At 69.8% G+C, this 57,671-nt stretch carries 39 protein-coding genes and 3 pseudogenes (1 of these 42 running past the window's edge); 24 read left to right on the forward strand and 18 right to left on the reverse strand.

Annotated elements, in window-relative coordinates; genetic code table 11:
• The first annotated feature begins 8 nt into the window (after positions 1-8).
• From AB0N06_RS24545 to AB0N06_RS24565, 5 genes are all read left to right on the forward strand, one after another.
• On the forward strand, positions 9-5,459 hold the full coding sequence (locus AB0N06_RS24545; RefSeq protein ID WP_366136857.1) for an MFS transporter: 5,451 nt from the start codon (positions 9-11) through the stop codon (positions 5,457-5,459).
• A 112-nt stretch (positions 5,460-5,571) separates the two neighbouring features.
• Positions 5,572-7,353, forward strand: coding sequence for a glycoside hydrolase family 3 N-terminal domain-containing protein (locus tag AB0N06_RS24550; protein WP_366136820.1), 1,782 nt, complete (start codon positions 5,572-5,574; stop codon positions 7,351-7,353).
• A 34-nt stretch (positions 7,354-7,387) separates the two neighbouring features.
• Positions 7,388-7,756 carry a hypothetical protein gene (locus tag AB0N06_RS24555; RefSeq protein ID WP_366136821.1) on the forward strand — a complete coding sequence of 123 codons (369 nt, stop codon included), beginning with the start codon at positions 7,388-7,390 and terminating at the stop codon, positions 7,754-7,756.
• 50 nt (positions 7,757-7,806) lie between these two features.
• Complete coding sequence (locus AB0N06_RS24560; RefSeq protein ID WP_366136822.1) at positions 7,807-9,294, forward strand: carboxylesterase family protein; 1,488 nt, start codon at positions 7,807-7,809, stop codon at positions 9,292-9,294.
• 423 nt (positions 9,295-9,717) lie between these two features.
• Complete coding sequence (locus AB0N06_RS24565) at positions 9,718-10,941, forward strand: hypothetical protein (RefSeq protein ID WP_366136823.1); 1,224 nt, start codon at positions 9,718-9,720, stop codon at positions 10,939-10,941.
• 271 nt (positions 10,942-11,212) lie between these two features.
• Here the strand turns inward: AB0N06_RS24565 and AB0N06_RS24570 are convergent, their stop codons facing one another.
• Positions 11,213-11,875: a response regulator transcription factor gene (locus AB0N06_RS24570; protein ID WP_366136824.1), complete on the reverse strand. Its 663-nt coding sequence runs from the start codon at positions 11,873-11,875 to the stop codon at positions 11,213-11,215.
• Complete coding sequence (locus AB0N06_RS24575; protein ID WP_366136825.1) at positions 11,872-13,047, reverse strand: sensor histidine kinase; 1,176 nt, start codon at positions 13,045-13,047, stop codon at positions 11,872-11,874. The genes AB0N06_RS24570 and AB0N06_RS24575 overlap by 4 nt, the downstream gene beginning before the upstream one ends.
• Before the next feature lie 207 nt (positions 13,048-13,254).
• Here AB0N06_RS24575 and AB0N06_RS24580 point away from each other — a divergent pair, with 207 nt between their 5' ends.
• The 4 genes from AB0N06_RS24580 (at position 13,255) to AB0N06_RS24595 (ending at position 17,982) form a co-directional block, all read left to right on the forward strand.
• Positions 13,255-14,175: an ATP-binding cassette domain-containing protein gene (locus AB0N06_RS24580; RefSeq protein ID WP_366136826.1), complete on the forward strand. Its 921-nt coding sequence runs from the start codon at positions 13,255-13,257 to the stop codon at positions 14,173-14,175.
• Positions 14,172-15,026, forward strand: coding sequence for an ABC transporter permease (locus tag AB0N06_RS24585; RefSeq protein ID WP_366136827.1), 855 nt, complete (start codon positions 14,172-14,174; stop codon positions 15,024-15,026). Before AB0N06_RS24580 ends, AB0N06_RS24585 begins: the two co-directional genes overlap by 4 nt.
• Positions 15,027-15,463: 437 nt before the next feature.
• Positions 15,464-17,278, forward strand: a complete 1,815-nt coding sequence (locus AB0N06_RS24590; protein ID WP_366136828.1) for an ABC transporter ATP-binding protein — start codon at positions 15,464-15,466, stop codon at positions 17,276-17,278.
• 152 nt (positions 17,279-17,430) lie between these two features.
• Entirely contained in the window at positions 17,431-17,982 is a 552-nt protein-coding gene (locus tag AB0N06_RS24595; protein ID WP_366136829.1) for a DUF1697 domain-containing protein, read from the forward strand.
• Between the two features lie 403 nt (positions 17,983-18,385).
• Here the strand turns inward: AB0N06_RS24595 and AB0N06_RS24600 are convergent, their stop codons facing one another.
• The 4 genes from AB0N06_RS24600 to AB0N06_RS24615 form a co-directional block, all read right to left on the reverse strand.
• Positions 18,386-18,841 (reverse strand): MarR family transcriptional regulator, encoded by a 456-nt coding sequence (locus tag AB0N06_RS24600; RefSeq protein WP_366136830.1) that lies wholly within the window; start codon positions 18,839-18,841, stop codon positions 18,386-18,388.
• A gap of 140 nt (positions 18,842-18,981) precedes the next feature.
• Positions 18,982-19,773, reverse strand: coding sequence for a polysaccharide deacetylase family protein (locus AB0N06_RS24605; RefSeq protein ID WP_366136831.1), 792 nt, complete (start codon positions 19,771-19,773; stop codon positions 18,982-18,984).
• On the reverse strand, positions 19,767-19,901 hold the full coding sequence (locus AB0N06_RS24610) for a hypothetical protein (RefSeq protein WP_366136832.1): 135 nt from the start codon (positions 19,899-19,901) through the stop codon (positions 19,767-19,769). Before AB0N06_RS24610 ends, AB0N06_RS24605 begins: the two co-directional genes overlap by 7 nt.
• A 352-nt stretch (positions 19,902-20,253) precedes the next feature.
• Positions 20,254-21,087 (reverse strand): SDR family NAD(P)-dependent oxidoreductase, encoded by an 834-nt coding sequence (locus tag AB0N06_RS24615; RefSeq protein ID WP_366136833.1) that lies wholly within the window; start codon positions 21,085-21,087, stop codon positions 20,254-20,256.
• Positions 21,088-21,345: 258 nt separating this feature from the next.
• On the opposite strand from AB0N06_RS24615, the gene AB0N06_RS24620 reads away from it, so the two are divergent.
• Positions 21,346-22,455 (forward strand): galactosyldiacylglycerol synthase, encoded by a 1,110-nt coding sequence (locus AB0N06_RS24620; RefSeq protein WP_366136834.1) that lies wholly within the window; start codon positions 21,346-21,348, stop codon positions 22,453-22,455.
• A 185-nt stretch (positions 22,456-22,640) separates the two neighbouring features.
• Here the strand turns inward: AB0N06_RS24620 and AB0N06_RS24625 are convergent, their stop codons facing one another.
• Entirely contained in the window at positions 22,641-23,540 is a 900-nt protein-coding gene (locus AB0N06_RS24625) for a YihY/virulence factor BrkB family protein (protein ID WP_366136835.1), read from the reverse strand.
• A 391-nt stretch (positions 23,541-23,931) separates the two neighbouring features.
• Here AB0N06_RS24625 and AB0N06_RS24630 point away from each other — a divergent pair, with 391 nt between their 5' ends.
• Entirely contained in the window at positions 23,932-24,351 is a 420-nt protein-coding gene (locus tag AB0N06_RS24630; protein ID WP_366136836.1) for a PPOX class F420-dependent oxidoreductase, read from the forward strand.
• A gap of 496 nt (positions 24,352-24,847) precedes the next feature.
• Here AB0N06_RS24630 and AB0N06_RS24635 read toward each other — a convergent pair whose 3' ends face one another.
• Positions 24,848-26,293: a glyceraldehyde-3-phosphate dehydrogenase gene (locus AB0N06_RS24635; protein WP_366136837.1), complete on the reverse strand. Its 1,446-nt coding sequence runs from the start codon at positions 26,291-26,293 to the stop codon at positions 24,848-24,850.
• Between the two features lie 514 nt (positions 26,294-26,807).
• Here AB0N06_RS24635 and nhaA point away from each other — a divergent pair.
• Positions 26,808-28,757 carry a Na+/H+ antiporter NhaA gene (gene nhaA, locus AB0N06_RS24640; protein ID WP_366136838.1) on the forward strand — a complete coding sequence of 650 codons (1,950 nt, stop codon included), beginning with the start codon at positions 26,808-26,810 and terminating at the stop codon, positions 28,755-28,757.
• 355 nt (positions 28,758-29,112) lie between these two features.
• On the opposite strand, the gene AB0N06_RS24645 is transcribed toward nhaA, so the two are convergent.
• A complete protein-coding gene (locus AB0N06_RS24645) occupies positions 29,113-30,138 on the reverse strand; it encodes a zinc-binding alcohol dehydrogenase family protein (protein ID WP_366136839.1) in 1,026 nt (341 codons plus the stop codon).
• A gap of 212 nt (positions 30,139-30,350) precedes the next feature.
• Between AB0N06_RS24645 and AB0N06_RS24650 the strand changes: the two genes are divergently transcribed.
• The 3 genes from AB0N06_RS24650 (at position 30,351) to AB0N06_RS24660 (ending at position 34,232) form a co-directional block, all read left to right on the forward strand.
• Positions 30,351-31,424: a zinc-dependent alcohol dehydrogenase family protein gene (locus tag AB0N06_RS24650; protein WP_366136840.1), complete on the forward strand. Its 1,074-nt coding sequence runs from the start codon at positions 30,351-30,353 to the stop codon at positions 31,422-31,424.
• A gap of 19 nt (positions 31,425-31,443) precedes the next feature.
• Positions 31,444-32,124: a pyridoxamine 5'-phosphate oxidase family protein gene (locus AB0N06_RS24655; RefSeq protein WP_366136841.1), complete on the forward strand. Its 681-nt coding sequence runs from the start codon at positions 31,444-31,446 to the stop codon at positions 32,122-32,124.
• A gap of 392 nt (positions 32,125-32,516) precedes the next feature.
• Positions 32,517-34,232 carry a GAF domain-containing protein gene (locus AB0N06_RS24660; protein WP_366136842.1) on the forward strand — a complete coding sequence of 572 codons (1,716 nt, stop codon included), beginning with the start codon at positions 32,517-32,519 and terminating at the stop codon, positions 34,230-34,232.
• Positions 34,233-34,266: 34 nt separating this feature from the next.
• Here the strand turns inward: AB0N06_RS24660 and AB0N06_RS24665 are convergent, their stop codons facing one another.
• Both AB0N06_RS24665 and AB0N06_RS24670 read right to left on the reverse strand, forming a co-directional pair.
• The gene (locus AB0N06_RS24665; protein WP_366136843.1) at positions 34,267-34,980 is read right to left on the reverse strand and encodes a response regulator transcription factor; all 714 of its coding nucleotides are present in this window, start codon (positions 34,978-34,980) and stop codon (positions 34,267-34,269) included.
• A 107-nt stretch (positions 34,981-35,087) separates the two neighbouring features.
• Entirely contained in the window at positions 35,088-35,546 is a 459-nt protein-coding gene (locus AB0N06_RS24670) for a cyclic nucleotide-binding domain-containing protein (protein WP_358859486.1), read from the reverse strand.
• Between the two features lie 500 nt (positions 35,547-36,046).
• On the opposite strand from AB0N06_RS24670, the pseudogene AB0N06_RS24675 reads away from it, so the two are divergent.
• From AB0N06_RS24675 to AB0N06_RS24690, 4 genes and pseudogenes are all read left to right on the forward strand, one after another.
• Positions 36,047-36,370: pseudogene (locus AB0N06_RS24675) on the forward strand (hydrolase); the annotation flags it as partial.
• 17 nt (positions 36,371-36,387) lie between these two features.
• Positions 36,388-38,850: a glycosyl hydrolase family 65 protein gene (locus AB0N06_RS24680; protein ID WP_366136844.1), complete on the forward strand. Its 2,463-nt coding sequence runs from the start codon at positions 36,388-36,390 to the stop codon at positions 38,848-38,850.
• A gap of 271 nt (positions 38,851-39,121) precedes the next feature.
• A complete protein-coding gene (locus tag AB0N06_RS24685; protein WP_366136845.1) occupies positions 39,122-39,445 on the forward strand; it encodes an Hsp20/alpha crystallin family protein in 324 nt (107 codons plus the stop codon).
• Positions 39,446-39,611: 166 nt separating this feature from the next.
• Positions 39,612-40,205, forward strand: a complete 594-nt coding sequence (locus tag AB0N06_RS24690) for a hypothetical protein (protein ID WP_366136846.1) — start codon at positions 39,612-39,614, stop codon at positions 40,203-40,205.
• A 140-nt stretch (positions 40,206-40,345) separates the two neighbouring features.
• Here the strand turns inward: AB0N06_RS24690 and AB0N06_RS24695 are convergent, their stop codons facing one another.
• Together AB0N06_RS24695 and AB0N06_RS24700 are read right to left on the reverse strand one after the other, a co-directional pair.
• Positions 40,346-40,984 carry a CBS domain-containing protein gene (locus AB0N06_RS24695; RefSeq protein ID WP_366136847.1) on the reverse strand — a complete coding sequence of 213 codons (639 nt, stop codon included), beginning with the start codon at positions 40,982-40,984 and terminating at the stop codon, positions 40,346-40,348.
• A 76-nt stretch (positions 40,985-41,060) separates the two neighbouring features.
• A pseudogene (locus AB0N06_RS24700) lies at positions 41,061-41,177 on the reverse strand (CBS domain-containing protein); the annotation flags it as partial.
• Positions 41,178-41,705: 528 nt separating this feature from the next.
• Here AB0N06_RS24700 and AB0N06_RS24705 point away from each other — a divergent pair.
• Positions 41,706-42,614: a universal stress protein gene (locus AB0N06_RS24705; RefSeq protein WP_366136848.1), complete on the forward strand. Its 909-nt coding sequence runs from the start codon at positions 41,706-41,708 to the stop codon at positions 42,612-42,614.
• 212 nt (positions 42,615-42,826) lie between these two features.
• Positions 42,827-44,446 carry an MFS transporter gene (locus tag AB0N06_RS24710; RefSeq protein WP_366136849.1) on the forward strand — a complete coding sequence of 540 codons (1,620 nt, stop codon included), beginning with the start codon at positions 42,827-42,829 and terminating at the stop codon, positions 44,444-44,446.
• Positions 44,447-44,589: 143 nt separating this feature from the next.
• Here the strand turns inward: AB0N06_RS24710 and AB0N06_RS24715 are convergent, their stop codons facing one another.
• Positions 44,590-45,228, reverse strand: a complete 639-nt coding sequence (locus AB0N06_RS24715) for a CBS domain-containing protein (RefSeq protein WP_366136850.1) — start codon at positions 45,226-45,228, stop codon at positions 44,590-44,592.
• A gap of 65 nt (positions 45,229-45,293) precedes the next feature.
• On the reverse strand, positions 45,294-45,728 hold the full coding sequence (locus AB0N06_RS24720) for a cyclic nucleotide-binding domain-containing protein (protein ID WP_366136851.1): 435 nt from the start codon (positions 45,726-45,728) through the stop codon (positions 45,294-45,296).
• Positions 45,729-46,554: 826 nt separating this feature from the next.
• Here AB0N06_RS24720 and AB0N06_RS24725 point away from each other — a divergent pair.
• A complete protein-coding gene (locus AB0N06_RS24725) occupies positions 46,555-47,433 on the forward strand; it encodes a universal stress protein (RefSeq protein WP_366136852.1) in 879 nt (292 codons plus the stop codon).
• Positions 47,434-47,719: 286 nt separating this feature from the next.
• Here AB0N06_RS24725 and AB0N06_RS24730 read toward each other — a convergent pair whose 3' ends face one another.
• The 3 genes from AB0N06_RS24730 to AB0N06_RS24740 all read right to left on the reverse strand — a co-directional run bounded on the left by AB0N06_RS24730 (position 47,720) and on the right by AB0N06_RS24740 (position 52,608).
• Complete coding sequence (locus AB0N06_RS24730) at positions 47,720-48,595, reverse strand: universal stress protein (RefSeq protein WP_366136853.1); 876 nt, start codon at positions 48,593-48,595, stop codon at positions 47,720-47,722.
• A 159-nt stretch (positions 48,596-48,754) separates the two neighbouring features.
• A complete protein-coding gene (locus tag AB0N06_RS24735; protein WP_366136854.1) occupies positions 48,755-49,411 on the reverse strand; it encodes a CBS domain-containing protein in 657 nt (218 codons plus the stop codon).
• Positions 49,412-49,887: 476 nt separating this feature from the next.
• Positions 49,888-52,608: a SpoIIE family protein phosphatase gene (locus AB0N06_RS24740; RefSeq protein WP_366136855.1), complete on the reverse strand. Its 2,721-nt coding sequence runs from the start codon at positions 52,606-52,608 to the stop codon at positions 49,888-49,890.
• A 446-nt stretch (positions 52,609-53,054) separates the two neighbouring features.
• Here AB0N06_RS24740 and AB0N06_RS24745 point away from each other — a divergent pair, with 446 nt between their 5' ends.
• Entirely contained in the window at positions 53,055-55,142 is a 2,088-nt protein-coding gene (locus tag AB0N06_RS24745) for a S8 family serine peptidase (RefSeq protein ID WP_366136856.1), read from the forward strand.
• A 199-nt stretch (positions 55,143-55,341) separates the two neighbouring features.
• Positions 55,342-57,671, forward strand: a pseudogene (locus AB0N06_RS24750) (S8 family serine peptidase) (it continues 1,358 nt past the right edge of the window).

Here is a 57,671-nt window from a genome sequence, read left to right on the forward strand (position 1 = left end):
TCCGGTTGGTGGAGTCGTGGGGTGTGCGTCCGGATTTCCTGGTGGGTCATTCGGTCGGTGAGATTGCTGCCGCGCATGTTTCGGGTGCGCTGTCGTTGCCGGACGCGGCCGAACTGGTCGTCACCCGGGGCCGGTTGATGCAGGCGCTGCCCGCCGGTGGGTCGATGGTGGCGGTGGAGGCGGCGGAGGCCGAGGTGCTTTCGCTGCTGAACGCCGAGGTGGGGATCGCGGCGGTCAACGGGCCGCGTTCGGTGGTGGTCTCGGGTGTGGAGGCGGCGGTTGCCGAGCTGGTCGCCACGTTCGAGGCGCAGGACCGCAGGACGAGTGTCCTGCGGGTGTCGCACGCGTTCCATTCGCCGTTGATGGAGCCGATGCTGGCGGAGTTCGGTGCGGTGGTGGCCGGGCTGTCGTTCGGCGCCCCGTCGATTCCTGTCGTGTCGGGGGTGTCCGGGGATCTGGCGGCGGACTGGGGCTCGGCCGACTACTGGGTGCGGCACGTCCGCGAGGCGGTGCGGTTCGCGGATGCGGTGTCGTACGTCGTGTCGCGTGGTGTGACGTCGTTCGTCGAGGTTGGTCCGGATGGTGTGCTGAGCGCGATGGCGCGGCAGTCGGTGGAGTCGGAGACGTCTGTCTTCGTGCCTTTCGTGCGCAAGGGCCGTCCCGAGGTGTCCACGGTGGTCTCCGCTCTCGGTCAGCTGCACGTGGCCGGGGTGGGAGTCGACTGGGCCCGGTACTTCGAGGGTTCGGGTGCTCGGCGGATTGACCTGCCGACGTACGCCTTCCAGCGCGAGCGGTACTGGCTGGAAGCGGAACTGGGCGGCCTCGACGCCGGCTCCTTGGGTCTGGACCACCCGGGCCACCCGCTGCTCCCGGCCGCCGTCGCGCTCCCCGGCACCGACGGGCCCGTGCTGACGGGACGGCTGTCCCTCGGCACCCATCCGTGGCTTGCCGACCACCGTGTGGGGGAGTCGGTGCTGTTCCCCGGGGCGGGGCTGGTGGAGCTGGCGCTCTGTGCCGGGGCCCAGGTCGGGTGCGACGCGCTCGACGAACTCACCCTCCAGGCGCCCTTGGTGCTGCCGCCCCACGGTGGTGTCCAGGTCCGTGTCCAGGTGGGTGCCGACGACGGTTCCGGCTCCCGGAGCGTCACCGTTCACGCACGGGACGAAGCCGACGACACAGCCGACGCCCGCTGGACGCTGCACGCCGAGGGCGTCCTGCTCCCGGACACCCCGGTGCCGGTCTTCGATGCCGCCGTATGGCCCCCGGAAGGTGCCGTCGCCGTCGAACTGGACGGCGTGTACGAACAGTTGCTGGCCCAGGGCTATGCCTACGGGCCCGTTTTCCAGGGCCTGTGCGCCGCCTGGCGGCGGGACGGCGAGATCTACGCGGACGTCGCGCTGCCGGAGGCCTCGGGTGCCGACGCCGAACACTACGGCGTGCACCCCGCCCTGCTCGACGCCGCGTTGCACGCCTCGCTCCTCGACGACCCCGACGCGACCCCCGGCGAACGAGGTGTGGCCCACCTCCCGTTCGCCTGGAGGAACGTGCGCTTCCACGCCACGGGCGCGGCCCGGCTCCGGGTGCGAATCACCCCGTCCGGTACCGACAGCATCACCGTGGACGGCGCCGACACCGACGGGCGGCCCGTGTTCTCCGTGGGCGCTCTCGTCACCCGGCCGGTGGCCGTCGCACCCACGGCCGGGACGCAGCGCGGCTCCCTGTACTCCGTCCGGTGGACGCAGGTCGCACCTCCCATCCCCGCCGCACCCGCGGCCACCGCCGTGACCTGGGGAGACCACCACAACGGCGTCCTTCCCGAGGCGGCCGTGCTGGTCTGGGAGTGCCCGGCATCCGACGGCGACATGGTGTCCGGGGCTCACGAGCTGACCGCGCGTGTCCTCGGCGTCGTCCAGGAATGGCTGACGGACGAGCGGTTCGCGTCGAGCAGGCTGCTCGTCGTCACCCGGGGCGCCGCCGCCCTGCCCGGCGAGACGGTCACCGATCCGGCGGCCGCGGCCGTCGCCGGTCTGGTGCGGTCCGCCCAGGCCGAGAACCCCGGCCGGATCCTGCTCGGCGACACCGACACCGACACCGACGCCGACACCGACACCGATGTCCCTCTCGACCTCGCCGCACTCCTCGCCTCCGGCGAACCCGAGACGGCGCTGCGGGACAGCGGTGTGTGGGCGCCCCGACTGGTGCGCGCCCGGCCCGCACCGGACACGGCGGACTGGCCTTCACTTGTCGACGCCGACGCGGTCATCCTGGTCACCGGCGGCACCGGCACCCTCGGCGCCCTCGTCGCCCGCCATCTGGTCACCGCCCACGGGGTACGCCGCCTGGTGCTGACCAGCCGCCGGGGTCCCGACGCGCCGGGAGCCGACGCACTGCGCGCCGAACTGGCCGGTCTGGGCGCCGAGGTGACCGTCGTCGCGTGCGACCTCGCCGACCGGGACGCCGCCCGTGCCCTGCTGACCCTGCACCCGCCGACCGCCGTCGTCCACTGCGCGGGCGTACTCGACGACGCCACCCTCGGATCGCTCACCGCCGCCCAACTGGCCCGGGTCCTGCGGCCGAAGATCGACGCGGCCTGGAACCTGCACGAGCTCACGGCCCCCTTGAACCTCTCCGCGTTCGTCCTCTTCTCCTCCGTCGCCGGTGTCCTCGGCAACCCCGGCCAGGCCAACTACGCCGCCGGCAACGCCTTCCTGGACGCCCTCGCCTCCCTACGCCAGGGACAGGGCCTGCCCGCGCAGTCGCTCGCCTGGGGGTTGTGGTCCGACGACGACGGCATGGCGAGCGGCCTGGACGCCACCGACCTGCGGCGCATGAACCGGTCCGGTGTGCAGCCGCTCGCCGCCGCCCACGGCCTGTCGCTGCTGGACGAGGCCGGGCGGCTGGACGACGCGCTCCTGCTGCCGATCCGCCTCGACCTCAAGACCCTGCGGGCGACGGAACCGCTGGCGCCGATCCTGTCGGGCCTGGTCCGCCGCAAGGCCCGCGCCGCGTCCGCCGCACCGGGCGATCAGCCGCGTGACGGACTCGCCGCCCTGGCCCCGAAGGAGCGCTCTCGCACCCTGCTCGATCTCGTACGGGCGCAGGTGGCCTCCGTGCTCGGCCACGGATCGGCCGCCGACGTCGAGCCCGACCGCGCCTTCACCGAGATCGGCTTCGACTCGCTGACCGCGATGGAGTTGCGTAACCAGCTCACCATCGCGACCGGACTGCGCCTGCCCGCCACCCTGGTCTTCGACCACCCCAGCGCCCGCGCCGTCGCCGCACACCTGGACTCCCTGCTCGCGGGCGACAGCACCGCCGCCGCCGCGACGGTCGCCGCGCCGTCCACCGATGACGACCGCGTGGTCATCGTCTCCATGGCCTGCCGCTACCCCGGAGGTGTGCGCTCGCCCGAGGACCTCTGGCAGCTCGTCGACGACGGTGTCGACGCCATCACCGAGTTCCCCCGCAACCGGGGCTGGGACCTGGAGCGGCTCTACGACCCCGAGTCCACCCGCCCCGGCACCTGCTACGCACGCCACGGCGGATTCCTGCACGACGCCGCCGACTTCGACCCCGGGTTCTTCGGCATCAGCCCGAACGACGCGCTGACCACCGACCCGCAGCACCGGCTGCTGCTGGAGGTCGCCTGGGAGGCCATGGAACGCGCGGCGATCGACCCGTCGTCGCTCAAGGGCACGTCGACCGGCGTCTTCACCGGCACGATGTACCACGACTACGCGGGCAACAACGCCGCCGGATCGCTGGGTCCCGGCCGTGTCTCGTACACCTTCGGCCTCGAAGGGCCCTCGCTCGCCGTCGACACCGCGTGCTCGTCGTCCCTGGTGGCGCTGCACCTGGCCGCCCAGGCCGTACGGTCCGGCGAATGCGGGCTCGCCCTGGTCGGCGGGGTGACCGTCATGTCCACCCCCGAGACGTTCATCGAGTTCGCCCGTCAGCGCGGACTCTCCCGCGACGGCCGGTGCCGCTCGTTCTCCTCGGCCGCCGACGGCGCCGCCTGGTCCGAGGGCGCGGGCATGCTCGTCATCGAGCGGCTCTCCGACGCCCGCCGGAACGGCCATCCGGTGCTGGCCGTCCTGCGCGGCAGCGCCGTCAACCAGGACGGTGCCAGCAACGGCCTCATGGCCCCCAACGGCCCGTCCCAGCAGCGCGTCATCCGCCAGGCCCTCGCGAACGCGCGCCTCGCCCCGGCCGACGTGGACGCCGTCGAGGCGCACGGCACCGGCACCACCCTGGGCGACCCCATCGAGGCCCAGGCGCTCCTCGCCACCTACGGCCAGGACCGCGCGGAGGGCAGGCCGCTGTACCTCGGCTCGATCAAGTCCAACATCGGCCACGCCCAGGCCGCCGCAGGCATCGCCGGAGTCATCAAGATGGTCGAGGCGATGCGCCACGGCGTCCTGCCGAGGTCGCTCCACCTGGACGAGCCCTCACCGAAGGTCGACTGGGAGACGGGTGACGTCGTCCTGCTGACGGCCGCGCGCCCGTGGCCGGAAGGGGATCGGCCGCGTCGCGCGGGGGTGTCGTCGTTCGGCATCAGCGGCACCAACGCCCACGTCATCATCGAAGCGCCCCCGGCCGCCCCCGAGATCTCCGCCGACGCGCACGCGGACACCGCGCCCGTCCCCTGGCTGCTGTCTGCCCGTGACCCGGAGGGCATCGCCCGCCAGGCCGAACGCCTCCTCGCCCACCTGGAAGCGCGGCCCGGTGCGAGCGCGCTCGACGTCGCCCACTCCCTGGCCACCACCCGCACCCCCCTGGAGACGCGCGCCGCCCTACTGGTCACCGACCGGGCACAGGCCCTGCGCGACCTGGCGGTCCTCGCCGGCGGCGCCCCGCCCGCTTCCCTCGTCGACGGCGCGGACACCGTCCCGTCCGGCGGCGGCTCCACCGCCTTCGTCTTCTCCGGCCAGGGCGCGCAGCGTCTCGGTATGGGCGCACAGCTGCACCGCGCCCACCCCGTGTTCGCGCACGCCTTCGACGAGGCGGTCGCCGCGCTCGACGCCCATCTCGACCGGCCGCTGGCCGCCGTGATCCGCGAGGACGAGGCCGCGCGCCTCGGCGGGCTGCTCTCCGACCGGCTCGGGCGGCGCAAGCCGCTGATCGCAGCCTCCTGCTTGCTGAGCGCCGTCACCATGATGATCCCGGTGGTCAAGCCCGACTGGACCGGCATGCTGCTCTTCACCGCGCTCACCGGGGTCTCCTTCGGCTGCTTCATGGCCGTGGACACCGCCCTGGTCACGCTCGTGCTGCCGAGCGCCGCCGACGCCGCCCGCGACCTGGGCGTCCTGAACATGGCCAACGCCGGTCCGCAGATCGTCGCCCCCTTCGTTGCGGCCCTCGTCGTCGGCTCGCTCGGTTACAACGGCCTGTACGCGGTGGGTGCCCTCATCATCGCGCTCGGGGCGCTCGCGGTGGCCCCGATCAAGGGCGTCCGCTGATGAGGGCGCCCGCAGACGGCCGCGTCCGCGGCTTGTCGCCGAAGTCCCGTGCCCGCGGCCGCCACCGGGCGGCCGGCTCCGTACCGACCCGCTCTACCCTGGAGATCTGCCCGTGCACACCACCCCCGCCCCCCGTCCGGACGGCCACCCGTACCAGGACCCGGCCCGGTCCGTCGACGAGCGAGTCGCCGACCTGCTCGCCCGGATGACCTTGGAGGAGAAGGCCGGCCTGCTCTTCCACACCATCCTGCCGATGCACCCCGACGGGCGCCCGGTCGAGGACGGCGACGAGTCGGTGATCCCCAGTGACACCACGGGGATGATCCGCGACCAGGCAATGAACCACTTCAATCTCGTCGGGACCGCCGGCCCCCGGCAGCTCGCCGAGTGGCACAACGCCGTCCAGGAGATCGCGGCCGGTACCCGGCTGGGCATCCCGGTCACCGTCTCCACCGACCCCCGCCACTCCTTCACCCTCAACATCGGCGCCTCCATCCACGCCGGGGACTTCTCCGCCTGGCCCGAGGCGATCGGCCTGGCCGCCGTCCGCGACCCCGAACTGGTCCACCGCTTCGCCGACATCGCCCGCCGCGAATACCTGGCGGTCGGCCTGCGGGTCGCCCTCCACCCCCAGATCGACCTCGCCACGGAGCCCCGCTGGGCCCGCCAGGTCGGTACGTTCGGAGCCGACGCCGGGCTCACCTCGGAACTCGTCCAGGCGTACGTCCGCGGCTTCCAGGGCGAGAGCCTCGGGCCGCGGAGCGTGGCCACGATGGTCAAGCACTTCCCCGGCGGCGGCCCGCAGAAGGACGGCGAGGACCCGCACTTTCCACACGGCAAGGAGCAGGTCTACCCGGGCGGGATGCGCGACTACCACCTGGCGCCGTTCCGGGCGGCGATCGAGGTCGGCGCCGCGCAGATGATGCCCTACTACGGCCAGCCGATCGGCACCGACTGGGAGGAGGTCGGCTTCGGTTTCAACAAGGGCGTCGTCACCGGCCTGCTCCGCGAGGAGCTCGACTTCCGAGGCATCGTCTGCACCGACTGGGGCCTGCTCACCGATGCCCCGATCTTCGGAGAGCTGCACCAGGCCCGGGCCTGGGGCGTCGAGCACCTCACTGTGCCGGAACGCGCGGCCAAGTCGCTCGACGCCGGCGTGGACCAGTTCGGCGGCGAGGAGTGCCCCGAGGTGGTCGTCGAACTGGTCCGCTCCGGCCGCGTCGACGAGCGGCGGCTTGACGACTCGGTGCGCCGCCTGTTGCGCGAGAAGTTCGTCCTCGGGCTCTTCGACCACCGCTACGTCGACCCGGACGCCGCCGAGGAGATAGTCGGCAACAGCGAGTTCCGTGGCGCCGGCGCCGAGGCCCAGCGCCGTTCGCTCACCGTTCTCGTCAACCACGAGCGCACTCTTCCGGTCACCCACCCCCGACCTAGGCTCTACACCGAGGGCCTCGACCGCGCGGTTGTCGCCCGGTACGGAGAGCCGGTCACCACCCCGGCTGAGGCCGACCTCGCGGTGCTCCGCCTGTTCACCCCGTACGAGTACCGGGCGAATCGCTTCGAGTCGATGTTCCACTCCGGCCGCCTGGACTTCACCGAGAGCGAGCTGGCACCGATTCTGCGGGTGCTCGACGCGGTGCCGACGATCGTTCTGCTCAATCTCGAACGGCCCGCCGTCGTCCCGGAGATCGCCGAGCGCGCGGCCGCTCTGGTCGCCGACTACGGTGCGAGCGACGAGGCGATGCTCGATGTCGCCTTCGGTCGCGCCCGGGCCGAGGGGCGGCTGCCGTTCGAACTCCCGCGCTCGATGGCCGCCGTCGAGTCCTCCCGGCCAGACGTGCCCCACGACACGGCCGACCCGGTCTTCCCGTTCGGCGCCGGCCTGGAGGTGTGAGTGCGCCGATTTCGCCGCCCGGCTGCTCGCCGGGATGCGCGACTGCGGCCTGTTCACCGACCGCTTCGCCGTCCAGGTCGACTACCCCGACATCACCGCCGGCCGCCCCGCCAAGGCCGCACGACTCACGTGCGTCGGTCACGGCCGAGCCGTCCGGCACGAGTACGAGGCCCGTGCGGGCGGCGGCGACAGCTTCGACATCACGCTCGGCTTCTGCGAGGAGAACCCCGGCGACGACCGCACAGAGACCGTCCCGGATGTCGACTCCACGGCCCTGCTGCGCGACGGCCACATCTCGGTCACCCCCGTGACGGCCGACCGCACCTTCGGTGCCCAGACGGGCATCGGCAAGGAACTGAACCGGCTCCGCCACTTTGCCGAGCACGAGGCTCCCCGCCCGTGAGCACCCGGCGGCCCGTCAACCCCCAGCGGAAAGAAGAGAACGAGCACACCATGACCTCCTCAGCATCTCAGGACCGCCCCGTCGTCCCGACCCGCCGGGGCCCAGTGCGCGGCGAGCGCCGCGATGGAAGCATCCGCTTCCTCGGCATCCCCTACGCCCAGCCGCCGGTCGGCGACCTCCGCTTCGCCGCGCCGGTGCCGCCTCGGCCGTGGACCGAGGTTCTCGACGCGACCGCGTACGGGCCGACCGCCCAGCGCCGCCCGTTCGCGGACGTCACCGTCATCCCCGAGCCGGTCATCCCAGGCGATTCCACCCTCAACCTCAACGTCTTCACCCCGGACCTCGCCCCGCCGGCGGGCCTGCCGGTCCTGGTCTGGATCCACGGGGGCGGCTTCGTCGCCGGTTGCTCCGCCAGTCCCTGGTACGACGGCGCGGCCTTCAACCGGGACGGCGTGGTCGTGGTCTCGGTCGGCTACCGGCTCGGGGTGGAGGGCTTCCTGCATCTCCCGGACGCTCCCGACAACCGCGGCGTCCGGGACTGGATCGCCGCCCTGGAATGGGTGCGCGACAACATCCGCGCGTTCGGCGGCGACCCGGCCAAGGTGACCGTCGCCGGCCAGTCGGCGGGTGGCGGCGCCGTCCAGACCCTGCTCGCCACCCCGGCCGCACAGGGGCTGTTCCGCGCGGCAGTCTCGGTCTCCGGCGCGGTGATGCGGCCGCAGGAACCGGTGAACGCGCGTACGGTGACCGCCCTGTTCGCCGAACGGACCGGCGTGCCCGCCACTGCGGCCGCACTGCGCCACGCCACCGACGAGGAGTTGCTCGCCTTCCAGGACGCCCTGGACACACCGGGTCCCGGCCGCGACGAACTCCCGCAGCTGCTCCTTGCCCCCTTCGCCGACGGCGAGCTCATCCCCGTCCCGGTCCAGGAAGCACTTGCCGGCGGGCACGCGGGCGCGAACGTGCCGCTGATGCTCGGCTTCACCGCGCACGAGTTCGCCGCGCCGGTCGGCGAGGCGGACGCAGGTGAGGACGCCGGGGACACCACTGGGGAGTCCGACGGCGGTGAGGCGCTGCGGGGCCTGCTGGCCGCACTGGGGCTGGACGAGGCCCGCACCGCCCGCTTCCTCGACCACCACCCGGCGACCGACGGACAGGCGATCACCGACTGGCTCTTCCGCGCGCCCGGCGTGGCGCTCGCCGAGGCCCGCGCCGCCCGCGGACTGCCCACCTGGCTCTACCAGTTCGAATGGTCCGGCACCGCTCCCGGCCGCGCCGGGCACGCCTACCACTGCATCGACCTCCCGTTCGCCTTCGACCTGCTGGACGCCGACGGCGCGACCGCTGCCCTCGGCGACCACCCACCACAGGCGCTCGCCGACACCCTGCACGCTGCCTGGGTCGCCTTCGTCCGAGACCTCGACCCGGGAGCCTCCTGGCCGCCCTACGACGCCCGGCGCACCACGATGCTCTGGGACAGCGAACCCCGGGCGGAGCGCGACCCGCTGCGCACCGTCCGGGACATCTGGCTCACCTGACCATCCCAAGCCTGGCCAGAGGTGACGGCGAACGCCAGAGGTCGGCACCGGCCAGGTTGACGCAGGTCTGAATCGCCTCCCGGCGTACCGGGTCACGCAGTGCCCGGGCGCCGTGGACCACTGAGTACGCGACGCCACGCGCGAGCGCCTCCAGACAGCCGGGGGCCACCTTCGGGGGCCGGTGACTACCGCCGGGCAGGACGATGCGCGGGATGGCGCTTCGTCAGGTGAGGGATGGTCACCCCGAGCGTTCACATGAGTGCATGGCGTCTGTCACTTTCCTGCCATGCCGGCTTCCGACAGCGCCGACGGCTTCTCCAGAGGGTGCTTTATTTGCAGACTCGTGGCCACGGCATAGCCAACCGCCGGACCCGTCCCACAAGGACGGCCGACGCGTCGGCTCCGCAGACCAAGGAGATTCCTGTGAAGAAGACCCTCGCCTGGGCCGTCACTCTCGTGACCGCCGCCACCTGCACCCTCGGCGCAGCCCTGCCGGCGACGGCCGCGGACGACACGACGGCCACCGCCGCCACCGCGGCGTCCCTCAGCTCGGTGATCGACACCTCCAAGCTCGACCCGAAGGCGAAGGCCCTCGTCGACGAGATCCTGGCCAAGCTGCCGGCCGATTGGCAGTCGCGCCGCGCGGCCGCCGCCGCCAAGTACGGCATAGCCGACACCCAGTGGGCGGACATCCGCAACAGCGCCATCAACCCGGGCGACTACCAGTGCCAGGACACGGAGCTGTCGGCCTACGCGGACAGCTTGCTGGCAGGCGCTGACCAGCCCATGCTGGTCTTCTTCCTCTACCTCCTGGGCGGGTTCGACATGCCCACCTATGACGCGCTGCTGTTCGGCACCGAGTCCAAGTCCAACACCTTCGGCGTCAATGGTGAGTACACCAACGAGCTGACGTCCGAGGGCAAGGACCTCAAGAAGTTCTGGGACATCTACTCCGGCGACATCCAGCTCATGCCGATGCACGGCACCGATGTCTTCTCCTCCCCGGAGCGGCTTTCCCGCACCCTGTCCGTGCTGTACGGCGGCACGCCCGAGGACAACATGGGCCTGGCGTGGCTGATCATCGCGCTGGTCCAGTACGAGCCTGTGCTGCAGGACGGCGCCAACCCGATGTTCACCTTCAACGCGTTCGCCTACTCCGAGAAGGAAGACCCGCAGCCGCTGGGCATCTCCGACCGCATCGTCATGGGTGACGGCATCCTCCAGGCCACGAAGGCCATCGGCCTGGACGACACCGCCCCGCGCGCCATCCTCGCCCACGAGTTCGGCCACCACGTGCAGTACGAGGACGGCCTGTTCGCCAGCAAGCTCACCGGGCCGGAGGCCACCCGGCGCACCGAGCTGATGGCGGACGCGTTCGGCACGTACTTCCTCACCCACTCGCGCGGCGAGGCCCTCAACACCAAGCGAGTGCTGGACTCCGCCAAGTCCTTCTACCAGGTCGGCGACTGCGGCTTCACGAGCAACGGGCACCACGGCACGCCCAACCAGCGTCTCGCGTCCTCCACGTGGGGCGCGAGCGTCGCCAATGACGCCGCCAACCAGGGCCACATCCTGCCGTCGATGAAGCTCGACGAGCTGTTCGAGGCGAAGCTTCCGGACATCGTGAAGCCGGACGCGACGAACTGACGACCTGAGGACGTCACCCCGGGTGCGCGGCCCGGAGCCGGTGCGCGGCCATGGGGCCGCGCACCGGCCGCCCCAAGGCCGCGCACCCGGGGTGACGGCGTGCGTGTCCGCCACGACGAGACGCACGACGTCTGGTCGCCGGTCCGGACGCGGCGTCGCGGAGCCGGACCAGCGCGCATCCCCACCCGTCGGATTGGGGACGACTTCGCGTACCCGCTCGGCGCGTCGGGCCCGGTAGGCGGCCTGGTGACCGATGCCACCGGAGACGCCCTCAGCGAGCCGGCGTGACCAGCCCCGCCTCATATGCGGTGATCACGAGCTGAACCCGGTCCCGGGCCCCCAGTTTGGTCAACAGCCGTGACACGTGCGACTTCGCAGTGGCCACCGTGATGAAGAGATCCTCGGCGATCTCGGTGTTCGACCGGCCGCGTCCGACCAGGGTCAGCACTTCCCGTTCCCGCTCGGTGATGCCCTCGACCGGCTGTGGGGAGCGCTTCGGGGCAGCCTCGGGGCGCCCGGCGAAGTCCGCGATCAGACGGCGCGTCACACCCGGCGCGATCAGTGCGTCGCCGGCGGCGACCACGCGGATCGCCGCGAGGATGTCGTCCACCGCCATGTCCTTGACCACGAATCCGCTCGCGCCGGCCCGGAGTGCGCCGTAGACGTGGTCATCCTCGTCGAAGGTGGTCAGAACGAGGACACGGGTCGTTGCCGGACGGGCGGTGATCTGTCGCGTGGCCTCGATCCCGTCCATGCCGGGCATCCGGATGTCCATCACCGCGACGTCGGGGCTGATATCCGTGACCAGTTGGACCGCCTCGACGCCGGTGGCGGCCTCACCGACGATCTCCAGGTCGGGGTGATCGGCCATGAGTACGCGTAGACCGGACCGCACCAACGGCTGGTCGTCGGCGAGCACGATCCGGACGGTCATCGGGCCTCCACCGGAACTCCGACGGGTTCGGGCAGCGGCAGCCGGGCCGCCACACGGAAGCCGCCCTCGGGACGCGGCCCGGCGCTGAGGTGGCCGTGCAGCAGGTGGACCCGTTCCCGCATGCCGACGAGGCCGAAGCCGTGGGCCAAGCCGTTCTCGGCGGCGCCGCACCCGTCGTCGATGACCTCCACGGACAGCTCCTCGTCCCCGTAGCCGATGGCCACCTGGCAACGCCCGGTGCCCGCGTGGCGGACCACGTTGGTCAGCGCCTCCTGCACGATACGGTAGGCGGACAGGTCGATGTCCGCCGGCAAAGGACGCTGCTCCCCACTGCGGCGTACGTCGACGCGTACGCCGGCGTCCGCGGTCGCCGCCGCCAGCTGTTCGACGTCATCAAGCCCCGGCGAGGGCGCGAGCGGTGCCCGCCCTGAGGCCGCCTCACCCGGGTCGGCCTGACGGAGCGCCACCAGCGTGCGCCGAAGGCCCGACAGAGTCTCTCTGCTGGTTGCCTCGATGGCGCGCAGCGCTTCGCGGGCCGCTGCGGGCTGTGTCTGGATGACCCGGCTCCCCACCCCGGCCTGGATGGCGATGATGCCGATACTGTGCGCGACCATGTCGTGCAACTCCCGTGCGATCCGCAGCCGTTCGGCGGTCACGGCCTCGGCCACCTCCTGCGAACGCAGCGCCAGCGCGTGCTCGCGGCGCTCGCGACTCAGCAGACCGACCATGCAGGATGCGGCCAGCGCCAAGAGGGCGATCACGCCGTTGACGCTCAGGTTGTCCCCGTGCGCGAAGCCGCCGATCAGCAAGGCCTGCACGGTGAAAGATACGGCCACGGCGACGATCGAAGCTCGCCGCGTGCGGGTGGCGACAATGAAGCCCAGGACGAGGTCCACCGCCAGAAACGACAGAAACTGGCCCTGGAACGACACCGCCGCGCTCGCATGGACGGAGCCGGGAGTGAACACCACCACGGCGGTGGATCCGAAGAGCGTCAAGGCCAGAGCCAGCAAGGGCATCCGTCGCAGCACGCCGACGAGCAGGCTCACAGCCAGCAGCGACCCGACAGCGTGGACCGTGCCCGAAGCCCGCGGCGCGCCCCCCACCAGCAGAACCAGCATGAAGAGGTACAGGACACCCCCCGACCAGGCCATGACCTTCGTCCTGGTCATCGGCGGTGTGCCCTTTCGAGGGGGAGGCTGCGATGCGAAACGCACGCGGGCAACGGAGTGGTCGGTGTGACGTCCATGCCGCGAGCCTATTCAGCCGCTGCCCGCGCGGCATCGGCCCGGGGATGTACGCCCGCGGGCTAACCCGGCCGCGCGATTGCCGCCCCCGGCCCCATGCCCGGACGAGGACCTCGGGGCAGGGTTGCTCCTGTGATCGAGGTCAATGAACTCACCAAGCGATACGGCGGCAAGACCGCCGTCGACCATCTGTCCTTCACCGTGCGGCCTGGGCAGGTCACCGGATTCCTCGGCCCCAACGGAGCCGGCAAGACCACCACCCTGCGGGTGATCCTCGGCCTGGACGCGCCCACCGGCGGCGCCGCCACCGTCAGCGGCGTTCCCTTCCACCACCACCCACGCGGACTGCGGCACGTCGGCGCCCTCCTCGACGCCGGCCAGGTGCACGGCGGCCGCAGCGCGGCGGCCCACCTTTCCGCTCTGGCCCGCAGCAACGGCATCCCGCTGCGTCGGGTGGAGGAGGTGCTGCGGGAGGTGGGGCTGGCCGAGGCGGCGACCCGCCGCATCGGCGGGTTCTCGCTCGGCATGAAGCAGCGGCTCGGTATCGCCACAGCCCTGCTCGGCGATCCGCCCGTGCTGATGTTTGATGAGCCGATCAACGGCATGGACCCGGAGGGCGTGCTCTGGGTGCGCCGCCTCTTCCGGCGTCTGGCCGCCGAGGGGCGCACGGTCTTCCTCTCCAGCCACCTGATGTCGGAGATGGAGAACACCGCCGACCAGCTTGTCGTCATCGGCCGGGGCCGGCTCATCGCCGCCGAGTCGGTACGGGACTTCGCGGCCCGCAGTACCCGGCTCAGCGTCGTGGTGGGTACACCGCAGGCCGCGGAGCTGGCAGCGGTGCTGACCGCCGCAGGCGCGTCGGTCGAGCCGGAAGGCTCGGCGGGCGCCGAGAAGCTCGTCGTAACCGGGCTGCCGGCGGACCGGATCGGAGCACTCGCCTTCGAGAACCGGATCCTGCTGAACGAGCTGACCACCCGAACCGCCTCTCTGGAGGAGGCATTCATGGAACTCACCGCCGACAGCGTCGAATACCTGGCAGGACAGCCCCGATGACACCACTCGCCTCCGCCCCCATGACCACCTCGGCCGCGCCCGTCGCCGAGCCGCCCGCCCGCTTCCGCGACCTGCTCGCCTCCGAGTGGATCAAGATGCGGTCGCTGCGCTCCACCCCGTGGACGATCGCACTCACCACCCTGTTCGTCATCGGGTCCGCCGCCGCGGCCGCGCTGGCGCACTACAACAACCTCGCGGGCGCCGGCCCGAGCACGCGGCAGCCTCCCGACTTCCTGCCCTTCGACGCCTATCCGCCGGCCGGCTACTGGACGCTGATGCTCGTCGCCGGGAGCATGGGCGCCATCACCGTCGTGAGCGAGTACAGCAGCGGCCTGATCCGGACCACCACCGTGGCCGTACCTGCCCGCAGCTCGGTTGTACTGGCCAAGGCGGTCGTCACCACAGCGCTCTGGACAGCGGTCGGCACGGTCATCTCCACCGATTCCTTCCTGGTCTCCCAGGCCATCCTCAGCGGTCGGCACGCCGGGGTCACGATCACCCACCCGGGGGTGCTCCGGGCGCTGGCGGCATCCGCGCTGCTGGCCCCGGTCTGCGCACTGATCGGTCTGGGCCTGGGCGTCCTGGTCCGGCACAGCGCCGCGACCATGGTCACCAGTACCTTCACGCTTCTGATGCTGCCCCAGCTCTTCTCGGACACCAAGCCCTGGTCCGCCCACGTCAACCACGCGATGGTGGTCAGCGCCTGGAGGCGCCTGGTCCAGAACTGGGGGCCGTCGCCCGACTCCCACATGTTCACCGCCACGGTTCCCGGGTCCTGGATCGTGTACGCGCTCTGGCCGCTCGTCGCGGTCGTGCTCGCGGTGCTCGTCGTGCGGCGCCGCGACGTGTGAACGTGCCTCCGGGGAGCGGATATCGGGCCCCGAGGCACATGCCAGGGCGAGGCTCCGGAAGCTTGTCGCATCCTCGATGAGGGTCTCTCACCCATGGTCATCTGCGAAGGCGATCGCCTTCTCGATGCGGCGGCGATGTTCTCGGCGAGGCGCTGTGGGCGGGGGCGACCCTGTATGCGGGATTGCCGCCGGCTGAGAAAAACGCTTGGACTCCACGGGCGCTGTCGCGGGACACTGAGGTTCCGGGCCTGGCCTCCCCGTACTCGCACACATGCGTCGCCACGAGCTGCGCGGGGGCTCTGCCGCCGTGCCCCGCCTGTCGCACGACGACCCGAGCGACGCACTCATTCGAACCGAAGCTCCGCGCGGCCACTGAGGCAACGGCTTCACCCCGCAGAAGCACGAGGCGGGACGCCGCACGACCACACAGGGTTGGTATGGGATCGCCTGAATCGCGCAAAGCGCCGGGCAGGGGCCCGGTGCTCCTTGCACTTCGTTACTACGGACGGGAGTTGGCCAGGCTCCGGCGGCTGACGGTGCCCGCGATGTTGTTGCCGGCGCTCGGCAACATCGGCATTGCCTACATCGCGCCGCTGGTCGTCGCGAAGCTCGTCGGCCGAATCGCCGGCGACGCCGGTACGTCCATCGGCTCGACGCTGCCCTACGTCCTTGCCTTTGCCGGCGTGCTGCTCCTCGCGGAGACGCTGTGGCGTATCGGCCTGCACTTTCTGAACCGCCTCGACGCCCTCGGCATCGAGCACCTGTACGTGATCGGCATGGACGAACTGTTCGCCAAGGACGCCGCGTTCTTCCACGACAACTTTGCCGGCTCGCTGACCAAACGGGTCCTGAGCTTCGCCTCCCGCTTCGAGGAACTCGTCGACACGCTGACGTTCTCGGTCGTGGGCAGTTTTGTGCCGCTGGTGTTCGGGTCTGTGGTGCTGTGGCACTACGAACCGCTGCTCGTTGTCGGGCTGTTGGCGATGATCGCGCTGACGGCGCTGTGTGTGACGCCCCTCATCCGTCGCCGCCAGTCGCTCGTCGACCAGCGCGAGGAGGCGATCGCCCGGGTGTCGGGCCACGTCGCCGACAGCCTGATGAACATGGACACGGTCCGGGCATTCGCCGCCGAGAAGCGCGAGGCCGCCGAGCACCGGTCCCGCGTCGCGGAGTCACGGCGGCTCACGCTGAGGTCGTGGGACTACGGCAACCTGCGCATCGACACGCTGGTCGCGCCGATGTCCGTGCTGACCAACGCGTTGGGCCTGCTGCTCGCGGTGACTCTCGGTGGCGGTGGGCACGGCGTGGAGGCGGTCGTTGTCGCCTTCACGTACTACACCAACGCGACGCGGATCATGTTCGAGTTCAACCAGATCTACCGCCGCCTGGAGAGCTCGATGACGGAGGCCGCGCAATTCACCGAACTGCTCCTGACGCCACCGACCGTGCTCGACCCGGTGTCGCCGGAGCCGCTGCTTTCCCGGGCCGCCGATGTCCGCTTCGAGCAGGTGACCTTCGCCCACGCGGGTGCAGAGCCACTCTTCGAGTGCCTCGACCTGGCCGTGCACAGCGGGGCGAAGATCGGCCTTGTCGGCCGGTCCGGCGGGGGCAAGACCACGCTCACCCGGCTGCTGCTGCGGATGACGGACATCGACGCCGGCCGGATCCTGATCGGGGGTCAGGACATCAGCACGCTGCGTCAGGCCGATGTGCGCAGCCTGATCGCCTACGTGCCGCAGGACCCGGCGATGTTCCACCGCACGCTGCGGGACAACATCGCGTTCGCCCGGCCGGACGCCACCGACGCCCAGATCCGCCGCGCGGCCGAGGCGGCGCACGTCACGGAGTTCGCCGACGCGCTGCCGGACGGCTTCGACACCATGGTGGGTGAGCGCGGTCTCAAGCTGTCCGGCGGACAGCGCCAGCGGGTCGCCCTCGCCAGGGCGATCCTGCGCGACGCGCCGATCCTGCTGCTCGACGAGGCGACCAGCGCCCTGGACTCCGAGAGCGAGATCCTCGTCCAGGAGGCGTTGTGGCGGCTCATGGACGGGCGGACGGCGCTCGTGGTGGCGCACCGGCTGAGCACGGTCGCCGCGATGGACCGGCTCGTAGTCCTGGACCGCGGCCGGATCGTCGAGCAGGGCACACACCAGGAGCTGCTCGCGTCGGACGGCGCCTACGCGAAGCTGTGGCGGCACCAGTCGGGCGGCTTCCTCGACGGCACTCCCGCGCCGCAGGCCGACCTGCACTGAAGGCCGGCCCGGTGGGAGGCGGCATCATTCACGGCGCCGGGCAGGTGAACGCCGTCGGCGGCCATCCGCGCGAGGTCGTCGAGCTCGCCGGTCCGTCACCGCTACGCTGGCTGGCGCACGCTGAGATGCCCCCCTTTCTTGCGGACAGGTGGTTGGATTTGCTGTACGTCGCGTTCCTGCGCGGGATGAATGTGCCGGGCCGTTCGGTGAAGATGGAGTACTTGCGCAACCTGTTCACGGACATGGGATTCGACTCCGTGCGCAGCTACATCCAGAGCGGGAACGTCTTCTTCGAGTCCGCCGAGACCGACCGTGCCGTGCTCAGCGACCGGATCGGTGACCATCTCGGAGAGACGCTCGGCTACGAGGTCGCGGTCTGTCTGCGTACGGTCCCGGAACTGGAGGCGCTGATTGCGCTCGACCCGTTCAAGGACGTCACGGTCACCCATGACATGCGCTGCTGCGTGGTGTTCACGACCGAGCGGATCGATCCGGACCTGGCTCTGCCGCTGACCTCCCCGAAGAAGGACATGGAGATCATAGGCAGCACCGAGTACGACGCCTTCGTCGTCTGGTATCTGATCAACGGCAAGGCGCCCGCGGCCAAGGGCTTTCAGGAACGCGCGCTGGGACGCGACGCGACGACGCGCTACTTCCACACCGTGGTGAAGATTCTCGACGCGGCCAAGAAGGGCGCGTCCTGACACTCAATTCCGGGCTTGGCCGAGGCCCGCATCCCCTGTCCGATTCTGGACGGGGAATCGAGGGTGGGCGACGCAGAACGAAATCGCCGGGATTCGCTGGAGCTGTTCACGGTCGCCCCTTCTCGCGTGAGCCCGGGCCCGATCCGCAGCCTCGCCGGCATCGCCCTTTGACCCTCGCAGCGTCTCAAGGTGCCCGCGTCTGAGAGGAGCTCACAAAATGGGCGCCCGGCTCGCGGCGTCTGGCACGCACGCTCGCTGCGTTGCCGAAATGCCCTAGTAGCTCCTTCCCCAAGCTCTCAGCTTCGTTCGAGCAGGGGAGGCCCCATCCGAGGACCTTCCAGCGCCTTGCGATCGCACGCACCAGACGCCGCGAGCTGATCGGACTCCCATTTTGTGAGCTCCTCTAAAGGCGCGGCCACGGCCGGGCCCCGAGACGTTCGATGTCGGTGTTGAAGCGTCTCAGATAGGAAGCGAAGGCGGCGATGTCTTCTTCCGGCCAATCGGCCATGACCTGTTCCAGGGAGCGGACGATGCCCTCCCTTTCCATGTCGAGTACGCGTGCGCCCTCGTCGGTGATGCGGAACTTGCGGGCCATGCCGCCGTCAGGGTCCGGGATGCGCTCCACGAGTCCGGTGCGCATGATCGCAGCCGTCTGCCGGTTCAGGGTGGAGGCGTCCAGCCCGAAGGCGTCGCTCAGTTCGCCGATGGACATCGGTCCCTGCACGTGAATGCGGCTGAGCAGGATATAGGCGCTGCGCTCCAGGGACCCGTCCCCGCGGTGTTTGCCTCGCTGGTTCAAAAACGTGTGGCGACTGAGCAGCATCTGCTCGTACTCGACCTCGTGTGTTGCCCGGGCCATGCGCCGGTCGCCTCCTGCCTGTCGCGGGGCCGCTCTCCCTCTCGTCCGGGCGGCCCGCTCTCCATTCTCTCATAGGCGTGCATCATGCATGTGAAGTGCCCGATACATAGGAAGTGCATGATGCACACTCCCATGATTGGTCACCCGCGGCGTGGTGTCCGGCGAAGGTGTGTACCGGTTTTGACGCGTCCGATGCCGTGGTCGGCGAGCGGGCCGACGCTCAGACCAAGTCGACGGCACTCGGCGAGCAGGCCGGGCAGCGCATCCAGCGTGGCTCGCCACGCGCCAGGTGCGCTCCATCCGTCCGCGTCGTGCAGCAGCACGGTGCCACCGCCGGTCAGACCTGCGAGGACCGATGACCTCACGGAGCGGGCATCGGCGTCCGCCCTCCAGTCCCGGCCCCATGCCGACCACAGCACCGGTCGCAGCCCGGCGCGCCGGGCTGCAGCCAGGCGGCCGCCGGTGAGGATGCCGTAGGGCGGCCGGTACCACTGCGGGACGGTCCCGCAGATCTGCTGTACCGCGCCGACGGTTCGCTTTACCTCCCGTACGTCGCGCCGCGGTGCAGGGAACCAGGGGCGCTCGTGGTGCCAGCCGTGCACCGCGACCTCGTGACCACCGGCCACAAGCGCCCGGCCAAGGGCGGGATGACGTTCCAGCGAGGCGCCGACGACGAAGAAGGTGGCCCGCACCCGGTATTCGTCCAGGACGCGCAGGACGTGCGGGGTGCTGGCCGGGTCCGGCCCGTCGTCGAAGGTCAGTGCCACGTGAGAGGGATGACCGCGGCCGTCCAGCGCGGGGCTGAGGATCCTCCGTACGGGCGGCAGCCAGGTGGCGGCGGGCCCCATGTGCCACGCGGCGGCCGCACCCAGAGCGCCGGCCACTGCGCCGGATGACACCGCCGTCCGCCCTGCGGCGGATCGTCTTACCATCGTTGTTCGTCCTTTCCGGAGACCACCGGGGAACTGCTCAGATGCATGCTGGCGAACGCGATGAGCCCGAGCGCCGCAGCCTCCGGCAGCACCCGCCAGCCCAGTTCGATCCGCTCCTCGAACAGCAAGACGCCCAGAATGACGCTCAGCAATGAGTCGCCGAGAGTGAGCGCGGGCTGCGAGGCGCCCAGCGAGCCCGCCCAGCTGCACCACAGCCAGTGGCCCGGTCGCCAGGGCGAGGGCCTGCGCCAGCCCCGAGACCAGCAGCAGTCCCGCACCCCAGCGCCAGGCCGGGCGGCGGACGAAGCTCAGGCTCCCGAGGCGATGGCTGCCCGTGAGGCCGGGCAGGTCCGCTGCCGCAGCGCGGCGCTGCAGCACGGAGGCTGCCGCGTTCCCGAGCGCGGCGAACAGCGCCAGCACCACGGAGACGATGATCACGTGTCACCCACCCTGCACGCGTGTCCGTTCCCGGGGGCCCGTTCAGCCGAATCGCATGGCCAGCTTGCGGAAGAGCTGCGGAGCCACGCCCTGCAGCCACCCCGGCACGCCCAGCCAGCGCGGCACGGTGATCTCGTCCCGGCCACCGGCGAGTGCCTTCTCGACCGCTGCCGCGACCCGCCCGGCGGGTACCGGCCGTGGCCAGGACCGGGTGTACGGGGTGCCACGGCGGGTGAAGAACGGCGTGTCCACGGGACCTGGCAGCACCAGGCAGACGTGGACGCCTGTGCCCCGGAGTTCGTAGCGCAGGCTCTCCGCGAACGCGATCAGCGCGCCCTTCGTCGCCGCGTAGACCGCCTCGTCCCGTACACCGAACCGGCCGGCGACAGAGCCGATCAGCACCAGCCGGCCCGACCTGCGGGACACCATCTGCGGCAGCACCAGGCGGACGAGGTGGAGTACGGCGCAGATGTTGACACTCACCAGACGGTCCACCGTGGCGGGCGGCATGTCGGTGTACGCGCCGGCCCAGCCGAGCCCCGCCCCGGCGATGAGCGCGTCGACTCTTCCGCTGTGCGCCAGTGCCGCCTCGGCCAGTTGGCGGCAGCCCTCCTCGGAGGCCAGGTCCATCGGCAACGGGGCACCGGCGGTGCGGGCGGCGACACTGCCGAGCCGGCCCTCGTCCCGTCCGTTGAGCAGCAGCTCCCATCGCCCGCCGGCCGCGAGCCGTGACGCGATTTCGGCGCCGATACCGGAGGAGGCCCCGGTGATCAACACGACCGGCCGCGGGCCAGGGGTGGGCGGACCGGCCGCAACCGAATGCGTCGCGTCGGTCCCGGTTGCCGGGGTGCCGTGGGCTGGGTGGCTCTTGCGCATGGGCTTCCGTCCTCCGGGGCCGCCGACATCCTGGTGAAGCACCAGCCGGTAGCGGCCCGTAACGAGTCATCCTTCATGCAACCAGCGCACCGGCAATCGCGCTCGTCCGCACCTGGGTGAGGGCGTGTTTCGAAAGGAGCGTCGTCCGCCCGTAGGGCGGGCCAGACGCCGCCTGGCAGGCGGGACTTTCGAAACACGCCCTAACGGCCCGCCAGTCCGGGGTTGGCGCACCGGCCGCGATGCGAGGAATATCCAAGAATGGGACGCCGGATTCTGATCGTCAGCGCGAGCATGGGCGCCGGACACGACGCCGTGGCCGCCGAACTGGCCGGGCGGCTGTGGGCCGGCGGCCACCTGACCGCGCGTGTGGACCTCCTCGACTTACTGCCCCCTGGCGCCGGGCGCGGGCTGCGCGCCGCATACCGCACGGCGCTCCGCCACTGCCCAGGGGCCTACGCGGCGGTCTACGCGGCATTCTTTCGCGACCGCGGAGACCAGCGCGACCGGAACGGCTGGGCGCCGAGCACCGGGCCGCTGGCCGCAGCCCTGGAGCCACGCCTGCGCGACGTCGTCGAGCGCTGGCGCCCGGATGCGCTCGTCTCCACCTTCCACCAGGCTGCTCAGGTCACAGGGCGGCTGCGGGCCCAGGGCGGTGACTGTCCGCCCAGCACGGTCGTGGTCACCGACTTCGCCGTGCACCGGCAGTGGCTCCATCCCAGCAACGACCTGCACCTGTGCCTGACCGAGGCCGCCGCGGCACGCGTCCGTGCCAGGACCGGACGCCCGGCGGAGGTATGCGGCCCGGTCGTGCCTCCGGCCTTCGCCGCGGCGGCCCACGAGAGGGCGGGCGGGCGGCCGTCGCGCTGGGCGCGGGAGTTCGCGCGGCGTGCCCCCGGCCGGCCTGCTGTGCTGCTTTCGGCCGGTGCCTGGGGCGTGGGACAGGGGCTGGCCGACACCGCGCTTCTGCTCGCTGGTGCGGGCCACCTTCCGGTGCTGCTGTGCGGAAGGGACGAACGACTGCGGACCCGCGCGGCGAAGCTTCCCGGTGTCCTGGCGCTGGGCTGGGTCGAGGACCTGCCGGAGCTCATGGCGGCATCGAGTGCCCTGGTGGACAACGCCGCGGGCCAGACGGCCGTGCAGGCCCTCGCCGCCGGCGTACCGGTCGTCGGATACCGTCCGATCCCCGGCCACGGCGCCGAGGGCGTCGGTGAGATGGCCGCCGCAGGCCTCACTGAGCACGCTGCCGACACGATCGGGCTGCTCAGCTCACTCGACCGGCTGCTGCGCCCCGGCCCCGAGCGGGACCGACGGATTGCCGCCGGGCGGGCTGTCTTCACCGCAGACGCGGCCGAACTGGTCGCCTGGTGAGCGGCGTACGGCGGGGAACGTACGGATGCCAGTGCCCCCTCCCGGCAAGCTTTGCCCCGTCGCGCCGCCCTGCACGCCCGCTCGACAACGCTCCTCCATGGCGCGGTATCCCTCGGCGACCTCGTCGAGGGACAGCGGCAGGTCGAATGCCTTGCCCGGTCGATACGGCCGACATAGGACCGCTGTCACCGAGCTCGCTGCACCGGCCGTGCCAGCTCGACATTGAACTGGGCCCCGGCCAGCAGAGCGAGATTGGTGAACCAGACCCAGATGAGGAAGATGACGAGCCCGGCGAGCGATCCGTACAGCCGGCTGTAGGAACCGATGTGGGTGGCGTACAAGGTGAATCCGGCCGATGCCACGAGCCACAGGGACGCGGCGAGTACTCCGCCGGGCAGCCCCCGCCGCAGCCCCTTGGCCGCCGCAGGGCCGGTACGGAATAGCACCGTGATCAGACAGGCGACGAGAAATATCAGGATGGGCCACTTCAGCAGCGTCCAGACCGTGTCACTTGCGTGTGCGAGGCCCATCCGGTGTCCCAGCCAGTGGGCCGGCGGCCCGGTCAACACCAACGCGAACGCGCTCGTCATCAGCAACAGAAGCAGTCCGACGGCGGTGGTCACGATGATGTGCGCCTTGCGCAGTGCGGGCCGTGTGTCGGGGACGCCGTACAGGGCGTGCAGAGCACGGCGGAAGACGGCCAGATAGCTGGAGGCGGACCACACGGCGCTGACGGTCCCCGTCGCGACCAGCAGCCACACCGGGCCGCGTTCCTGGGTCGCAGCCTCCAGGGGTTCGCGCAGTGCGGCGCCGGACTCCGCGGGCGCGAAGGCCGTGATGTCGGCGATCAGCGCGTCGGTTGCTCGGGGGTTGGCCAGGCCGATGACGGCAACGGTGACCAGGAGCGCCGGGAGCAGGGCAAGGATGGCGTAGTACGTCAGGGCGGCGGCCCAGTCCGAGAGGTCGTCGTTCCACAGGGAGACGGGGGTGCGGCACAGGGCGGCCCGGTAGTGGGCCGCCCGCCCCGAGGGCGCGCCCTGGCGGGGGACGGTTACCGAGGCGGTGGGTGTGGTCTTGCTGGGCACGCTGGTCTCCGGGGGACGTGGTCAGGCACGGCGCGGCCTGGCGGCGCCGGGGGAGGCAGGGGATCCCCCGGGGTACGGACGTCCTTTGCTACCACCTTCCCTCGCGCCTCCCACCATGGGCCGTACTCCTGCCGTGTTCAGGGCCACCTGCATTACCGGACGAGTCCGTCCCGGCAACCCAGATGCGGGACGCGCGCGCCTCGCCCCCTGCGCCACCAGCCCATTCGTGTACTCGGCACGGGTCGCACGGGACGCGATGCCGTCCATTGACCCGAAGCTGCGGCGCGCGGACCGGTTCGACGGGCGTGAGGCCTTCGGCGCGACGGGATGTGGCACGGTGAACATGCAGGCCAATGGATCACCCAGAGTGGATCACCGAGGAGGAGATTCCGTGTCGAAGCCACCGCTTTCCGAGACCGCGATCGCCATGCTGAAGAAGCCCAACCCCGCCGTCATCGCGACGCTTCGGGCCGACGGCCAGCCAGTGTCCACGGCCACCTGGTACCTCTGGTGCGACGGCCGGATCCTGGTCAACATGGATGAAGGCCGCAAGCGGCTCGAACACATCCGCAACGACCCCCGGGTCACGCTCACCGTGCTCGACGAGGGGAACTGGTACACCCACCTCAGCATCATCGGGCACGTCGCCGACGTACGTGAGGACAAGGACTTCACGGACATCGACCGCCTGGCCCAGCAGTACCTCGGCACGCCGTACCCGCAGCGCGACCGTGGCCGGGTCAGCGCCTGGATCGAGATCGACCGCTGGCACGGCTGGGGCACGCTCAAGGAGAACAGTCAGCCCGGCTGACCCGCGCGCCGCGGCGGTCAGCACGCATGCCCTCCGCCGTGTCGGGATCACCCACACACGACCTGTACACGGGCGACCCTGCATCTCGCGATCGCACGCACCAGACGCCGGGCGCGGGGTGGCAGTCGCCGAGCCGGGCGCAGCCAACGCCTCGTCACCCAGCGCGGCTTTGCAGCCCGTACCGGCATCCGTCGTACCGGGGGCCTGGCCTGCCCCTGTCTGGACCGGCACTTCCGGCACTTCAGCCCGGGTCCGCACATCCCCGCCCCGAGGCAGGCGGCACCTGTCCGGGCGAGGTGAGTCTGCCGGCTGTCAGCGGGGTGCGCGGAGGGGCGTACGTCGTGACCAGAGGTCACCCGGGGGTGATCGGGCGTGCCGCCCACTCCGCTGCCGGTGGCAGCCGGCGGTGGGAGAGCAACCTGATGCCGATCGGTATCAGGTTGCCGCCCCACCGCCGCCCCGCCTGCCGAGGCACCGGACCGGACAGTCCGCGAGATCAGACCGCCGGGGCCGGGAAGGTCGGGTACTCGACTCCGGAGACGTGCTGGACGACTCGGATGACCTGGCAGGAGTAGCCGAACTCGTTGTCGTACCACAGGTAGAGGATCGCGTTGTCGCCGTCGACCTTGGTGGCGCCGGCGTCGACGATCGAGGCGTGGCGCGAGCCGATGAAGTCGCTCGAGACCGCATCGGGGGCAGTGGTGAAGTCGATCTGCCGCTTGAGCGGCGAGGTCAGCGACACGTTGCGGAGGTAGTCGAGGACCGCCTCGCGGGTGGTCTCGCGCCCGAGCCGCAGGCTGAGGATCGCGATCGAGACGTCCGGCACCGGGACGCGGATCGAGCTGCCGGTGATCGGCGCCTTGAGGTCGGGCAGCGCCTTGGCGACGGCGGAGGCGGCACCGGTCTCGGTGATGACCATGTTGAGCGGCGCCGAGCGGCCGCGGCGGTCGGCCTTGTGGTAGTTGTCCAGCAGGTTCTGGTCGTTGGTGAACGAGTGGACGGTCTCCACGTGGCCGCGAAGGACGCCGTACTCGTCGTCCATCGCCTTCAGCGGCGGGACGATCGCGTTGGTGGTGCAGGAGGCGCAGGACAGGATCTGCTCGTCCGGCTTGATCGTGTCGTGGTTGACGCCGTGGACGATGTTGGGGACGTCGCCCTTGCCCGGCGCGGTCAGGACGACCTTGTCGATGCCGGGGCGCAGGTGCTTCGAGAGGCCCTCGCGGTCGCGCCACTTGCCGGTGTTGTCGATGAGGATGGCGTTGTCGATGCCGTACGCCGTGTAGTCGACCTCGGACGGGTCGTTGGCGTAGATCACCTTGATCTCGTTGCCGTTGGCGACGATCGTGCTGTTCGCCTCGTCGACGGTGATCGTGCCCTGGAACTGGCCGTGGATGGAGTCGCGGCGCAGCAGCGAGGCGCGCTTGACGATGTCCTGGTCGCCGCCCCGGCGGACGACGATGGCGCGCAGCCGCAGGCCGTTGCCGGAGCCTGCCTTCTCGATGAGCAGGCGGGCTACGAGACGGCCGATGCGGCCGAAGCCGTAGAGGACGACATCGCGCCCCTCGCGGCGTTCGATCTTGTTGTCGCCCGTGGCACCGGCGACGGCCTGGGCGGTGAACTCCTCCACCGAGAGACCGCGGTCGTCGGTCTTGTACGTGGCGGCGAGCATGCCGATGTCGATCTGGGAAGGGCCGAGATCGAGCGTGGTGAGAGCTTGCAGGAACGGCATCGTCTCGGTGACCGAGAGTTCCTCACCGGCGATCTGCCGGGCGAATCGGTGAGTCTTGAGAATACTCACCACCGACTTGTTCACCAGGGAGCGGCTGTGAAGCAGGACAGTGACGTCCTGCTCCCGGTGCAGCTTCCCGATGATCGGGATCATCGACTCCGCGATCTCCTCGCGGTTCTTCCAGTTGGTGAACGAGTCCTCGTTGACAGTCACAGGCTTATCTTTCGAGCTAGGCGGTGCTCATATGCTAACCGCCCGCCGATTCGATCATTCACCCGGTGCCACCTGAGCGCGATCCCGTGATCGGGCCCCATGGCCACATCAGGACAGGGGACGGGCCGCCGTGCCGGGTAATGGCGCTCGATTTGCGAGGCTCTATCCCGGATTGTCCCGCACCAGGAACGCACCCGGACCGCCCGTCGCGCTCCCGCGGCACGGGGCACCGAGAAGAGTCAGTGGGGAGGCGGCCCGCCCGGTCGATGTGCGAAGGACTCCCGGGCGGGCTACGTCGTCCACGCTGCCCTGAACGTGTCCGCATGCGCTGCCGACGGGCCGGTGCCTGAGCCGAACGAGGGTGCAGAATGCGGCAGTCAGGCGCTGAGTGCTTGCCCATGGGTGTCGACGGCCGTGGGCAGAACGCCAAGGTGCGGCCCCGGCGCCCACAGTTGTGCCTTCGCCCTCGCCTCGCGGCGGCAATGATCGCGCTCTCCGGCGCGCACATGGTCTGATGGGACACGAGGTTCAGTTGCGGGTTGTCGACGGTAAGGACTTCGAGGGGATCTTCACCGTGACACATGATCCCTCCTTCCCTTCTTCCTTCCAGGAGCAGAGCACACGTGCCCCGGAGACCCGGACCCCGCTGCGTGCGTTCCTCAGGACCGAGGCAGGCAGCGCGGCGGTGCTGTTGGCCGCCACGGTGGCGGCACTGGTCTGGGCGAACGCGGCTCCCGGGGCGTACGCATCCTTCTGGGAGGTGCACCTGTCGGTGACCGTGGGATCGGCAGGGGTATCGCTGGATCTGCGCGAGTGGGTGAACAGCGGCCTGATGACGTTCTTCTTCTTCGTCATCGGGCTGGAGGCGCGCCGGGAGTTCGACATGGGCGAGCTCCGGGAGCGGCAGCGGGTCATGCTGCCCCTGGCCGCAGGGCTCGCCGGCATGATCGTCCCTGTCGGGGTCTACCTCGCGTTCAACTCGGGCGGTGCCTCGGCCCACGGTTGGGGCGCGGCCATGTCCACGGACACCGCGTTCGCCCTGGGCATGCTGGCGATTCTGGGACGGCGGTTCCCCGATGCCTTGCGCACGTTCATCCTCACGGTCACCGTCGTCGACGACCTGCTGGCTCTGGTGGTCATCGCCCTTGTCTACAGCGACCACGTCACCGTGCCCGCCCTGCTTTCCGCCGTGACCCTGTTCGGCCTGATCCTGCTGGTCAGGGCGGCGGGCGTGCGCCACGGTCTGACGTACCTGCTGATGGGGGCCGCGACCTGGGTCGCCCTGCTCAAGTCCGGTGTCGATCCGGTGGTCGTGGGTCTGGCCATGGGACTGCTGACCTATGCCTACCCGGCGGCGCGCAGCGACCTGGAACGCGCGAGCGATCTGTTCGTCTCATTTCGCGAGCAGCCCACACCTGAGCTCGAGCGCTCGGCACGCCGGGGACTGGCGTCGGCGCTGTCGCTCAATGAGCGGCTGCAACGGATGTACCACCCGTGGACGAGTTATGTGATCGTGCCGGTGTTCGCCCTCGCCAATGCAGGCATCACCATCGACGCGGGACTGGTGTCGCGGGCGGCAACGTCCCCGGTCACCTTGGGCATCCTGCTCGGCTATCTGGTCGGTAAGCCGGTGGGCATCACCGGTGCCTCCTGGCTGCTCGCCCGGCTGAGCCGCAATCGGCTGAGGCCTCCAGTCGGCTGGGGCGCCCTCGCCGGGGGCGGCACGATCGCCGGGGTCGGGTTCACCGTCGCCCTGCTGATCTCCACGCTCGCCTTCGAAGGAGACCGGCTCGAAGAGGCGAAGGTGGGCATCCTGGGCGCGGTGGCCTGTTCCTTCCTCGCGACCTGCGCCGTGGCGATGACGATCAGGCTCCTGCCGCCGCAGCGGCGTGCACGGGTACTGCTCGGCACGGCCGAGAGGGTGATCGATCTCGCGGTCCCGGTCGACCCCGATCGTGACCATGTCCGGGGCCCGATGACCGCTCCGGTGACCCTGGTCGAGTACGCCGATTTCGAATGCCCCTACTGCGGCCAGGCCGAACCAGTGGTCCGTGACCTTCTCGCCGATTTCGGCGATCTGCGCTACGTGTGGCGGCACTTGCCGCTCACCGACGTCCATCCCGGCGCGCAACTCGCCGCCGAGGCCGCCGAGGCCGCGGCGGATCAGGGGGCTTTCTGGCAGATGCACGAACTTCTCCTGAAGCACCAAGGCGCGCTCCTGGTGCCCGACCTGATGCGCTACGCGGACGAACTGGGCTTGGATGCCGAGCGCTTCCGGCGCAGTCTGCGCACCCACGCGGGGGCCGGCCGGGTCGCTGAGGACGGGGAGTCGGCCGATCTGAGCGGAGTGACAGGAACCCCGACCTTCTTCATCAACGGCCTGCTGCACCGCGGCGCCTACGACATCGACGCGCTGTCCGCCGCAGTGCGAACAGCCCGTGCGCGCGCGGGTCTGACGGGGTGATCCGCCGGATGCAGCCGGTGACGGCACGGCGTTCCGGCAGCCGGCGAGTCCGGGGAAGGCTTCGTGGATGCCGGCTCGGCGTTTCCGGCGGGTGCGGAGGCGTCTGAAGCCGTTCGAGCCGGGCGGAGGTCGCTTCCGTCGGGCCCCCGGATCGACCTCGTTGGCCCATCGCTGGTTCGAGAGTGACTGAGACCGACCGGCACATGGGAGGCGGCGTCGCGGGGCTGGGTGCGCACATCTGCGGCGTTGTCGTCAGTCAACAACGCTCCGCGTTGCAGCTGCACGCACTCAGCCCCGCTCCTTCTCCCACCCCCCATGTGCCGGTCGGTCTGTGTGGCGCCGGGCCGGATTCCTGTCAGTCCGGCGTGAGCACCGCGGCGCCGTTCACGCGGTCCCCGGCCAGGTCGGCCAGTGCCTGATCAGCCCGGTTCAGGGGATAGCGGCTGACGGTGACCTGGATGCCGATGCGTTCGGCGAGTTCGAGAAACTCGCGGCCGTCCTCGCGCGTGTTGGAGGTGACACTCCGCAGATTCCGCTCCTGGAAGAGATGCCGCTGATAGTTCAGCGCGGGAATGTCGGAGAGATGGATACCGGCGATCGCGAGGGTGCCCGACCGGTCGAGTCCCTCCAGGGCCACCGGCACCAGATCACCCACCGGGGCGAACAGGATCGCCGAGTCCAACGGCTCCGGTGGGGTGTCGTAGGCGCCGCCGACCGATGAAACACCCAGGGACAGAGCGAGTTCACGTGCCTGCGCGGAACGCGTCATCACATGGACGGTCGCGCCGTCGGCCAGCGCCACCTGAGCGGCCAGATGGGCCGACGCGCCGAAACCGTAGATTCCGAGCCTGCCACCCTTCGGCAACGCACTGCGGCGCAGCGACCGGTAGCCGATGATTCCCGCGCACAGGAGAGGGGCGAGCAGGGCCGCGTCCTGGGACTCGGGGAGCCGGTAGGCGAACGCCTCGGGAACAAGTACCAGGTCGGCGAAGCCGCCGTCCGCATCCCACCCCGTGTACGTGGACCGGGGGCACAGGTTCTCCCGTCCGGAGCGGCAGTAGCGGCAGGACCCGCAGGTACCGCGCAACCAGGCACCGCCGACCCGGTCGCCCACCCGGAACACGCCGGTCTCCTCGCCGACTGCCGCCACGCGGCCGACGATCTCGTGTCCGGGAATCGTCGACGGACGGTGAGGAGTGAGGTCCCCCTCGGCGAGATGCAGGTCCGTGCGGCAGACACCACAGGCCTCCACCCGCAGCAGGAGTTCATCCGGGGCGGGCGCGCTCACCTGGCGGTGTCTCCGTATCAGGGGACCGGTACCGATCGGTCCCGGTGTCCCGACGGCCCAGCCGCTGACCATCTGTGCGTGGGGGAGCCCCATACCTCCAGCCTGCTGCCGCTGGGTGGGTCCGGCAAACCGGCCGGTTTCCGGATGCGCCTCGGGAACCGCAGACCCGGGCCGCTGCTGCGTCGGCGGGAGTGGGTGGTCCGCCAGGTCCTCGCCGGGGGCCATCCGGCCCATGCGCCCCGAGTTCTTGCCGAGTCAGCCTGGCAGTGCCCCGTACTGGACCTGACAGGAAGAAGGGCGATGTCATGAAGGCACTCGTCTTCCAGGGCCCTGGCCGGACCGCGTGGGGGGATGTACCGGATCCCGGCATCAAGGACGCCGCGGACGCGATCGTTCGCGTCGACACGGTGACTATCTGTGGCACCGATCTCCATATCGTCAAGGGCGATGTGCCCGAGGTCGTTCCGGGCCGTGTGCTCGGGCACGAAGCGGTGGGCACCGTGGTCGAGACCGGCGGCGATGTCCGGACGGTGCGACCCGGTGACCGCGTGCTGATCTCGTGCATCTCCGCCTGCGGACGGTGCCGGTTCTGCCGCGGCGGACAGTACGGTCAGTGCCGCGGGGGCGGCGGCTGGGTGCTGGGCCACACGATCGATGGCACACAGGCCGAATATGTGCGGGTGCCGTTCGCCGACCTGTCCGTATATCCGCTGCCGGGTGCCGTCGACAGCGACGACGCGGTCCTGTTGGCCGACATCTTCCCGACGTCGTACGAGGTCGGGGTGGTGAACGGCAACGTGCGGCCCGGCGACACGGTCGCCGTGGTCGGTGCGGGGCCGATCGGTCTGGCGGCCATCATCACCGCGCGTCTGTACAGTCCCGGCCGCATCATCGCGGTGGACCTCGCGGAGTCCCGGCTGGCTACCGCGCGCGCACTCGGTGCGGACGCGACCGTCAGCGCGAGCGAGGAACCCGAGCGCCTCGTCGAGGACCTCACCGATGGACTCGGTGCCGATGTCGTCATGGAGGCCGTCGGCATACCGGAGACATTCGAGGTGTGCACCCGGATGGTCCGCCCGGGCGGCCGGGTCGCGAACATCGGGGTCCACGGCAAGCCTGCGGTCCTGCACCTCGAAGACCTCTGGATCAAGGACGTCACGATCACCACCGGACTGGTGGACACCCACTCGACGCCCATGCTGCTGGGCATGATGGCCGCGGGGCGCCTCCCGTCGGATTCGCTGATCACGCACCGTTTCGAACTGGGCCAGATGGAGGAGGCGTACGACATTTTCTCCCGCGCCGCCGAAACCGGTGCCCTCAAGGTGGCACTGGGCGGCCCGCAGCACAACGCCGTCTCCGTCCCCGACCCGCCGTGACCCGAAGGACGTGAGGACCATGAGCGAGGGCACGCCTTCCTCCGCTTCCAGCGAGACTCCGACCGGCCGCAGCGACCTCGGACGGCGCGTGGCAGCGCGCCGTCAGGAACTCGGTCTCACCCGTGAGGAGGTGGCCGAACGCTGCGGCGCCGCTCCTTCGTACATCGCCTATCTGGAGGACCGGGCTGCTGTACCGGCCGTCAGCGTTCTCGTGCGCCTTGCCGATGCGCTGGAGACGACCGTGGCCGAGCTGACCGGTATGACGGTGGAACATCCCCCCGGCAGGGCGGCGGCATTGCCGGGCGCCGAGCTCGTCACGCTCAGTGACACAGAGTGCCTTCGACTCCTGTCCAGCCACGGTGTGGGCAGGATCGCGATCGTCACGGCGGACGGGCCGGCCGTCTTCCCGGTCAACTACGTGCTGACGGGCAACGAGATCGCGTTCCGGACCACCGGCGATGGACTTCTGGCCGCGTCCGCGGGAACCGAGGTGGCCTTCGAGGCCGATCACATCGACGACGCGATGAGCCAGGGCTGGAGTGTGCTGGTGGTGGGCGATGCATCAGGTGTCACCGGTGCCCAGGCCATTCAGCGACTGGACCGTGTTGCCCCCTCCCTTCCCTGGGCGGGCGGCCTCCGCACCCACTGGATGGTGGTCACCCCCACTCGTATCACCGGGCGTCGCGTGGTGCAGAAGTGAGAGAGCTGCGTGTCGTCGCCGGCACGCCGCTCGCGCCGCAAACGGTGTGCAGCGGGCGGGAGTGCGAGCCGGCTGCGACTGCCCGGTGCCTGGGCGCGCGGGCGGTACCCGCGGACCGGCCAGGACAGGGTCGTAGTCGTGGAGCCACCGGGATGGGGTGAGACATGGCGACGGGGTGACACATGGAGGACGGCGTGGGCGTCCCCCGGGGATATGGGTCATTCGTCCATCGGACGGGCTCATCGGCGGGGCCGTTCAGGATACGTCGGCCGGCAGGTTTCCCTACCAGGACGTGTTCCCCCCGGGCGCGCTCCAGCGGGTGCCTCATGGTGTTCGGCCGCTACCGTGGACGTATGGCCCGCCCGTGACGCGCGGGCCACGGCGGAGGCACCGTGGGCGACAAGGGCACTGACCGCAACGGCGAGGAACGCCGTCGGCTGGGCACACTCCCCGGCGACCTCCAGGACCGCCTCGATCTTTCGAAGCGCGGCCCCGCCGAGGCGGCGCTGCTGCTGGACGCCGTCATGTCGGTGGGAAGGGGGCTCGATCTGCCGCAGGTGCTGCGCCAGATCGTCGAAGCCGCGGTTGTCGTGGTCGATGCCGAGTACGGAGCCCTCGGGGTGCTCGGCGAGGGAACCCGCCTTGCGCAGTTCCTGCCCGTGGGCATCACGGACGAACAGAGGGAAGCCATCGGCTCGCTGCCCGAGGGGCACGGCATCCTCGGCGAGCTGATCCGCCACCCCGTGCCACTGAGGCTCAAGGAACTCGCCGACCACCGGTCGTCCCACGGGTTTCCGCCGAACCATCCCCCCATGCACTCGTTTCTGGGGGTGCCCATCCGGGTCCGCGACGAGGTGTTCGGCAACCTGTACCTGACCGAGAAACGGGGCGGCCGCGCCTTCGACGCCGAGGACGAGACGGTGCTCTCCACCCTCTCTGTGGCAGCCGGGGTCGCCATCGAGAACGCACGCCTGTACTCGGAGACGCGTGACCGGCAGCGTTGGCAGGAGGCCAACAGTGAGATCGTCGAGGGTCTGCTGAGCGGGGTGGACGAGGCGTACGTCCTGCAGATGATCGTTGACCATGCCTCGCGTATCCTCTCCGCCGACCTGGGGGTTCTGGCGCTCCCCGAGGGCGAGGGCGCCCTGCGGGTGGCGATAGCCTCCGGCGTGGACGCCGACACGCACCGCGGACTGGTCCTGCCACGCGAAGGTTCGTTCGTCGGCACAGCTCTCCACACGGGCGAGCGGATCATCAGCCTCGATGTCGAGTGTGATCCGAGAATCACCGCTGGGCCCCCGCGATGGGCAGGGCTCGGTCCGGCCGTCGCGGTGCCGATGAAGACGGGGGGACGGGTCCTGGGGGTGCTGCTGCTGGCCCGTGTACGGGAGCGTCCCGCGTTCACCGAGTGGGAGACCGCGCCCCTGCTGACGTTCGCCGGGCAGGCGGCGCTGGCGATGGAACTCACGGAACGGCGTGAGTCCGCTGAGCAGATCGCCCTGCTGGAGGACCGGGACCGGATCGCCCGGGACCTGCACGACCTCGCCATTCAGCGGCTGTTCGCCACCGGTATGACCCTGCAGAGCGTGGTGCGGTTCGTGGACCATCCCCAGGCCGGTGAACGCCTGCTGCGTGCCGTGGACGACCTCGACGAGACCATCAAGATCATCCGGTCCACCATCTTCGGCCTCCGCGCACGCGAATCGGGCCGTGCCGAACAAGGTCTCCGCGTCCGCACGCTGACCGCGGTGGAGCAGGCCGCGCCTGCCCTGGGCTTCCAGCCGTCTCTCCGCATGACAGGGCTCATCGACACAGATGTGCCGGCTGAGACTGCGGACCAGGTGATCGCGGTGCTCGGTGAAGCGCTCAGCAATGTCGCACGCCACGCCCGGGCGACCTCGGTGGACGTCTCGATGGTGGTCGGCGAGGGAGCACTGACGTTGGTCGTGTCCGACAACGGAGTGGGCATGCCGGAGCACGACGGCGCACACAGTGGGCTGGACAACCTTGCGCAGCGCGCCAAGAACCTCGGCGGTGCCATGACGGTCGAGCCATCATCGGAGGGCGGCACCCGGGTGAGGTGGCGCGTGCCGCTGCGACTGACATGATCCATGGACCGCGCTGCGGGCTGTGGCGTCGGCGTCAGTACTCGCGACCGCTCGCCGAGGGCGGAGAGGAGGGCGCCGGTCTGTGCGCGGCGATCACAGCTGCCTGAATACGGCGCTCCACGCCGAGCTTCGCCAGGAGGCGGGAAATGTGGTTCTTGACCGTTTTCTCCGACAGGTAGAGGCGTTTGCCGATCTGACTGTTGGTCAGTCCTTCACCGATCAGGGCAAGAACGTCCTTCTCCCGTGGAGACAGTGCGGAGAGCGCGTCCTCGTCCTCGGCCTTGGTGCCGGAACTCTCTCCGCGCAGGCTGTCCATCAGCCGCGCGGTGGTCGCCGGATCGAGGGTGGAGCGCCCGGAGGCCAGCGTGCGGACAGCTGTGACGAGGTCGGACCCCTTGATCTCCTTGAGTACGTAGCCTGCTGCGCCCGCCATGATGGCGTCGAGCAGTGCTTCGTCGTCGTCGAACGAGGTGAGCATGAGGCAGGCCAGTTCCGGCATCCGTGAACGCAGTTCACGACAGACGCTGATCCCGTCGCCGTCCGGGAGCCGCACATCGAGAATCGCGACATCCGGGCGCAACGCAGGGCCACGGGCCAGCGCGTGATCGGCCGTACCGGCATCGCCGACGACCTCGATGTCGGGTTCCGCGTCGAGCAGATCCTGCACCCCGCGCCTGACCACCTCATGGTCGTCCAGCAGGAACACGCGGATAGGATGCTGTGCGGAGAACACGGCTTCGCCGCTCATGGCGCCCACCTCGCTTCTGCAGGGCTCTGCCACCGGCCCCATGTTCATCGTGGCCCGCACACCGACGGTGCACCAGAGCCGATCGGCCCCCGCACCACCCGGGCCGTTCAGTCCTCGGCGATGTCGGCCTGGGGACCGTACAGCTGGAGCAACCTCGCCCGTGTTCCGTTCAACCGTTCCGCCACTGTCTCGGCCACGTACTTGTACACCGCCCGGCCCAGCACCGCGTCGGCCGCGCACAGCGCGCGCACGGTCGCGGCCTCGAACTCCAGGGCCTGACCCGCGTGGACCACGTGTGCGCCCATGTGCCACACGTGCGGGGAGCAGAGCCAGGACCAGCCCAGCAGGTCGTCCTGGCCCAGGGTCTCGACGACCGCCGGGCGGCGGCCGGGCACACGGAGATCGATCTCGACCCGGCCGGAGCGGATGATCCAGAAACGGTCGGCCCGCCTGCCCTCCTCGAAGAGGCGTGAGTCGAGGACCAGCGGCACTTCGTGTGCCGCCGTGTCGACAAGGCGCTGCCGGCTCTCGGGTGGGAGCGCGTCGAGCAGACTGTGCGTCGACATGGGATCCTCCGTCCCTGGCGGGCGATGGCGGCTCCGCGCGTGACAGCCCGGCCGCGTGCCCGACCGTCCGGTGTGAACGATAGGCGGGGCTCCGGGGGAGGCTCGGTCATCGGGCACCCCCAGGGTCTGCCGTACCCGAACCCGCTGAACGGCATCAGCCCGTTGACCGGCATTCCACGTGGTTTTCACGGTGATCCGCTCAGCGACCCGCCCGCTTGGGCCGTACGGGGAGCGGTCCGGGACCAATCGGCCCATGGCTCGGATCTCACGCCGCAGGATTGTGGAGCACGCTCCTGGGCACATACCCGGTGAGCGCCAGGAGGTGGTGGCAGTGAGCCGCATCAGAATCGTCCGTCGCCCACCGCTTCCCTCGGGGCCTCCGCCCCTCGACCTGCGAACTCCGTCCGGGCGGCCGCTGCCCTACTGAGGTCCACGACGCGCCGGTGTTCCGGAACCGTGATGCCATGAAAGCAACCCTTGGCGAAGGGACCTCCCCGCTCATGGCAGCCGCACCGTCTCTTGCCGCGTGCCTGCACTCCGTGCGAGCCGTGGTCTTCGACACCGACGGAGTGTTCACCGACTCCGCCCGGAGCCACGCCGCGGCCTGGAAGAAGGCATTCGACGACTGTCTCCGCCACGTCGACGGCCGTTCACGGCAGGACTGCGCGGCGGCCTTCCTCGCGTCGCGAGGCCTGAACCTTCCCGAAGGCAGCCCGGACGACCCGCCCGGCACCGCGACGGCAGGGGCGGTCGCCGCGCGCAAGGACGAGCTGTTCACGGAAACGCTGCGCACCCACCCGGTCGATGTCTGGCCCGGCGAACTGCTGATCGGCGACGACTGATGGCGGGGGCCTGGGAGTGGTCGTACGAGGGGTACGAGCCGGAGGAGGAGAGGCTCCGCGAGGCGCTGTGCGCGCTCGGCAACGGTTACTTCGCCACCCGTGGAGCCGTATCCGAGTCGATCGCCAGCAGGTCTCACTACCCGGGCACCTACATCGCGGGTTGCTACGACCGGCAGACCTCAGTGGTCCAGGGCCGGCAGGTGGAGAACGCCGACCTGGTCAACCTGCCGAACTGGCTGCCGCTGCGCTACCGCATCCGCCCCGCCGGCACAGCCCCCGGACCGTGGCTGTCACCGGACCACGAACATCTTGCCGAATACCGGCAGACGCTCGATCTGCGCCGCGGCACGCTGACCCGCCGGTCCGTCTACCAGGACCAGGCAGGGCGTCGCCTGTATGTCGAGCAGTGCCGTCTGGTGCACATGGGCAACCCGCATCTCGCCGCCCTCCACACGGCTTTCACCGCGACCGGGTGGATGGGGGCGATCGAGGTGGAGGCGGCGATCGACGGCGACATCCGGAACGCCGGTGTCGCGCGGTACCGGGATCTGTCGGACTGCCATCTGACCGGCTGGTCGACCGGAACGGAACAGGACGACGTGGTGTGGCTCAGATGTCGCACCGTGGAGTCGGAGATCGCCGTCGCGCTGGCCTCCCGCATCGTGGCCACGTCCGGCGGTCATGGGCGGCAGCCGGATGAGTCCGGCCGGCGTCCCCGTCCCCGGCAGACCCCACGGAAGATCTTTCAGACACTGGTGCTGCCGCTGGATCCGGAATGCGACGCTGTCGTGGACAAGACGGTGGCGCTGCACACGTCCCGTGACCAGGCGATCGGCAACCCGCTGCGGGCTGCTGTGGCCGGTGTGCGGACGGCCCCGGAGTTCTCCGAGCTGCTGGCGTCGCACGATCGGGCGTGGGCCGGGCTGTGGCAGCGGAGCCGAATCGAGGTTCCGGGCGAAGCGGGCAGGATTCTGCGACTTCACCACTTCCACCTGCTGCAGACGCTGTCCCCGCACACGGCAGAGCTCGATGTGGGTGTACCGGCGCGAGGACTGCACGGGGAGGCATACCGGGGCCATGTCTTCTGGGACGAGCTCTTCGTGCTGAGGTTCCTGAGTCTGCATTTCCCGGAGGTCTCCCAGGGACTTCTGGACTACCGCCATCGGCGGCTGCCCGCGGCCTGCCGCGCGGCACAGCAGGTGGGGCGGGCCGGGGCCATGTACCCCTGGCAAAGTGCCGACGACGGCCGGGAGGAGACCCAGGAACTCCATCTCAACCCGCGTTCGGGGCGCTGGCTGTCCGACCACTCACGTCTGCAGCACCACGTCGGTTCGGCCATCGCCTACAACGTGTGGCAGCACTGCCAGGCCACTGCGGACACGGACTACCTGCATTCCAAGGGTGCGGAAATGCTGCTGCAGATCGCCCGGTTCTGGGCGGCCAGCGCCGCATGGGACGCACCGCTGGCGCGGTACCGCATCCGCGGGGTGGTCGGCCCCGACGAGTATCACGACGCCTATCCGGGAGCCGGGACCGCAGGCATAGATGACAACACGTACACGAACGTGACGGCGGCCTGGGTGCTGGCACGGGCCACTGAGCTCTACCGCGACCTGCCCGAGCCGCGGCGCAAGCTCCTGCTGGAGCGCATATGCCTCGACCCCGCGGAGCTGGAGCGTTGGGAGGACGTCTCCCGTCGGCTGCATGTGCCCTATCACCGCGGTGTCATCAGCCAGTTCGCCGGTTACGGAGAACTGGAGGAACTCGACTGGGCCGCTTACCGGAAGCGCTACGGCGACATCCGGCGGCTCGACCGCATCCTTGAGGAGGAGGGCGATACGGTCAACCGCTACCAGGCATCCAAACAGGCCGATGTGCTGATGCTCGGCTACCTGTTCTCACCCGGAGAGCTAGGCGGCCTGTTCCAGCGTCTCGGACATGTGCTGGACGACGACATCTGGCGCGCCACCGTCGACTACTACCTCGCGCGTACGAGTCACGGTTCCACCCTCAGCTCCCTGGTTCATGCCTGGGTGCTGGCACGGGCACACCGTGAGGAGGCGTGGGCGCACTGCGAGGAGGCGCTGACCGGTGACGTGGTCGACATCCAGGGAGGCACCACGGCGGAAGGCATCCATCTGGGCGCGATGGCCGGCACCCTCGATTTCGTGCAACGCGGAATGACCGGGCTGGAGATGCGTGACGACGCACTGTGGCTCTCCCCGGCCCCGCTTCCCCAGCTGTCGAAATTCGGCGTACGCATCGGATTCCGTGGGCACGAGGTGGACCTGGGCATACGGGCACAGCGGCTCCGGATCGCGGTATCGGACTCGCACCACCCAGCCGTCCGGCTGGTCCTGGGCGGCCAGACCCACGTGATCGCCCCCGGCACGCTGCGATGGCTCGATCTGCCGTCGGGCCGAGGCCCCGCCCGCCGTCACAGCACGGGGCGTCGGGACTGAGAGCCCTCCGCCGGCGGCCCCCTTCCGGGCCGGAGCCGGGTGGGTGACGTCGGACTCCACGTCTACGACGCCTTCCACAGCACGCACCAGCAGGGTTGCGACCGGAACGTGCGAGGCGTCCTCGATGCACCCGCCGAGGCGAACCGGCAGGGAGGGGCCGGACGGCCCCCGCAGGGGCCCGTTGGCCCCAAGCGGAAGTGTCCTCTGCCGGACGACATTGAAGAAGGACATCGATGATGGCGCCCCCGAGGCGCCGGAAGTGGAGCACACGATGTCAGGAACGCAGATGGAGTGGAGGCACGGCCTCTTCCCCGACCTCGTGGACTGGTTCGGCGCCGGCTTCCCCCGGTTCCCGGTGGGGCGGCCGACCATCGACGTTCACCCGATCCCGGTCGAGGGCGACACCCCCGCCATCGGCGCCGAGCACACCGAGAACAGGACGGAGAAGGAGCACTCGGAGTTCCGCTACCGCTCGTTCCGGCGCAGCGTCCGCCTGCAGGCCGAGATTCCGACGGAAGGCGTCGAGGCGGCGTACGAGGATGGCATCCACCCGCCGGTGGCCGTGTCCGCCCCGCACAGGAGCGGGCCGGGGTGAAGACGTCCGCACTCTTCCGGGGGGCCAGACCAGAGCTCATCTCCCAGGTGCCGAACCCACCCCTGCGCGCGGGTACGGCGACGGCACGGGGCGGAGGCGTGACATGTTCCAGTCCGACTCGCCCGGACCCGCGTCCATATGGCCCCGGAAGCGGCACGGAAGCCGAATGCGACGACCGTTCGAGCGCCGCCCGAATCCGCTGCAGCGGGCTGCCGACCGCGTACGCAGCCGCTGGCTCGCCGCTTCCGTGCTCTTTGCGCTCGCAGCAGTGTTCTGCGGTGTCGCTGTCGGAATCAAAGTCTGGGACGCCGACAGCGTGACCGCTCAGCAGGAGGCCCGACATCGCCACCAGGTGACGGCGACGACAGTCAGCAAGGCCGAAGACAGACTCCCTGCCCGGTTTACGGGGGCTTCGGAAGCAACGGCCTGGGCCTTCTGGGAGTATCCCGCCTCCATGCCCCATACGGACACCATCTCGGTCGCCCCCCACACGCCGGTGGGCCGGACGGTCACGCTGTGGGTGGATGACTCGGGCAGGATTTCGGCTGCCCCGCCTTCCCGGGGAGAATGCGCCGTGCAGGCCGCCGCAGCAGGGGCCTGTGCCATGGGCGTGGTCGCCCTGTCCGCCGGATTGGTTGTCCGCCTCAGGCTCCGCCGCGTCGAGACGCGCAGCCTCGCCCAATGGGACCAGGAGTGGGAGCGCGTGGAGCCGCGCTGGTCCGGTCGGCTGCGCCGGGACTCGGGGGCCGATGACGACTGATGACGCCTGACGGATCCACCGGCGCCAGGACCACCGCCGCCGCTCCTTGACGGGCAAACCGTGCCGGTCGCGGCACTAGGCACCGGCCCGCGCGGCTTCTCTGCGCGAGAGGCGTTACGGATGCGGACACGCGGTCACTCTCACTGCGTTCTCCTGCCCTCCTGTGCCCTCTTGTGATCGTCCGACAGGTCGTCGCGCTCGTAGGTGAGCCGATCGATCACATCCACGACGCCGTCGACGCTCTGGCACATCCGGAGGATGACAGGAAGGAGGCTGCTCCGGGGCACGGTGCCGCTGAGGGTGACCAGACCGTCGGCGACTTCTACGGTCAGAGCCGACGGGCTGAGCCGGAGTGCGCCGGTCAGCACATCCTCAAGAATCTCCTCCTGGATCGCGTGATCCCTTCGCAGGAACAACTGGAGGAGGTCGCTGCGGGCGACTATCCCGATCAGCCTGTCGTCGGCGTCGACGACCGGCAGCCTCTTCACTCTGTGCTGGTCCATCACACGAGCAGCACGGACCGCACTCCAATCGGGGCGGGCGGTGATGGCAGGGCTGGACATGAGATCGACCGCTGTGGGCGTACCGCTTCCGGCATTGCGGCGACGGAGCAGATCGGCCTCGGAGACGATACCCACGGGATGCCTGTCGTCGTCCAGTACGGGCACGGCCGTGATACCGAACTCGTCCAGAAGCCTGGTGATCTCCTTGAAAGCCGTGCCGCGCTGGACACTGACGGCCGTGGGCGTCATCAGATCCGCCACACTGCGATGCCTCATTGTCGATCACCTTCGCATGGGATTGCCGGCGTTCAGTCGAACCGTGACGTCCATGACTCCGGCCGGCCACACCGACGAGCAGCCGCCCGTCGCCGTCGACGACCGGGAGCCGCTTCGCGTCGCCCCGTGCCATGAGACGGGCGGCGTCGGCCGGGGTCGCCTCACGCGTCACCGTTACCGCCGACGCGGTCATGAGATGTCCGGCGGTAACGGAGTGCGGCACGTCCACCGCCGGCCGCGTGATTCCGCACGCAGGGAGGCCATACTCCGAGCGTGGGCACCGGCATGCGCGAGGGGTAGGGCCTTCCGGGGTTCGTCGCGGGCTGTTCGGCCCTCGGGCGCATACGCGGGGACCACGGGCGGCGCGGGAGTGTCAGATATCGAACTGGCGCGCGATTTATGTCTGAGTGCGGATGACCGCAGGCACCCGGGGCGCGGTGCGGTCCGCTGATCTTGCACGGGGAGTCCGCTCAGAGTGTGCTGCGCGAGCAACTTCGCGACATCCTTGGAAGGAGTTGGCGGAGGCGACCCAAACGACCTCGTCGGTCGAACGAGCCTCACCCGAAGACGTTCTGGCACGCCACGGCGCGGGAGAAGCCCACAGGGCGGCGGAACCGACAGGGACACTCGGCCCCCGCGGGGGCCTGAGCGGCCCTCTCGCGGCGCGGGGGCGCGGTGCCGGGGTGAGAGCTGCACCGGCAGTCTTCGGTGAGGAGGAACCATGAATTCCAGCGACAAGGGCAGCCCGGTACTCGGAGCGCTCGTGGCCGGGGTGGACGGCTCCGAGCCCGCCAAGCGCGCAGTGCTGTGGGCCGCCGAGGAAGCACTGCGGCGTGATCGTCCTCTGCACCTCGTCTACGCAGCCGACACGGACAGCCGGATGATCTACGCGTCCATGGAAACCATCGAGCAGGTTCGGCACGCGGGCCGAGAGCTTCTCGAGGAGGCCGCAGCCATGGCGTCCGAGCGTTACCCCGGCCTGAGCGTGACGAGGGAGCTGAGCCGCCGTGAACCGGTGGTGAGCCTGCACACCGCGGCGGGAAACCACGGCACGATCGTGGTGGGCAACCGCGGTCGCGGAGGTTTCAACTCACTGTTGCTCGGCTCGGTCGGTCTGAAGGTTGCTGCGGGTGCCAGGACGCCGGTGGTCGTGGTACGCGGCACCGAAGGCGCTCCCGCGGCAGACGTCGTGCTGGTCGCCGTCCACGACGAGCACGACCTGGAATGCGCACGCCACGCGGCGAGTGAGGCGGAGCTGCGCAAGGCGTCGTTGCGGCTTCTGCACGTATGGAACGTGCTGGGGTCGGTCGGTAATGTCGTGACGATGCTCGACGCCGTGGACGAGGTGGCTCGCAACCACGTTCGGGCGCTGACGGGAGTGGCGGACCGTATCCGTGCCGACTTCCCGGGACTCACCGTGGAGGCGGATGCGGAGAAGGGAATGTCCGCCGCCGGAATTTTGGTTGAGGCGACTCGGCACGCGGATCTGCTGGTCGCGGGCGGGCGACGCTCACCCGGGAACTTCGGCCCGACGCTCAGCCGGGTCACCCACAGCCTGCTGCACCATGCGAACTGTCCGGTCGAGCTGATCCCGCGGCGTGGCAAGCGGACGACGAGTGAGTCGAAATGAACAGTGAGGCGCGCTGTCATGCGAGGGGCGGCATCGGTGCCGTCGACGGAGGAGGTGCTTCGGGCCTTCCCCGCCGGTGAGGCTCGGCTGCAGCAGCCTTTACTCCCGACCGCTGTGCCGGCCCGGCAAGGCGGCTCTCCGTGCTCGGCCAACTGACTGATCTGATGCAGCGCTGACCATGTGCCTGCCGGCAGCTGTGCGAGGCTCCGCCCATGACAGTCGCTGCAGATACCTCCGATGGGATGCCAGCCACAAGGATTGTTCTCATCACATTGGCGGCGGGTCAGTTCCTGATGGCTCTCGACAGCTCGGTCATGAACGTCTCCATCGCCAGTGTCGCCGCCGACGTGGGGACGACGGTGACCGGTATCCAGGGTGCGATCACGGCGTACACGCTCGTGATGGCGATGTTCATGATCTGCGGCGGAAAGGTGGGCGGGCTCGTCGGGCGCAAGCGCGCCTTCATGGCCGGCTGCGTCGTCTATGGCTGCGGGTCTCTCACCACCGCGCTCGCTCCGAACCTCACCGTACTCATGGTTGGATGGTCGTTCCTTGAGGGAATCGGGGCTGCGCTGATCCTGCCGGCGATTGTGTCGCTCGTAGCGGGGAACTTCACTGTGGAACGGCGTCCTGCCGCCTACGGGATCGTCACCGCTGCAGGAGCGGTGGCCATTGCACTCGGGCCGATCATCGGCGGCATCGCGACGACCTACTTTTCCTGGCGTTGGGTGTTCGCCGGCGAGGTAGTGGTGGTGGTCGGGATCCTCCTGTTCACCCGCCGTATTGCCGACGCACCCCTCGACAGGCGACCGCACATCGACATTCCTGGCGCGCTGCTCTCCGGCCTGGGCGTTGGAATCTTCGTCTTCGGTGTACTCCGCTCGGCCGAATGGGGTTGGTTCGTACCCAAAGCCGGAACCCCGTCCATGCTCGGCCTCTCCCTGGTTGTCTGGTCGATGCTGGCAGGGCTGTTCCTGGTCTGGCTCTTCTTCCGTTGGGAGGTCCGACTCTCGGACCACGGCAAGGAACCGCTCATCGACCCTGAATTCCTGAAGAACCGGCAACTCACCGGTGGCCTGACGATGTTCTTCTTTCAATATTTGGTGCAGATGGGGGTGTTCTTCATCGTCCCGCTGTATCTGTCGGTCGCGCTTGGCCTCCCGGCAATCGATACCGGTGTCCGCATCCTTCCGTTGTCCTTGACGCTGCTCGCAGCCGCCACCGCGATTCCGCGCTTTCTCCCGCACGCTTCGCCGCGGCGCGTGGTGCGCCAGGGGATCTTCGCGCTTCTCATGGGGGCGATTGTCCTTCTCGGGGCACTCGATACGGAGTCGGGCGCGGAGATTGTCACCATTCCCCTCCTGTTCATCGGATACGGGATGGGGGCGCTGGCGTCGCAGCTCGGGTCGGTCACCGTATCGGCGGTGCCCGACGAACAGAGCGCCGACGTGGGTGGCGTCCAGAACACCGTCACCAATCTCGGCGCATCGATCGGCACCGCGCTTGCCGGGTCGATTCTCATCGCCGCCTTGACGTCTTCGTTTGTCGCCAACATCGAACGGAGCCCAGCGATCCCGGCGGAAATCAAGGCCCGGGCGAGCATCGAGCTCTCAGGTGGCGTACCGTTTCTGTCGGACGCCCAGCTCAAGAAGCAACTCGATGAGTCGGGTGCACACACGGATGCGGCCCAGGCCGCTCTCGACGCCAACGCCGACGCGAGGGTCGACGCCCTGCGAGCCGCTCTCGCCATCCTTGCTCTTGCCGGGCTGATCGCTTTGTTCTTCACTCATCGCATCCCCGCGACCCAACCTCGTAGTCGTCGAAAGGGGTGACCCACTGCGATCCGGTCGGGGTCTTCCGGGCGCTCCCGTCGATCACCGCCCTGAAGCCGAACAAGGAGACGAAGCGGCCAGTCGCGCAACGGTGACCGCCCCGAAGCCGACCACGGTGCCGTGAACGGCCCCTTTTCAGGTTCCTAGCCCGTGGTCCCGTTCAGTTCCAAGCGGATGTCCACAACGCCCTCGACCGCTCGGGCGGCTCGGGCGAGCAACGGGATGAGCGTCCGGTCGCGTACCCCACCGCCGAGCGTGACCACTCCGTCCACGACGGATACGGTCACCGCTCCACCGGGCTGGGACAAGTCGGTGACGGTGCGTCGGATCTCGTCGGCAAGATCTTCGTCCGAGCGGAGAAAGACCTTCAACAGATCACTGCGGCTGACGACTCCCTCCAGCAGTCCGGTCGCGTCGACCACCGGCAGCCGCTTCACGTGGCGCTGGGCCATGATGCGTGCTGCCTCTGCTATGGGGGCGTCAGGATGGACCGTCACTGCCGGGCTGGACATCAGCTCTTTCGCGCTGACGGCGCCCGCCTTCAGCCGGTCGGTCAGAGGCAGCTCCGGCCGGGTCGGGTCGTCGGTCCGGGACTCCTCCTTGGGGAGCAGATCGGCCTCCGAGACCACGCCGATCACTCGTCCCTCGCCCTCGAGTACAGGAAGGGCGCTCACCCTCCACTCTTTCATCAGCTCGACGATTTGCTTGTAACTCGCCTGTCCTCCCACCGCGATGGCGGTGTGGGTCATGACATCGCTGACCGTGTGCGGTGAATCAGGCATGGCGATCTCCTCACCGGGGCCCGTCCGACCGGGACGGCGGATCAGGTGACATGGGGCGGCCCACTTCAGTGCGGTGCGTACAGGTCCAGCAGACGGGCCCTGGCGGACTGGAGCCGGTGGGCTATCACCTGGCCCACCCACAGGGCCACGGCAGCGGCCAGTTCCGGGTCCAAGTCGCATGCGTGGCGCACCTGCGCGGCATCGAGTTCGTACGCGCGCACGGGCGTCATCGCCTCTGCTCCCAGCTGCCACACATAGGGGCTGAACAGCCATGACCAGCCGACCAGCTCTCCGTGCCCGAGCGACTCGATGACCGCCGGCGGTCCTTTCGGCACGTGAAAGTCGAGACTGACGGTGCCGGTCCGCACGATCCAGAAGTGGTCGGCACGCTGCCCTTCCTCAAAGATGCGTGTCCCCTCCGGGAACGACACTTCCCGGGCGAACTGCATGAGCCGGTCCCGATGCCGGATGCCCAGCGACCGGAGGGTTGGGGTGGTCATGATCTGGTCTCCTCCATGGGGCGGCACGGATCTTGAGATCGTTGTTGGCAGAGCCGGAGCCGTGTTCCTCTCGGCACTGCGCATCCTTGTACTGCGTGCGGGTCCTACCGGTGGGGATCCACATGCTCGTACCATCCGCGGGCCGAGGCTGTCGTCGTGACTCGGTTCCGGTCATGTCGATGCTTCCTCCGACGGGACTGAGAACAGCCTGCGCCGAATGACCTGTGGTCCCCAGGGGCTCTACGGGTGTGACTCGGGGACCAATCGGCCCTAGTGCCGCGACCGGCAAGGTTTGCCCCGTCGCGACGCCCGGCACGCGCGCTCGCGGCGTTGGCCAAAAGCCCAGGTAGCTCCTTCCCCAAGCTCTCAGCTTCGTTCGAGCAGGGGAGGCCCCATCCAAGGGCTTCCGGCCGCCTTGCGATCACACGCACCGGCCGCCGCTCCTTGACGGGCAAACCTTGCCGGTCACGGCACTAGATGTGAGCCTGGCTTCGCGCGAGCGGCCGGCTACCCGCATGAGAAGCCTGTGCCCTGCTGAGGCAGCGAGCAGGGTATTCGGGTTGTCGTCCCACCGTGCTGCACGGCGGGACCCGAGCCGGAGGGGAAGAGTCAGCAACGTACAGGAGCCGGGGTAGCGGGATGGATCCGCACCGAACACCTACGCCAGATCCTCCTGGGGTGGTATATACCGATCGCGTTGTTTATTACGAATATTAGGTCGAATATCCCCGATCGGGTCCTGACCATCCCTTCTGGGAAGTTCAGTGAGGTGGCACGGTGGCGGGGCGGGCATCCGACGGCAACGGGACGAAAGGCGATGGGGACCATGGAGCAGTCCTTGGTCGTGGGCGTGGATGGATCGGATTCGAGTTTCCGGGCGGTCGACTGGGCCGTGGAGGAGGCAGCCCGTCACGGCCTTCCTCTGAGAGTTGTCTACGCCTCCCGATGGGAACGCTACGAGGGGGCAGGCCTGTATCGGGGCGTCGAACGCCCCTCCGAGCAGATTCTGGCCGACTGCATCGTGGCCATTGCGGTCACGCGCGCCAGCACCCGTAATCCCGATCTGAAGATCACCACCGAGGTTCTGGCGGAGGACACGGTCACCGCGCTGCTCGACGAGGCGCACGAGGCTGCGATGCTGGTTGTCGGATCCAGGGGCCGGGGCCAGCTCAAGGAGCTCCTGCTGGGCTCCGTAAGTCTGGCCCTTGCGTCCCGGGCCCAGTGCCCGGTCATCGTGGTACGTGGCGACGCGGCAGGAACAGCTGGAGCACACGGCCGCATCCTGCTCGGCGTCGCGGACGTGGCCCACGGATCGGCTGCCGTGAGGTTCGCCTTCCGTGAGGCTGCCACCCGGCACTGTGAGATCGACGCAGTACGCGCCTGGCGTTGCCCCGCGTCCGAAGCGGTCGGCCGGCCGCACACCAAGGAGTCTCCGCCGCACCTCACCTGGAAGATGCGGGCGGCGACAGAGCTTGACCAAGCGCTTGCGGCCTCGATCGAGGAGAACCCGGCCGTTGCCGTCTCCCGCTCCACTGTCGAGGGGCCGGCCCATCAAGTTCTCGTCCGGCGCTCCGCCGCCGCCGACCTCCTTGTCGTGGGTGCATCGCGGCGCAAGGGGCATGTGGGTCTGCAACTCGGCCGGACAGCCCATACGGCGCTCCATCACTCCAGCTGTCCTGTCGCAGTGGTACCCCACCATCCATGAACCACCGCCGAGTCGAGGAGGCGGACGGGCAGTGGGCCGGCCCGCGTGGCTGCGGCGTTTGACAGACCCATGCCCTCGCGACCTTCGTATCAGGAGGATCGCCATGGACGGCACCGCGTTCGGCACACGACCGGGCAGTCAGGTGCTCGGACCGGTCGTTGTCGGTTCGGACGGCTCGGGCCATACCGCCAGGGCTGTGCTCCGTTCCGCCCGAGAAGCCGCCTCACCCCCGTGTGTCGTCCCGCCCGCGCCGGACCGCCTCCGGAACGCCGAGCCGGAGACTGCGTCAGTCGTGGGCGACGACGGCGACCGGAGAGGTCGCGTGGTGGATCACAGCATGCGTGGTGGAGCCGATGCGAACACCCCGCAATGAGCGGCGGATCCGTCGGCCGACGACGATCAGACCGGCGTCGGCACCGGCGTCCAGGAGCTGCTGCGCGGCGTGTCCCATCGGCGTACGGGCGGTCACCTCGACCGCGGGGAACGTGTCCCGCCAAGGCCTCAGAGCCTGGTCCAGGCCGGTGGTCACGCTCTGGTTGATGCGCGCAAGTATTCCGGGATCGTAGGCCGATCCGTACCCGTAGAACTGCGGGGGCGGCCAACTGTGCAGGGCATGCAGCGGGCAGGACCGGCGCGACGCCTCCTCGAACGCGAACGCGAGCAGGGCGTCACAGGGCCGGCTGATGTCGACACCGACGACCACGTCGCGCCGGGTGTGCTGCTCGGTTTCGTGAGGCAGCGCGTCCTCTCCGCTGCGTACGAGTACCACCGGCCGCTCGGTGGTGTGCATGACGGCCATGCCGACGGAGCCGAGCACGAAGCCGGTCACGCTGCCGAGCCCGCGGGATCCCATGACGAGCATGTCGGCAGTTGCCGCGGCTGTGGCGAGCGAGGCTGCGGGCGGGCCGTCGACCGACTGCGTGGTGATGTCGAGTCCCGGGTGAGCGCGGCGCAGTTCGTCGGCCATTTCCTGCAGGACGGCTTCGGCCCAGCCACGCCGTGCATCGGAGGCCGCTGCGGGAATGCCGAGCGGCAGCGACCACGGCTCGACATGGATGAGGTGCAGGGCCGCATCCCGCAGACGAGCCTCGCGCGCCGCCCAGCGGGCAGCGGCTGCGCTTTCGGGGAATGCGTCGAGGCCGACGATGATGTGGCGGTCCAAAGCGCCCTCCTCACGAGTGCGGTGCTGTGGGGTGTGCCGAAGGATTCGTCCTCGCCCGGGCCGGAGCGGAACGGCGGGCATCCGTCGGTCATCGGACCGGTGCAGGTCGCGGTCCGCGGCACCGGACGCTGACCGCCGGTGCCGCGAGAAGGCCGTACGTCACCCGACGGATGCGTCGTCGATGGCGTATCCGAGGTGCTGTGCCACATGAACCACTCCGTCGACCGTGCGGCACAGCCGTTCGATCACCGGGATCAGGCTCTTGAACCGTACTGAGCCGTTCAGTTCGACACGGCCGTCGGTCACTTCGACGGTGATGGTGCCGGGGTCCTGGTGCAAGGTCAGGTCGAGTACATCGCCGGTGATCTCGTGGCGGATGGTTTCGTCGTCGCGCAGGAAGATTTTGAGCAGATCGCGCCTGCTGACGATGCCCACCAAAGTGTCCGCCTCGTCCACGACCAGCAGTCTTCTGACGCTCTGCGCCTCCATGAGCCGGGCCGCCTCGGCGACAGTCCAGTCCGCCCTGGCGCACACGGCGGGCGCAGACATCAGTTCCTCGGCCCGCGTGCCCTCCGCTTTCTCCCGCTTGCGCGGCTCGGGAGCGGGCAGGGACCGGAGGAAGTCTCCCTGATCGGCCGACTTCGGCAGGAGGTCGCCTTCCGATACCACTCCGAGCGGGTGCCCCACGTCGTCGACGACCGCGACGGCCGACACCTGGTGCTCAGTGAGTGTGCGCACGATGTCCTTGAACGCCGCGTTCCTCGGGACCGTGACGACCTCGCGGGTCATCAGCTCGCCAATGTCTCGATGTCTCACCCGTCACTCCTATCGCCCCGCGGCTTCTCGGGCGCTGACCGACATGTCGTCCTGCTGGTAAGTGAGCCGATTGGCACGTTCACCACTCCACGCCGACGCTCCGGCACGACCGCAGGAGGAGGGAGGGCGCGGCTCGACCGGGGCACGGTGCCGTGGAGGGGCAACACCTCTTCGGTGACTCATGACTCCTCCCGGAAAGTGATCCGCATCTCCGAGCCTGAGGGCCGGGAAACGCGCCGGACAGGGTCGTCCGGGGTCGGGTGGAAGCTGTTCGGCCCTGGTGGCCGCCTGCCACTCGGGGTGCTTTCATGAAATTGACGGAAAGAGTCCTTACCAGGATGCGGAGAAGCGGCTGGCGGCCGTGCACCGCACAATCGGGATCCGCGAGAAGCGGATGGGCTCTTTCCGCCCTTGCGTGGAGCGGCGGCTCACCGGGGCCACGATCGCGGGCCGGGTCGGGATCCGCCGCGGGGGGATCAGGACGACGACGTCGGCGACGGGTCCCCGTCGTTCGCGCCCGCGGCGGATGAGGACAGCGGCTGCTGTGCCCAGATGACCTTGCCTTCGTGGGTATACCGTGTGCCCCAGTTCTCGGCGATCCGCGAGACGAGGAACAGTCCGCGGCCTCCCTCGTCCGTAGCGGCTGCGTACCTCAGATGGGGTGAGGTGCTGCTGCCGTCGGATACCTCGCAGATCAGGCTGCGGTCACGCAGGAGCCGCACCCGGACCGGCGCGGAGGCGTGCCGGATGGCGTTGGTGACCAGCTCGCTGAGTATCAACTCGGTGGTGAACGTCAGTTCCGACAGGCCCCAGTCCTCCAGCTTCTCCACGACGGCGGCGCGTATCCCGGCTACGGCGGCGGGGTCGAGCGGAACGTCCCATTTAGCGATCTGGTCGGCGGAAAGCGCGCGGGTGCGGGCGATGAGCAGTGCTACGTCGTCCTTGGCCTGAGTGGGAAGGAGTGCGTCGAGCACCGCCTGGCAGTGCTGTTCCGGCGAACGGCCGGGATGGGAAAGGGCCTGGCGGAGCAGGTCCATCCCCACATCGATGTCCCGGGCGCGGTCCTCGATCAGCCCGTCGGTGTAGAGGACCAGCTGAGCACCCACGGCCAGATCCAGTTCGGCGGTCTTGAACGGCATGCCGCCGAGCCCCAGCAGTGGCCCGGCGGGAAGCTCGGGGAACTCCACGCTGCCGTCGGGGTGGACCAGCGCGGGGAGATGGTGCCCGGCGCGGGCCATGGCGCAGTGCCGGGAGACCGGATCGTAGATCGCGTACAGGCACGTGGCTCCCACGATGCCTGCACCGACGTCCGTGCTCCCCTCTTCCTTGTCGATGCGGTCCACGAGGTCGTCGAGGTGGCCGAGGAGCTCATCGGGCGGCAGATCGAGTGTGGAGAAGTTGTGCACAGCGGTGCGTAGCCGCCCCATGGTGGCGGCGGCGTGCAGCCCATGGCCGACGACGTCACCGACGACCAACGCGACGCGGTTGCCCGACAGCGGAATCACATCGAACCAGTCACCGCTGACTCCGGACTGTGCCGGCAGATAGCGGTGGGCGACATCCAGAGCGTTCTGTTCGGGCAGAGCGCGTGGCAGCAGGCTGCGCTGCAACATCACTGCCAGGGCGTGTTCGCGGGTGTACCGGCGTGCGTTGTCGATGCTGACCGCCGCACGGGCGACCAGCTCCTCGGCGAGTGACCGGTCCTCCTCGTCGAACGCTCCGGCCTCCCGCGAGCGCCAGAAGTTGGCCATGCCCAGAACCACGCCCCGCGCCAGCAGGGGCGTTGTGAGGAGTGAGTGAATTCCGTAGTCGACGATCTTGTCTGTCCGTTCCGGGTCCTGAGCGCGCCATTCGGGTGCGGAGGACAAATCGGGAACCATCACCGACCGGCCGGTGGCGAATCCGCGTGCCTGAGGTGTGGAGGGGAGATAGGAGATGAGCTCGTCGCACGGGTAGAGGGGGTGGTCGTCCCGGATGCCGCTGACGGCGGTGCGGCGCATGTCGGCAGCGGTGCCGGTCGGTTCCTCTCCGTGGAGGACGGGGGCGGCGAGGTCGACCGTGACGAAGTCCGCGATACGGGGGACGGCCATCTCGGCCAGTTCCTTGGCCGTGCGCGTCACGTCCAGGGTGGTGCCGATGCCCACACCCGCGTCGTACAGCAGCTTGAGGCGTTCGTTCGTCGTTTCCACCTTGCCCGACAGTGCCAGGAGCTGGGTGGAATCGCGCAGGGTCGCCACCGTTCCCAGGGGGCTTCCGTCGCGGGCCGTGCGTCGCTGGTTCACCACCAGCATGCGGTCCCCGGCCAAGTAGACCTCGTCCGTGGCCACGCGGCCGGAGACAAGCAGCTCCGCCGTGGCCGGGTCGAGGCTCTCCAGTTCCTTGACGGGGCGTCCCTGGGCGTCCGGCGGCAGATCAAGGAGCCGTTCGGCCTCGTCGTTCGCCAGCAGCAGCCGACCGTCGTGTCCGACGATGAGCACCCCTTCGCGGACGGAATGCAGCACCGCGTCATGGTGCTCGTACATGTGGGTCATCTGGGCGGGATCGAGCCCGTGGGTCTGCCTTCGCAGCCGCTTGGCCACCAGGGCGGCCCCGCCCGTGGCCAGGACGAGCGCGGCGGCCCCGCTGGCAAAGATGACCAACAGCTGCCTGTCGACCACGCTGGCGATGTTCTCGACCCTGAGACCGGCGGCCACCAGGCCCACGACGGACTTGTCGGGAGCGTTGACGGGGACCACCGCCTGGACTTCACGACCAAGGGGCCCGTGGACGGTTTCCACGTGGACCCGGCCCGCCAGCGAAGGTTCGATGGTGCCGATGAATTTCTTTCCGATGAGCTCCGGACGGGGGTGTGTGTAGCGAGTCCCGTGTGTGTCCGTCACCACGATGAAGTCGACGCCGGCCAGCTTCCGCGCCTCCTCGGTGAGTGGCTGCAGCACCTTGGAGGGATCGGGAGATTTGAGCGCCGCCACAATCCCCGGAGAGTGTGCGAACGACTGTGCTGTGGCTACCGAGACGTTCTTCGCCTCCGTCTCGGCGTCGTGCAACGATTGGAGGACCAGCGCCAGAACCGCGCCCGCGACAAGCAGGACAATGACCACCGCCTGCAGGATGAATACCTGCCCGGCTACGCTTCGCGGACCCTTGCCGCTCAGTGACCGAGCCGACCCGCTCCGGGATCGGTCGGAATGGTCGACCATGTCGACATTCCTAACACTTTCTTGCCATGCATGCCCATTGGTTGGCGCATCGCTCGATTGCTGTCGGCCGACTCGCCACAGCCTCGGCTTCGCCCAGTGGATGCCATGGGGTGCAGGGGACATTGGGTCTCCGGTCGGCGACGACGAGATCTACCTCAGGCCACTGCTTCAATCGTGCGTCACAAGGTGGCCCCGCGCGGTTCGGCGGCGGCGTGGGCACAAAGAACCGCCGTCCTTCGGTCGCGGGCACACCGCCGCCCGTGCCGCCCGCAGGTCTTCCAGCGGTACGGTCCGTCCACGGACACCCCCTGGCCAGGATCCTCGTCCATGGACACCAAGGGCGGGGACCATGGCCGGAATGATCGACGTCGAGTCTCCGCCATGGCGGAGACTCGACACACGGTGACCGTTGCCCTTCCGAGGCCGGTCGCATTTGATCGATCGTCGTGTACAGACACTCGATATCGGCAGCGTGCGCGCTGCTCCTCGTCTCGCTCATCCTGCCCAGTGATCTGGCGCACGCGGACTCGGACGAACTGTCCGGGCCTTCGGTGACGCGCATCGTCACCCTCGACAGCGCCCCGGCCGCGCAGCAGGCCGCCCCGCAGGACCGGGCAGCGGCCCGCCGTATGGTCTCCGATACGCAGCGGACGCTGGTCGACGCCGCGCACGACGCGGGCATGACGCTGTCCGTTCGACGCCAGTACCGCAATGTCGTCAATGGTCTCCTCGTCGAGGTTCCCGCCGGTCAGACCGGCCGACTGGCCGAACTCCCTGGAGTGGCCGAGGTCACCGAGCCGGTGACGTACGAGATGCCCGAGCGGCCCACCCCGGTGCCCAAGGACGTCCTCGCAAAGGCCGTTGACCAGGTGGGACATGACGCACGGTCCGGCGATGCGGCCCCCTCGGGCCGGGAAATTGTTACGGCCACGGATCTCACCGGCGTCCCGCAGGCCCATCGCCGGGGATACACGGGCAAGGGGGTCACCGTCGGCATCATCGACAGCGGCATTGCCTACGACCATCCGGCGCTCGGCGGCGGAGGCTTCCCCAACGCGAAGGTGGTCGGCGGCTACGACTTCGCGGACGAGGACGCCGACCCGTACGACGACAAGTTCGGCCCGGCAGCCGGGCACGGCACCCACGTCGCGGGCATCGTCGCCGGGGAAGACACACACATCGAGGGCGTCGCCCCGGACGCCACGCTGCGCTCCTACCGGGTGTTCGGTACGAAGAACGCGCCGACCGACGCCATCGTGCTGGCCGCACTCGACCGGGCCGCCGCCGACGGCGTGGATGTCGTCAACATGAGTCTCGGTTCGACCGGCAACCGCAGCAGCAGTGTGCTCTCGCTCTCTGTGAACCACCTGGTGGACTCCGGCGTTCCCACCGTCGTCGCCAACGGAAACGGCTACGCCGGTCCGTTCAACGCCGCGGCGCCCGCGGTGGCGGACGGGGCGATCGCGGTCGGCAGCACCTACAGCAGTCGCTATCCGTTCCTCGCGTTCACGCTCGACGACGGCGCGACGGCCCCCGTCCCGTACCTGGACTCCGGGCGGGCACCGGCCGCTCCCGTGACCGGCACCCACCCGGTGGCCGTCATGGAGTCCAGCTGCGCCCCGCTGCCCGCAGGCAGTCTCGACGGCAAGATCGCGCTCTTTGCTCCCTACACCGGCACCGACGTCTTCAACTGCCGGGTGATGGACCTGGCCCGCACCGCCGAGGCCGCGGGTGCGGTCGCCGCGGTCCACTACGACCCGTCGGGCACCGATCCGGATGCGATGCCGTTCTCGCCCTGCTGCGACACCATCGGCATTCCCGTGGTGGGGATCCGTGCACGGGACGCCGAGCGCACCAAGGCCGCTCCGGCCGGGACCGAGCTGACCTGGGGTGCCTACGCCGGTGCGCCGCTGACCGCCGACGCTGCCGGGCTGATGGATGCCGTGCGCCAGCGGTACCTCCAGCTCCAGCTCTCCTCCCGGCACGCCATCGACACATTCGTCACCGGCGATGTCCAGGTGGTCGGCCCGGAGAACACCGAGGAGCCGACCGTGCTGTCGCGTGGCCTGCAGGTGCGTGCCGTCATCGACCAGTCGTTCCTGGGCGAACCGAGCGCGGCCGACAACGTGGACGAGTCGCTCGCCCGGGGCATGCGGATCCGGACGGTCGATGGGGTACCGCTCAAGCTCATCGTCTGCGACGGCGAGGTGGCGATGCTCCCGCTGCGTGGCTCCGGCAGCGAGGTCGACCCCAGCCTCGTCCTACGCGGCGGACTCGCCAACGTTGCCCAGGCACTCTTCGACGCCGTGTGGGAACGAGCCCGCCCCTACGGCGAACCCCACCACGGGATCGATGCCCTGGACACCCGCATACTGCGTCTGCTGCTCGCCGGTCTCACCGACCACGCGGTGGCCGCGCAGGTGGACCTGTCGGCGCGCACCGTGCAGCGGCGCATCCAGGGGCTGATGTCCCAGGCCGGGGCGACCACCCGCATCCAGCTCGGCTGGTACGCCCGCCACCACGGCTGGGCGTAACGGCCTCCCCCGCGATGGGGAGCCCGCTCCTTATCGCGGGGGAGGCCGTTACGGCGAGTCCGTGCTCCGCAGCCGTGACGAGTCTCCGCCACGGCAGCCATCCGCCAACACCGAACGAAGACAAGCGAGTTGATGTCGCCGAAAATCTTCGCAGCACCCGGAACCACCCATTCACCGGGTGCGCGGAGGAGAGGCATCCATGACCAGACCATTCGCGAGGCGGCGGTCCCGGCTGCTTGCAGCCGGGCTGTCGCTCGTACTGCTGCCGGCCGGGCAGGCCGTCGCGGTCGAGGCAATGGGGACGACGGCGGGCACCGACCGTGCCGCGTCGCCCGTGCACGCACCCACCACCGTGCGAACCGTCACCCTGATCACCGGCGACCGGGTGACCGTGACCGACCTCGGCGCGGGCCGGAAGTCGGTCGCCGTGGAGCGCCCCGAGGGCGCGACCGGAGCAGTACGCAGCGAGATATCCGACGGCCGGATCACCGTCGTACCCGACGAGGCCCGGCCCTACCTGCAGGCGGGCGTCCTCGACGCCGAACTCTTCGACGTCACCGCTCTGATCGAGCAGGGGCTCGGCGACTCGTCCTCCGACGGCCTGCCGCTCATCGTGACCTACACGAAGAACGCCCGGAGCGCGACGCCCCGCGGAGCCCGCCAGGTCCGTGGTCTGCCGAGTATGGGCGGTGCGGCCCTGGAGGCGTCGAAGTCCGGGGAGTTCTGGCGCACGGTCGCGCCGAACGTCAGCTCCGGCGCTCGCAGCGCGAATTCGGCTCGTGTGCGTCTGGCGGGCGGGGTCGAAAAGATCTGGCTGGACGCCCGCGTCGACGCCGCGATGGAGACCAGTAACGCCCAGATCGGCACCCCCGCGGCCTGGGAGGCCGGGCTGACCGGCAAGGGTGTCAAGGTCGCCGTCCTCGACACGGGCGTGGACCTGACCCACCCCGATCTCAAGGACCGGGTGAGCGAGACCAAGAGCTTCATCGACGGCCAGGAGGTCGCCGACCGGAACGGGCACGGCACGCATGGAGAAGGGAGTAGCGCCCGGCGCCACCCTCGCCGTCGGCAAGGTCCTCAGCAACCAGGGTTTCGGCACCGAGTCGCAGATCATCGCCGGCATGGAGTGGGCTGCCAAGGACGTCCACGCCAAGATCGTCTCCATGAGCCTCGGATCGTCGCAGGGCAGTGACGGCACCGACCCGATGGCCCAGGCGGTGAACACCCTCTCCAAGGACACGGGCGCTCTGTTCGTGATCGCGGCCGGCAACGCAGGTGCTCCCGGCACCGTCGGCTCCCCAGGCGCCGCCGACTCAGCGCTGACGGTCGGCGCGGTCGACTCCGCCGACCGGCGTGCGTACTTCTCCAGCCAGGGCCCGCGCTTCGGCGACAACGCGCTGAAGCCCGACCTGTCCGCGCCGGGCGTGAACATCCTCGCGGCCCGCTCGCAGCTCGTGAGCGGCAGTGGCCCGTACACATCGTTGAGCGGTACGTCCATGGCCACCCCGCACGTCGCGGGAGTGGCGGCGCTGCTCGCCGAGAAGCACCCCGACTGGAGCGGACAGCAGCTCAAGGACGGGCTGATGAGCACGTCCAAGCAGATCAGCGGCACGTCGTACGAGGTGGGTGCGGGCCGTGTCGATGTCCCGTCCGCCATTGCCGCGCAGATCACCGCGACCGGCAGCGCCGACCTCGGCTTCATCAGCTGGCCGTACGAGGCGAACAAGCCGGTCACGAAGACGCTGACCTACACCAACGCCTCCGACCGGCCGGTCACCCTGGCGTTGACCGCCGAGGGCGCTCCCGCCGGCGTGGTCACCCTCGCCGACTCCACCCTCACCGTGCCCGCGCACGGCACCGCGCAGACCACGGTCACCGGTGACGGCACCGCCGCGCCCGTCGGCGCCACCTCCGGCCGGATCGTCGCCAAGGACGGTGACACAGTGGTGGCGCACACCGCCTTCGGCCTGACCAAGGAGGACGAGCGCTACACCCTCACGGTCCACGTCAAGGACCGCGACGGCGCGGCGTCCGCCGCATATCTAGCCGTACAGAAGCTGGCCAAGGGCGCGTCGGCCTTCCCGGCCGCGGTCGACGACTCCGGCACGCTCAAGCTGCGCCTGCAGCCCGGTATGTACACCCTGTCCAGCTTCCTCGACGTGCGCGGCAGCAATGGCAAGGACTCGCTCGGCCTGGGCCTTCTCACCGAGCCCGAGGTCACTCTCGACCGTGACCGCGAAGTCACGCTCGACGGGCGGACGTTGCGGGAGATCCGGGCCGAGGTGGACCAGCGGACCCAGATCCGCCAGCTGAGCATGAAGTTCAACCGGGCTGCGAACGGCGCGTCCTACACGGGGGCTGCACTGGTCCCGCCGAGGTACGACAGCATCTTCGCCGCGCCGACCCACAAGCCCGCCACGGGCACCTTCGAGTACCGGACCGCGTGGCGGCTCGGCAAGCCGCAGCTCGATGTCGAAGCGGACGGCAAGCGGCTCGGCGAGGCGGTCGTGCAGTACGGATCGGACCTGT

This window comes from Streptomyces sp. NPDC051020, assembly GCF_040683105.1.
Classification (GTDB): domain Bacteria; phylum Actinomycetota; class Actinomycetes; order Streptomycetales; family Streptomycetaceae; genus Streptomyces.

Bases quoted from the DNA above. Each gene is read 5' to 3' on its own strand.
- AB0N06_RS24655 (WP_366136841.1), top strand. From the start codon at position 31,444: ATGAGCGAGGGCACGCCTTCCTCCGCTTCCAGCGAGACTCCGACCGGC.
- AB0N06_RS24665 (WP_366136843.1), bottom strand. From the start codon at position 34,980: ATGAGCGGCGAAGCCGTGTTCTCCGCACAGCATCCTATCCGCGTGTTC.
- AB0N06_RS24620 (WP_366136834.1), top strand. From the start codon at position 21,346: ATGGGACGCCGGATTCTGATCGTCAGCGCGAGCATGGGCGCCGGACAC.
- AB0N06_RS24695 (WP_366136847.1), bottom strand. From the start codon at position 40,984: ATGAGGCATCGCAGTGTGGCGGATCTGATGACGCCCACGGCCGTCAGT.
- AB0N06_RS24650 (WP_366136840.1), top strand. From the start codon at position 30,351: ATGAAGGCACTCGTCTTCCAGGGCCCTGGCCGGACCGCGTGGGGGGAT.
- AB0N06_RS24645 (WP_366136839.1), bottom strand. From the start codon at position 30,138: ATGGGGCTCCCCCACGCACAGATGGTCAGCGGCTGGGCCGTCGGGACA.
- AB0N06_RS24710 (WP_366136849.1), top strand. From the start codon at position 42,827: ATGACAGTCGCTGCAGATACCTCCGATGGGATGCCAGCCACAAGGATT.
- AB0N06_RS24615 (WP_366136833.1), bottom strand. From the start codon at position 21,087: ATGCGCAAGAGCCACCCAGCCCACGGCACCCCGGCAACCGGGACCGAC.
- AB0N06_RS24680 (WP_366136844.1), top strand. From the start codon at position 36,388: ATGGCGGGGGCCTGGGAGTGGTCGTACGAGGGGTACGAGCCGGAGGAG.
- AB0N06_RS24585 (WP_366136827.1), top strand. From the start codon at position 14,172: ATGACACCACTCGCCTCCGCCCCCATGACCACCTCGGCCGCGCCCGTC.
- AB0N06_RS24560 (WP_366136822.1), top strand. From the start codon at position 7,807: ATGACCTCCTCAGCATCTCAGGACCGCCCCGTCGTCCCGACCCGCCGG.
- AB0N06_RS24720 (WP_366136851.1), bottom strand. From the start codon at position 45,728: ATGACCACCCCAACCCTCCGGTCGCTGGGCATCCGGCATCGGGACCGG.
- AB0N06_RS24575 (WP_366136825.1), bottom strand. From the start codon at position 13,047: ATGACCAGGACGAAGGTCATGGCCTGGTCGGGGGGTGTCCTGTACCTC.
- AB0N06_RS24555 (WP_366136821.1), top strand. From the start codon at position 7,388: ATGCGCGACTGCGGCCTGTTCACCGACCGCTTCGCCGTCCAGGTCGAC.
- AB0N06_RS24590 (WP_366136828.1), top strand. From the start codon at position 15,464: ATGGGATCGCCTGAATCGCGCAAAGCGCCGGGCAGGGGCCCGGTGCTC.
- AB0N06_RS24740 (WP_366136855.1), bottom strand. From the start codon at position 52,608: ATGGTCGACCATTCCGACCGATCCCGGAGCGGGTCGGCTCGGTCACTG.
- AB0N06_RS24705 (WP_366136848.1), top strand. From the start codon at position 41,706: ATGAATTCCAGCGACAAGGGCAGCCCGGTACTCGGAGCGCTCGTGGCC.
- AB0N06_RS24725 (WP_366136852.1), top strand. From the start codon at position 46,555: ATGGAGCAGTCCTTGGTCGTGGGCGTGGATGGATCGGATTCGAGTTTC.
- AB0N06_RS24685 (WP_366136845.1), top strand. From the start codon at position 39,122: ATGTCAGGAACGCAGATGGAGTGGAGGCACGGCCTCTTCCCCGACCTC.
- AB0N06_RS24690 (WP_366136846.1), top strand. From the start codon at position 39,612: ATGCGACGACCGTTCGAGCGCCGCCCGAATCCGCTGCAGCGGGCTGCC.
- AB0N06_RS24670 (WP_358859486.1), bottom strand. From the start codon at position 35,546: ATGTCGACGCACAGTCTGCTCGACGCGCTCCCACCCGAGAGCCGGCAG.
- AB0N06_RS24570 (WP_366136824.1), bottom strand. From the start codon at position 11,875: ATGACCGTCCGGATCGTGCTCGCCGACGACCAGCCGTTGGTGCGGTCC.
- AB0N06_RS24600 (WP_366136830.1), bottom strand. From the start codon at position 18,841: ATGGCCCGGGCAACACACGAGGTCGAGTACGAGCAGATGCTGCTCAGT.
- AB0N06_RS24605 (WP_366136831.1), bottom strand. From the start codon at position 19,773: ATGGTAAGACGATCCGCCGCAGGGCGGACGGCGGTGTCATCCGGCGCA.
- nhaA (WP_366136838.1), top strand. From the start codon at position 26,808: ATGGGACACGAGGTTCAGTTGCGGGTTGTCGACGGTAAGGACTTCGAG.
- AB0N06_RS24715 (WP_366136850.1), bottom strand. From the start codon at position 45,228: ATGCCTGATTCACCGCACACGGTCAGCGATGTCATGACCCACACCGCC.